Origin of the sequence: Azospirillum palustre, assembly GCF_002573965.1 — a bacterium.
GTDB lineage: Bacteria > Pseudomonadota > Alphaproteobacteria > Azospirillales > Azospirillaceae > Azospirillum > Azospirillum palustre.
On the sequence record NZ_PDKW01000043.1, the window covers coordinates 1,281,262 to 1,338,212 of the forward strand.

At 67.7% G+C, this 56,951-nt stretch carries 47 protein-coding genes and 1 tRNA gene (2 of these 48 only partly in view); 24 read left to right on the plus strand and 24 right to left on the minus strand.

Annotation, left to right across the window (positions count from 1 at the left end):
• Positions 1 to 1,050 carry the end of a serine/threonine-protein kinase gene (locus CRT60_RS28375; protein WP_098739812.1) on the plus strand. Its footprint begins 1,635 nt before the window's first position, so only the last 1,050 of its 2,685 coding nucleotides appear in the window; its start codon lies off the left edge, out of view; its stop codon occupies positions 1,048 to 1,050.
• An 87-nt stretch (positions 1,051 to 1,137) separates the two neighbouring features.
• On the opposite strand, the gene CRT60_RS28380 is transcribed toward CRT60_RS28375, so the two are convergent.
• Positions 1,138 to 1,707, minus strand: coding sequence for a peptidylprolyl isomerase (locus tag CRT60_RS28380; protein ID WP_098739813.1), 570 nt, complete (start codon positions 1,705 to 1,707; stop codon positions 1,138 to 1,140).
• 196 nt (positions 1,708 to 1,903) lie between these two features.
• On the opposite strand from CRT60_RS28380, the gene CRT60_RS28385 reads away from it, so the two are divergent.
• Genes CRT60_RS28385 through CRT60_RS37610 form a run of 4 tightly spaced genes read left to right on the plus strand, consistent with a single transcriptional unit; the run spans position 1,904 to position 6,286 of the window.
• Positions 1,904 to 3,613: an intermembrane phospholipid transport YdbH family protein gene (locus CRT60_RS28385; protein WP_244592817.1), complete on the plus strand. Its 1,710-nt coding sequence runs from the start codon at positions 1,904 to 1,906 to the stop codon at positions 3,611 to 3,613.
• Between the two features lie 8 nt (positions 3,614 to 3,621).
• Positions 3,622 to 3,870, plus strand: coding sequence for a YnbE family lipoprotein (locus tag CRT60_RS28390; protein WP_098739815.1), 249 nt, complete (start codon positions 3,622 to 3,624; stop codon positions 3,868 to 3,870).
• Positions 3,870 to 4,238, plus strand: a complete 369-nt coding sequence (locus CRT60_RS28395) for a YdbL family probable chaperone protein (RefSeq protein ID WP_098739816.1) — start codon at positions 3,870 to 3,872, stop codon at positions 4,236 to 4,238. Before CRT60_RS28390 ends, CRT60_RS28395 begins: the two co-directional genes overlap by 1 nt.
• 11 nt (positions 4,239 to 4,249) lie before the next feature.
• A complete protein-coding gene (locus tag CRT60_RS37610; RefSeq protein ID WP_098741073.1) occupies positions 4,250 to 6,286 on the plus strand; it encodes an O-linked N-acetylglucosamine transferase, SPINDLY family protein in 2,037 nt (678 codons plus the stop codon).
• Here CRT60_RS37610 and CRT60_RS28405 read toward each other — a convergent pair.
• The 6 genes from CRT60_RS28405 to CRT60_RS28430 form a co-directional block, all read right to left on the minus strand.
• The gene (locus CRT60_RS28405; RefSeq protein WP_098739817.1) at positions 6,277 to 7,002 is read right to left on the minus strand and encodes a hypothetical protein; all 726 of its coding nucleotides are present in this window, start codon (positions 7,000 to 7,002) and stop codon (positions 6,277 to 6,279) included. The two genes, CRT60_RS37610 and CRT60_RS28405, sit on opposite strands and share 10 nt — an antisense overlap.
• Before the next feature lie 111 nt (positions 7,003 to 7,113).
• Positions 7,114 to 9,513 carry an LPS-assembly protein LptD gene (locus tag CRT60_RS28410; RefSeq protein ID WP_098739818.1) on the minus strand — a complete coding sequence of 800 codons (2,400 nt, stop codon included), beginning with the start codon at positions 9,511 to 9,513 and terminating at the stop codon, positions 7,114 to 7,116.
• Between the two features lie 155 nt (positions 9,514 to 9,668).
• Entirely contained in the window at positions 9,669 to 11,090 is a 1,422-nt protein-coding gene (locus CRT60_RS28415; protein ID WP_098739819.1) for a homospermidine synthase, read from the minus strand.
• A gap of 143 nt (positions 11,091 to 11,233) precedes the next feature.
• Positions 11,234 to 12,517, minus strand: a complete 1,284-nt coding sequence (locus CRT60_RS28420) for a type III PLP-dependent enzyme (protein WP_098739820.1) — start codon at positions 12,515 to 12,517, stop codon at positions 11,234 to 11,236.
• 436 nt (positions 12,518 to 12,953) lie between these two features.
• The gene (locus CRT60_RS28425) at positions 12,954 to 13,517 is read right to left on the minus strand and encodes a 1,2-dihydroxy-3-keto-5-methylthiopentene dioxygenase (RefSeq protein ID WP_098739821.1); all 564 of its coding nucleotides are present in this window, start codon (positions 13,515 to 13,517) and stop codon (positions 12,954 to 12,956) included.
• 121 nt (positions 13,518 to 13,638) lie between these two features.
• Positions 13,639 to 14,847 (minus strand): MFS transporter, encoded by a 1,209-nt coding sequence (locus CRT60_RS28430; protein ID WP_098739822.1) that lies wholly within the window; start codon positions 14,845 to 14,847, stop codon positions 13,639 to 13,641.
• A gap of 254 nt (positions 14,848 to 15,101) precedes the next feature.
• Here CRT60_RS28430 and serS point away from each other — a divergent pair, with 254 nt between their 5' ends.
• Genes serS through CRT60_RS28450 form a run of 4 tightly spaced genes read left to right on the plus strand, consistent with a single transcriptional unit; the run spans position 15,102 to position 19,076 of the window.
• A complete protein-coding gene (serS, locus tag CRT60_RS28435; RefSeq protein WP_098739823.1) occupies positions 15,102 to 16,373 on the plus strand; it encodes a serine--tRNA ligase in 1,272 nt (423 codons plus the stop codon).
• Positions 16,373 to 17,155, plus strand: a complete 783-nt coding sequence (surE, locus tag CRT60_RS28440) for a 5'/3'-nucleotidase SurE (RefSeq protein WP_098739824.1) — start codon at positions 16,373 to 16,375, stop codon at positions 17,153 to 17,155. Before serS ends, surE begins: the two co-directional genes overlap by 1 nt.
• Positions 17,152 to 17,805, plus strand: coding sequence for a protein-L-isoaspartate(D-aspartate) O-methyltransferase (locus CRT60_RS28445; RefSeq protein ID WP_098739825.1), 654 nt, complete (start codon positions 17,152 to 17,154; stop codon positions 17,803 to 17,805). Before surE ends, CRT60_RS28445 begins: the two co-directional genes overlap by 4 nt.
• Positions 17,802 to 19,076, plus strand: coding sequence for a LysM peptidoglycan-binding domain-containing M23 family metallopeptidase (locus CRT60_RS28450; protein WP_098739826.1), 1,275 nt, complete (start codon positions 17,802 to 17,804; stop codon positions 19,074 to 19,076). The genes CRT60_RS28445 and CRT60_RS28450 overlap by 4 nt, the downstream gene beginning before the upstream one ends.
• On the opposite strand, the gene CRT60_RS28455 is transcribed toward CRT60_RS28450, so the two are convergent.
• Complete coding sequence (locus tag CRT60_RS28455) at positions 19,033 to 19,914, minus strand: ATP-binding protein (RefSeq protein WP_098739827.1); 882 nt, start codon at positions 19,912 to 19,914, stop codon at positions 19,033 to 19,035. The two genes, CRT60_RS28450 and CRT60_RS28455, sit on opposite strands and share 44 nt — an antisense overlap.
• Positions 19,915 to 20,139: 225 nt before the next feature.
• Between CRT60_RS28455 and yajC the strand changes: the two genes are divergently transcribed.
• The 4 genes from yajC (at position 20,140) to CRT60_RS28475 (ending at position 23,665) form a co-directional block, all read left to right on the plus strand.
• Positions 20,140 to 20,565: a preprotein translocase subunit YajC gene (gene yajC / locus CRT60_RS28460; RefSeq protein WP_098739828.1), complete on the plus strand. Its 426-nt coding sequence runs from the start codon at positions 20,140 to 20,142 to the stop codon at positions 20,563 to 20,565.
• Positions 20,566 to 20,690: 125 nt separating this feature from the next.
• On the plus strand, positions 20,691 to 22,289 hold the full coding sequence (secD, locus tag CRT60_RS28465) for a protein translocase subunit SecD (RefSeq protein ID WP_098739829.1): 1,599 nt from the start codon (positions 20,691 to 20,693) through the stop codon (positions 22,287 to 22,289).
• Between the two features lie 11 nt (positions 22,290 to 22,300).
• Complete coding sequence (gene secF, locus CRT60_RS28470; RefSeq protein WP_098739830.1) at positions 22,301 to 23,257, plus strand: protein translocase subunit SecF; 957 nt, start codon at positions 22,301 to 22,303, stop codon at positions 23,255 to 23,257.
• A 30-nt stretch (positions 23,258 to 23,287) separates the two neighbouring features.
• Positions 23,288 to 23,665 carry an Mth938-like domain-containing protein gene (locus tag CRT60_RS28475; protein WP_098739831.1) on the plus strand — a complete coding sequence of 126 codons (378 nt, stop codon included), beginning with the start codon at positions 23,288 to 23,290 and terminating at the stop codon, positions 23,663 to 23,665.
• Between the two features lie 76 nt (positions 23,666 to 23,741).
• On the opposite strand, the gene CRT60_RS28480 is transcribed toward CRT60_RS28475, so the two are convergent.
• The 4 genes from CRT60_RS28480 to CRT60_RS28495 all read right to left on the minus strand — a co-directional run bounded on the left by CRT60_RS28480 (position 23,742) and on the right by CRT60_RS28495 (position 27,610).
• Positions 23,742 to 24,335 carry a superoxide dismutase gene (locus tag CRT60_RS28480; protein ID WP_098739832.1) on the minus strand — a complete coding sequence of 198 codons (594 nt, stop codon included), beginning with the start codon at positions 24,333 to 24,335 and terminating at the stop codon, positions 23,742 to 23,744.
• A gap of 5 nt (positions 24,336 to 24,340) precedes the next feature.
• The gene (gene hpnE / locus CRT60_RS28485) at positions 24,341 to 25,729 is read right to left on the minus strand and encodes a hydroxysqualene dehydroxylase HpnE (protein WP_098739833.1); all 1,389 of its coding nucleotides are present in this window, start codon (positions 25,727 to 25,729) and stop codon (positions 24,341 to 24,343) included.
• Positions 25,729 to 26,667, minus strand: a complete 939-nt coding sequence (hpnD, locus tag CRT60_RS28490; protein ID WP_098739834.1) for a presqualene diphosphate synthase HpnD — start codon at positions 26,665 to 26,667, stop codon at positions 25,729 to 25,731. The genes hpnE and hpnD overlap by 1 nt, the downstream gene beginning before the upstream one ends.
• Before the next feature lie 70 nt (positions 26,668 to 26,737).
• Entirely contained in the window at positions 26,738 to 27,610 is an 873-nt protein-coding gene (locus CRT60_RS28495; RefSeq protein ID WP_098739835.1) for a squalene/phytoene synthase family protein, read from the minus strand.
• A gap of 123 nt (positions 27,611 to 27,733) precedes the next feature.
• On the opposite strand from CRT60_RS28495, the gene CRT60_RS28500 reads away from it, so the two are divergent.
• Complete coding sequence (locus CRT60_RS28500) at positions 27,734 to 28,588, plus strand: phytoene/squalene synthase family protein (protein ID WP_098739836.1); 855 nt, start codon at positions 27,734 to 27,736, stop codon at positions 28,586 to 28,588.
• A gap of 37 nt (positions 28,589 to 28,625) precedes the next feature.
• Here CRT60_RS28500 and trmFO read toward each other — a convergent pair whose 3' ends face one another.
• From trmFO to CRT60_RS28525, 5 genes are all read right to left on the minus strand, one after another.
• Positions 28,626 to 29,969 (minus strand): methylenetetrahydrofolate--tRNA-(uracil(54)-C(5))-methyltransferase (FADH(2)-oxidizing) TrmFO, encoded by a 1,344-nt coding sequence (trmFO, locus tag CRT60_RS28505; RefSeq protein WP_098739837.1) that lies wholly within the window; start codon positions 29,967 to 29,969, stop codon positions 28,626 to 28,628.
• Between the two features lie 205 nt (positions 29,970 to 30,174).
• Positions 30,175 to 30,372 carry a hypothetical protein gene (locus CRT60_RS28510; protein ID WP_098739838.1) on the minus strand — a complete coding sequence of 66 codons (198 nt, stop codon included), beginning with the start codon at positions 30,370 to 30,372 and terminating at the stop codon, positions 30,175 to 30,177.
• Positions 30,373 to 30,434: 62 nt separating this feature from the next.
• A complete protein-coding gene (uvrA, locus tag CRT60_RS28515) occupies positions 30,435 to 33,302 on the minus strand; it encodes an excinuclease ABC subunit UvrA (RefSeq protein WP_098739839.1) in 2,868 nt (955 codons plus the stop codon).
• Positions 33,303 to 33,474: 172 nt separating this feature from the next.
• On the minus strand, positions 33,475 to 35,091 hold the full coding sequence (locus tag CRT60_RS28520; protein ID WP_098739840.1) for a CYTH and CHAD domain-containing protein: 1,617 nt from the start codon (positions 35,089 to 35,091) through the stop codon (positions 33,475 to 33,477).
• A gap of 101 nt (positions 35,092 to 35,192) precedes the next feature.
• The gene (locus tag CRT60_RS28525) at positions 35,193 to 35,711 is read right to left on the minus strand and encodes a SixA phosphatase family protein (RefSeq protein ID WP_098739841.1); all 519 of its coding nucleotides are present in this window, start codon (positions 35,709 to 35,711) and stop codon (positions 35,193 to 35,195) included.
• Between the two features lie 202 nt (positions 35,712 to 35,913).
• On the opposite strand from CRT60_RS28525, the gene CRT60_RS28530 reads away from it, so the two are divergent.
• Positions 35,914 to 38,061, plus strand: coding sequence for an RNA degradosome polyphosphate kinase (locus CRT60_RS28530; protein WP_098739842.1), 2,148 nt, complete (start codon positions 35,914 to 35,916; stop codon positions 38,059 to 38,061).
• 23 nt (positions 38,062 to 38,084) lie between these two features.
• On the plus strand, positions 38,085 to 39,653 hold the full coding sequence (locus CRT60_RS28535) for a Ppx/GppA family phosphatase (protein ID WP_098739843.1): 1,569 nt from the start codon (positions 38,085 to 38,087) through the stop codon (positions 39,651 to 39,653).
• A 70-nt stretch (positions 39,654 to 39,723) separates the two neighbouring features.
• Here the strand turns inward: CRT60_RS28535 and CRT60_RS28540 are convergent, their stop codons facing one another.
• Positions 39,724 to 40,488: an SDR family oxidoreductase gene (locus tag CRT60_RS28540; protein WP_098739844.1), complete on the minus strand. Its 765-nt coding sequence runs from the start codon at positions 40,486 to 40,488 to the stop codon at positions 39,724 to 39,726.
• Positions 40,489 to 40,869: 381 nt separating this feature from the next.
• Between CRT60_RS28540 and CRT60_RS28545 the strand changes: the two genes are divergently transcribed.
• A complete protein-coding gene (locus CRT60_RS28545) occupies positions 40,870 to 41,313 on the plus strand; it encodes a response regulator (RefSeq protein ID WP_098739845.1) in 444 nt (147 codons plus the stop codon).
• A gap of 148 nt (positions 41,314 to 41,461) precedes the next feature.
• Positions 41,462 to 42,673 carry a DUF2252 family protein gene (locus tag CRT60_RS28550; protein WP_098741074.1) on the plus strand — a complete coding sequence of 404 codons (1,212 nt, stop codon included), beginning with the start codon at positions 41,462 to 41,464 and terminating at the stop codon, positions 42,671 to 42,673.
• Here CRT60_RS28550 and CRT60_RS28555 read toward each other — a convergent pair.
• From CRT60_RS28555 to CRT60_RS28565, 3 genes are all read right to left on the minus strand, one after another.
• Positions 42,649 to 43,908 carry a CCA tRNA nucleotidyltransferase gene (locus tag CRT60_RS28555; RefSeq protein WP_098739846.1) on the minus strand — a complete coding sequence of 420 codons (1,260 nt, stop codon included), beginning with the start codon at positions 43,906 to 43,908 and terminating at the stop codon, positions 42,649 to 42,651. The two genes, CRT60_RS28550 and CRT60_RS28555, sit on opposite strands and share 25 nt — an antisense overlap.
• A 73-nt stretch (positions 43,909 to 43,981) precedes the next feature.
• Positions 43,982 to 44,620 carry a CoA pyrophosphatase gene (locus CRT60_RS28560; protein ID WP_098739847.1) on the minus strand — a complete coding sequence of 213 codons (639 nt, stop codon included), beginning with the start codon at positions 44,618 to 44,620 and terminating at the stop codon, positions 43,982 to 43,984.
• A 32-nt stretch (positions 44,621 to 44,652) separates the two neighbouring features.
• Complete coding sequence (locus CRT60_RS28565; RefSeq protein WP_244592819.1) at positions 44,653 to 45,261, minus strand: DUF1285 domain-containing protein; 609 nt, start codon at positions 45,259 to 45,261, stop codon at positions 44,653 to 44,655.
• A gap of 295 nt (positions 45,262 to 45,556) precedes the next feature.
• On the opposite strand from CRT60_RS28565, the gene CRT60_RS28570 reads away from it, so the two are divergent.
• From CRT60_RS28570 to CRT60_RS28590, 5 genes are all read left to right on the plus strand, one after another.
• Entirely contained in the window at positions 45,557 to 46,522 is a 966-nt protein-coding gene (locus CRT60_RS28570; protein ID WP_098739848.1) for an AAA family ATPase, read from the plus strand.
• A gap of 20 nt (positions 46,523 to 46,542) precedes the next feature.
• Entirely contained in the window at positions 46,543 to 47,472 is a 930-nt protein-coding gene (locus tag CRT60_RS28575; protein ID WP_098739849.1) for a DUF58 domain-containing protein, read from the plus strand.
• A gap of 48 nt (positions 47,473 to 47,520) precedes the next feature.
• Positions 47,521 to 50,244 (plus strand): DUF4159 domain-containing protein, encoded by a 2,724-nt coding sequence (locus CRT60_RS28580; protein WP_098739850.1) that lies wholly within the window; start codon positions 47,521 to 47,523, stop codon positions 50,242 to 50,244.
• Entirely contained in the window at positions 50,244 to 52,349 is a 2,106-nt protein-coding gene (locus CRT60_RS28585) for a hypothetical protein (protein ID WP_098739851.1), read from the plus strand. Before CRT60_RS28580 ends, CRT60_RS28585 begins: the two co-directional genes overlap by 1 nt.
• A 119-nt stretch (positions 52,350 to 52,468) precedes the next feature.
• Positions 52,469 to 52,543, plus strand: a tRNA-Gln gene (locus tag CRT60_RS28590).
• A 175-nt stretch (positions 52,544 to 52,718) separates the two neighbouring features.
• On the opposite strand, the gene CRT60_RS28595 is transcribed toward CRT60_RS28590, so the two are convergent.
• Both CRT60_RS28595 and CRT60_RS28600 read right to left on the minus strand, forming a co-directional pair.
• Complete coding sequence (locus CRT60_RS28595; RefSeq protein ID WP_143273407.1) at positions 52,719 to 53,900, minus strand: hypothetical protein; 1,182 nt, start codon at positions 53,898 to 53,900, stop codon at positions 52,719 to 52,721.
• A gap of 235 nt (positions 53,901 to 54,135) precedes the next feature.
• Positions 54,136 to 54,987: a helix-turn-helix transcriptional regulator gene (locus CRT60_RS28600; protein ID WP_098739853.1), complete on the minus strand. Its 852-nt coding sequence runs from the start codon at positions 54,985 to 54,987 to the stop codon at positions 54,136 to 54,138.
• Positions 54,988 to 55,086: 99 nt separating this feature from the next.
• Here CRT60_RS28600 and CRT60_RS28605 point away from each other — a divergent pair, with 99 nt between their 5' ends.
• Positions 55,087 to 55,851, plus strand: a complete 765-nt coding sequence (locus tag CRT60_RS28605) for a class I SAM-dependent methyltransferase (protein WP_098739854.1) — start codon at positions 55,087 to 55,089, stop codon at positions 55,849 to 55,851.
• Between the two features lie 9 nt (positions 55,852 to 55,860).
• On the opposite strand, the gene CRT60_RS28610 is transcribed toward CRT60_RS28605, so the two are convergent.
• On the minus strand, positions 55,861 to 56,951 hold the 3' portion of the coding sequence (locus CRT60_RS28610) for an MFS transporter (RefSeq protein WP_098739855.1). It continues 103 nt past the right edge of the window; only the last 1,091 of its 1,194 coding nucleotides appear in the window; its start codon lies beyond the right edge, outside the window — the gene reads right to left on this strand; its stop codon occupies positions 55,861 to 55,863.

Consider the following 56,951-nt stretch of genomic DNA (forward strand, 5'->3'; position numbering starts at 1 on the left):
CATCCGGTCAGCCGCCAGCCGGCAGGAGCGCCATCGTCGAAGCCGGCTTCCGGGGTGAAACCCGGCCTGTGTCCAAGCTGCTACACCACCCAAGGGACCGCTCAAAGAGGCGCCCAGGGGAGCGCCGGCACCTGTGCCGCCTGTGGTTTCCCTGAAAAGTCCGACAACCGGCCGGGCGTGCATCTTGTGCCCGGCATGTTGCTGCATGGCCGCTACCGGGCCGGGAGGGTGCTGGGGCAGGGCGGATTCGGCGCCACCTATCTGGGCTGGGACGACCGGTTGCAGGTGAAGGTGGCGATCAAGGAATATTACCCGGCCAACCTGATCGCCCGGATTCCCAACTCTGCCGCCGTTTCCCCCTTCTCCGACGAACATGCGGAGACCTTCGCCGCCGGCCTGGAGAAGTTTCTGGAAGAGGCGCGGACGCTCGCCCGGCTGCGCGACGTGCGCGAGATCGTCGGCGTCCAGGATTTCTTCGAGGAGAACGGCACCGCCTATCTGGTCATGGAGCTGCTGGAGGGCCGCACCATGAAGAAGTATCTGGTCGACAGCGGCGGACGCATCGACGTGAAGCGGACCCTGGCCGTGGTGATGCCGATTGCCAAGGCCTTGCAGGCCATCCACGACCAGGGGCTGATCCATCGCGACATCAGCCCTGACAACATCTTCCTGACCAATGGCGGCGACCGCAAGCTGCTGGACTTCGGTGCCGCGCGGCAGACCGCCCGTCCGGGGGCCGGCATGACCGTGATCCTCAAGCCGGGCTATGCCCCGCCGGAGCAATATTCCAACGAGGGGCGGCAAGGCCCCTGGTCCGATGTCTATGCGCTTTGCGCCACCATCTATCTGGCGCTGACCGGCCGTACGCCGCCCGACGCCACCGCCCGTTTCATGAACGACAAGGTGCCGAAGCCGTCGGAACTGGGGGTGGCGCTGGCGCCCGGATTCGAGAAGGTGCTTTTGTCGGGGCTGTCCATGCGCTGGCAGGACCGGCCGCAATCGATGAAGGACCTGCTGCGGGCCATGACCAACGCGCTGTCCGGCGGCTGAAGCCGGAATCTGAGTTCGGAATCAGCGTGCAAGAAAAAAGGGACCGGCGAACCGGTCCCTTTTTTTCGGTCGGCTGATGCGGCGACGTTACTTCGCGTCGGCAGCGACCTGCATCTTGATGATCTTGTCCGGGTTCGAGACCTGACCGTTGCGGGCCTGATCGCCCTTCTTGATCATGTCGACGAACTCCATGCCCTCGACCACGCGGCCCCAGACGGTGTACTGGCGGTCCAGGAACTGGGACGGGGCGAAGCAGATGAAGAACTGGCTGTCGGCGCTGTTCGGATCCTGCGCGCGGGCCATCGACAGGGTGCCGCGGATGTGCGGGGTGCTGGAGAACTCGGCCTTCAGCTTCTGGCCGGAGCCGCCCATGCCGGTGCCGGTCGGGTCGCCGGTCTGGGCCATGAAGCCGTCGATGACGCGGTGGAAGACGACGCCGTCGTAGAAGCCCTGGCGGGTCAGTTCCTTGATGCGGGCGACGTGGTTCGGCGCCAGGTCGGGCCGCAGTTCGATCACCACGCGACCGTCCTTGAGGTCGAGGTAAATGGTGTTTTCCGGATCCAAGGCCTTCGCCTCCCCTTGAGAAACTGTAAAGAACGAGACAGTGAAGATTGTGGCGAACAGTGCCGCCAGCAATGCGCGGGTCCACCGCTTCATGCGAAACACTCCGATGAGCCGAAATCCGCGCCCCGGACCATAGGGGAAAAGCGGCGGAATGCAAAGCCGCGCTGGCGGGGAGTTCGACCGGTCGGCCAATCGGCCCGCCCGCCGGTCGGCCTGCCACCCGAAAGATCCGCCAAAGGTCACGGATGACGGCCGCTCGTCCGGGTGTTCATCCGGGCGTGGACGTGGCATGCCGGTCCTGACGATCCGACGGGAAGGGGCAGGAGCAGTGAGGCTGGGGCGGGCGATAGCGGGGACGGCGGCGGTGGCGGTGACGCTTGGGGTCGTCGGGCTGGGCGGGGTGATCCTGGCCGGACCGGCGCTGATCGGCGCCACCGCGACCGAAATGCTGCGCGGGACCGGCTTCACCGGTGCCGCGGTGACCGTCACCGGACTGCGCATCGCCGACGGGTGGCAGGGGCTGCGGCTGGAAATCACCGGCGACAGCGGCCAGCTCGAAGCAGCGGCCAAGGCGCTGGATTTGCCGATGTCGGGACGGCTGATCCTGTCCGGTGCGCTGGTGGTCGGGACGGATGGCGGCGCCGTGACCGTCACCCCCGACGGGTGCCTGCAGGCCAAGGCGGAAGGTCTGACGGTTTCCGGCCAGCGTTTCGACCTGCTGCAGGGAGCGACACTGTGCGCCATACAGAAGGGTGAGCTTCTGCGCTGGGCGCCCGACGCCATGACCGTCGCGGCAGAATTGCAGGCGTCGCGGCTCGACATGCCGACGAGCGGTCTGCGGGCCGAACAGGTCGTGCTGCGGCTGGGGCAGGACGGCACCGGACGGCGGGCGGATGCCACCGTCGCGCGGTTGACCAACACAGCCAAGCCGGCGCCCGTCGTGCCGCTGGCCGTCACCATGCAGGCAGTTCAGGCGGGGGAAGGTCCATGGGCCATCGACGGCACCGCCAAGGGCGCAAACGGTCTTCTCGCGGTCAGTCTGAACGGCACCTATGACCAGACCGCCGGCACCGGACGGCTGGAGGCGGTGGCGAAGCCGATCCATTTGGCCGAGAAAGGGCCCGGTCTCGCCGCCGTCTCGCCGTTGGGTGCGACCTTCCTGGAGAAGGCGTCCGGCACGCTGTCGGGCAAGGCGACGCTTTCCCTGACCCCCAAGGGCCTGTCCACCGCCGGTCAGGCGGTGGTCAAGGGCTTGGCCGGCGGCGCCGGTCCGGTGACGATTGCCGGTGTCAGCGGCACGGTCGCCTTGTCCAGCCTGTCGCCGCCGGTGATCCCTGACGGACAGAGGCTGTCCATCGGCCTGCTGGATGTCGGCATTCCGCTGACCGACGGGACGCTGCTGTTCGGCTATGGCCGCGACGGGCGTCTCGATGTCGACCGGGCGGAGTGGCGCTGGGCCGGCGGCACGCTCCATGCCGAGCCGTTCGAATTGTCACCCGACAAGCCGAAGGGAACGGTCACCCTGCATGCCGACGGCATCGATGCCGCAAAGCTGCTGGAGTTGATTGCCGTGGATGGGCTGGAGGCGAGCGGCAAGTTGGCCGGTACCCTCCCTGTGGTCCTTGCCGGCGATACGGTCACGTTGAACGGCGGTGTCCTTGAATCGGCGGGGCCCGGAACGCTGCGTTACGACCCCGCCCAGCCGCCATCCGGCCTGAAGGGGGAGGAGGGCAGCCCGACCGCCATGCTGATGGGCGCCCTGACCGACTTCCATTACGAAAGCCTGCGGATCACCATCGACGGGCAGGCCGGCGGGGAACTCAACGCCGGCTTCTCCCTGCGCGGGGCCAACCCGTCATTCTACGATGGCTATCCGGTTGCGCTTAACCTTAAGCTGTCCGGCGCGCTCGACCGGATTCTGCGCCAGAACCTCGACGTCTACCGGATTCCCGACACAGTGCGGGAGCGGATGACCGGCTCCGACCAGAAGGACCACTGATCGCCACCATGGTTACCAAACTTTCCCATACAGGCCTGACGGCTGCCCTGCTGATCTCCGTCGCCGTTGCTGCCTGCGCCCCGACGGTGAAGATCGAGGCGCCCGACAAGCCCATCGAGATCAACCTGAACGTCCGGATCGAGCAGGAGGTGCGGGTCAAGCTGGAGCGCGACGTCGACGACGCGATCCGCAACGACCCCGCCCTGTTCGGTCTTCCCACCGACACCGCGCCTTCTTCGACGAAGGGGAAGAAGTGATGACGAGAAGCCCCATCGGTCGCCGGCATTTCAACCGGCTCGCCCTCTCCACCCTGGCTGCCGGACTGCTGGCGGTCGCGATGCCGCAGCTGGCGCTGGCCCAGGATGCGCTGGCCGCCGCCAAGGCCGCCGGTCAGCTGGGCGAGCGCCCGGACGGGATGGTCGGCGTGGTTCCCGGCGCGCCCGCCTCCGCCCAGGCGCTGGCGCAGCAGGTGAATGCCCAGCGCCTGGCCCGCTATCAGGAGATCGCCAAGGGCAACGGCACGGCGCTGGACAAGGTTCAGGCGGTTGCCGGCCAGCAGTTGATCGAGCGTACCCCGGCCGGACAGTTCGTGATGACCGCCGCGGGCGAGTGGCAGCGCAAGTGACCTCGCCGGCCATGGTCGGAAAGGGGAGCGGCAAGGGCGCCATCGCCGACCTGCGCCGCCGCCTTGCCGGCAAGGCGGGCGACGCGGCGTTGCTGTCGGCCCTGTTCGCCGCACTCGACACGCTGGGGCAGGCCGGCACGCCGGAGGAGGCGGTCGCCCGCTCCAACCTCGGCGAGGCGTTGCGGCGTCAGGGCCGCCTTGCCGAGGCGGAGGCGCATCACCGCAAGGCGCTGGATTGGCTGCCCGATTTCGGCGGCAATCATTACAATTGGGGCGTCACCCTGCAGGCGCTCGGCCGTCCGGCGGAGGCCGCCGCGGCCTATGGCGAAGCCGCCCGGTTGATGCCCGGTTTCGCGCCGGCGCCGTGCAACCAGGGTGTCCTCCTGCGCGAGCTTGGCCGTCTGGACGAGGCGGAAGCAGCGCTGCGCCGGGCATTGGAGCTTGACCACGCGCTGGTGCCGGCCCGGCTGGCCCTGGCCGCTCTGCACCGCGACCGCGGCGACCTGGACCGGGCTGCCGCCGGCTTCCGTTCGTGTCTGTGCCTGCGGCCCGATCTGGCGGAGGGACAGGCCAACCTTGCCCTTGCGTTGAAGGAGCGCGGGCAGCGCGGCGGCCCGGCGGAGCATGCGGCGGCAAGCATCGTCGGTTTCGAGCGTGCGCTGCGCATCGGCTTGCCCGATGCCGGCGGCGTGCTGGCGCAGCTGGTACAGCAGCGCCGCCATCTCTGCCGCTGGGCTGGGCTGGGGGCATTGTCCGCCCGGCTGGTCGATCTGGTGCGGGAAGGGCGGACGCAGCAGGCTCATCCTTGGATCTTCCTGGGGGAAGGGGCGGGGCCGGCGCTGGAGCGTGCCTGTGCCGAGCGCTATTCCGGCTGGAAGACACGAGCCATCCGGCCCGGCTTCCCGAGACGCACCGACCGCGGCGCCAAGCTGCGGATCGGTTATCTCTCAGCCGATTTCCACGAGCATGCCACCGCGGTGCTGATCGCCGAGCTGATCGAACGGCACGACCGCGACCGCTTCGAAATCATCGGCTGCTCCTACGGCCCCGACGACGGCGGGCCACTGCGCAAGCGGCTGGTTGCCGGCTTCGACCGTTTACTCGATCTGTCGTCCCTGACCGACGAGGCCGCAGCCCGGCTGATCCATGAGGCGGGCATCGACATCCTGGTCGATCTGAAAGGCCACACCCAAAACGCCCGCCCGGGCATCGCCGCATATCGGCCGGCGCCGGTGCAGGCGCAGTGGCTCGGCTATCCGGGCACGCTGGGCAGCAGCGCCATCGACTACGTCATTGCCGACCCGGTGGTGGCGCCGGCCGATCACCAGCGCTTCTACAGCGAGCGCATCGTCCATCTGCCCGACAGCTACCAGCCGAACGACCGGCACCGCGCCATCGGGCCGATGCCAAGCCGCGCCGACTGCGGGCTGCCGGCCGAGGGATTCGTCCTCTGCGCCTTCAACGCGTCCTACAAGATCGGGCCGGACCTGTTCAGTCGCTGGTGCCGGATTCTGCATCGCGTGCCGGGGGCGGTCCTGTGGCTGCTGGACGGGCCGACGGAGGTCGCCGCCAACCTGCGGGGTGCGGCTGCGGAGCGCGGTGTCGTGCCGGAACGCCTGATCTTCGCCCCGCGCCTTCCGGGACCGGCACATCTGGCGCGTCACCGTCTGGCCGACCTTTTTCTCGATTCAGCCCCGGTCGGCGCCCACACCACGGCGAGCGATGCGCTGTGGGCCGGGCTGCCGGTGCTGACCGTCCCCGGGCGGTCCTTCGCCGGGCGGGTTGCCGCCAGCCTGCTGCAGGCGGCCGGTCTGCCCGAATTGGCGGTGGCGGACTGGGAGGCCTACGAGGCGACGGCGCAGCGGCTGGCGGGGGAGCCTGCCGAGCTGGCCGCTCTGAAATTGCGGCTGGAGCAGGCCTGCGCCGCCGCTGCCCTGTTCGACACCGACCGGTTCGCCCGCTCCATCGAATCGGCTTTCACGACCATGTGGGACATCCACGCGGCGGGGGAGCCGCCGCGCGGATTCGCCGTTCCGCCTCAGGGGTAGGCACAGCGGTCGGCGGTCACCTCGACGAAGGAGCGCTGGGCCGCAGCGATGGTGAAGCGGTATTCGCTGTTGTCGACCACCAGCGACTGGTGCAGGGGCAGAACGCCGCTGACCGTGGTGCCCTTGCCGCCCATGCCGGCGATGCGGATCGTCACCGGCTGGCCCGGATCGAACCAGCTTTCGGCGTTGCCTTGCGGGTTGTGTGCCGATTGCCCCTCGCCGGTGACCGTGACGGTTCCGTTGCCGAAGGTGACGCCACGCGCCCCGCCCTTCAGCAGCGGGGTGCTCAGCGTGAAGCGCTTGGTGTCGGTCGGCTGACAGTTGCGGGGCACCTGGGCCTGCGAGATCACGAAGGCGAGGCGGTTGGCGTCCAACCCGCTTTTCAGCCGCTCCCCCACCAGTTGGCTCAGCTTGGCGAGATCGCCGGTCGGCACCTCGCGCTGAAGGCGGCCTTCCAGTTCAGCCGCGCGCGCCTCGGCGGTGCGGGCGGCATGCTGCATCTGGCTGGCAAGCAGTTCCAGCTCCGCCTTCTGGCGCGACAGCGTGGCGATCTCCTCGCGCAGGGTCACGTCGCGGCCTTTCAGCTGCTCGATTCCCATCTGGTAGGAGAAAAGCCCGACCCCCAGCACGAGTGCCGCCAGCAGCATGAACTTGATCGCGCCGGCCCGCATGCGTTTGCGGTAGCGTCTTTCGTAGTCGTAACGTCCCAGGGTCATGATTTCGGTCGTGGCGGGCTGTCTCGTCGGACCTTTATGGCTAATGGCAACGGCCAGGGGATGCAACCCCCTGGCCGTTGGTTTGCGCCGTCTTTTCCGGAGGAAACGCGATTACTGGTTGGCCGACCCGCCGCCCAGGAAGCCGGCATTGATGCCCGGGCTCTTGAACTCGCCGACATTCTTAAAGACCAGACGGAAGAAGATGGTGTTGCCATCCTTCTCGCCGGTGGTGCTGATCGTGTAGTCGCGCCGGGCAATGGTCTGGAACAGCAGGCATTCGTCGCCATAGGTCAGCACGGCAAGGCTGGAGCGCGGACCAGGCTGCGGCTCCATCGCCTGGGTGTGGGCGATGCCGATGTTCCAGCGATCGGTGAACTGCGAGGAAACGCCGAAGTTCGCCTGCTCCACGCGGTTGCGGGTGACCGCGGTGCGGGAGGTCGTCTGGTCGACATAGGTGTAGGAGGTCGACAGCCGCAGCAGCGGCACGCCGGCCGAGGCATTCAGCGAATGGCGGCGCGGACGGAGGGTCTCGTGATCGACGCGGAAGCCGTAATTGACATCCAGCCAGTCGGCGGGCTGCAGGTCCAGGCGGCCGACATAATCGGAAACCCGTTCCTCCAGCCCCGAATCGCCGGAGAAACCGGCGCTGCTGTCGCTCAGGCGAATGCTCTGGCCCAGGAACAGGCTGGCCGATCCCTGGGTGTAGCCGTAGATCGCCCCGCGCAAACCGTAGGTGAAGCGCATGCCGTCGTCCAGCCGGTCGATGCCGGTGAAGCGGTTGGGCTGCAGCAGGTTCACATCGTCGAACTCGACGTCCAGGCTGTCTTCGTTCGGGAAGAGGCGGCCATTCGGCAGCTTCGGCGCGACGGTCAACTGGCCGATGGGCTCCACCAGCTGGGACGAGCTTTCGCCGTAGCGGACGAACGGATAGCGGACGGTGGCCTGCCCCTGCGGGAAGAAGCGGAAGCGGCTGATGGTGTCGTCGCCGCGGACCGTCGGGTCGTTGTAGTTGAACTGTTGTGCCTTGTAGCCGGCAACCAGCACGCTGCCCGACAGGGTGGTCACGAAACCGGCGTTGGAGACGATGTTGCGCTCCCACCCCGGCTGTACCATGACGCGCTGCGTGTCGGGGCCGGCATTCCTGAAGCGCGACACCGCCAGCAGGCTCGTATCGAACGACCAGCGGCCACCCAGCAGGCTGCCCGGCTCGCCCAGCGCGTTGTACTGCGCATAGGGCAGGGTGACGGGCTCCGGAATAGGGTTTCCGTACCGCATGTCCTGGAAGCTGTAGCCGGTGATCGCCGCATAGTTCCTGCCGTGGAAGCCTTCGACGAAGGCCTTGCTGGTCAGGTAATCCTCGCGGAAATCGTAATAGCGCCGCAGGAAGGTCGGGTCGCTGGCCCGCTTGATGTCGAAGCCGGCGCGCCACGTCTCGTCGATGTCGAACAGGCCGCGCGCCGCGACGTAGCCACGGGTGCGCGTTTCCTTCGGCACGATGGTGGTGTTGGCCACGTCGCCGCGGGTGATGGCGCCTTCCAGCTCCAGCCGGCCGCTCTCGAACCGCTTGCGGTACTGGCCGCCCAGCAGCGGCCCCTGCTGCGAGTAGTAGTGCAGGTCGAAGGTGGCGTCCTGGTCCGGCGCGATGTCCCAGTAATAGTGGGTCTTGAGGATCGCGCCGAGATTGGAGTTGTTGCCGAAGGACGGCGTCAGGAACCCGCTCTTGCGGTCGACCGACGGATCGGGGTGCGACAGATAGGGCGTGTAGGCGACCGGGATGCCGAAGATCTCCATCGTCGCGTCACGATAGCGGACTTCATGCTCCTCGTTGTCGTGCACGATGCGCACGGCGCGGATCTGCCACAGCGGCGGACGGGTCGGGTCCTCCTTGCACAGGTCGCAAGGGCTGTAGACGCCGCGGCTGACGCGCGTCAGGCGGCCCTCGCGCCGCTCACCCTCGTTGCCGGCCATGCGGCCGTTGTCGGTCATCAGGACGCGGATGTTCTCGATGAACACGTCCTTCAGATCGTCGGTCAGCTCGGCGTAATCGGCGAAGACGATGTCGCCCGACGGCTCCACCAGCCGGATCTTGCCGGTGGCGGTGACGACCTTGGTCTTCTGGTTGTAGGTGATCTTGTCGGCGTGGACGCTGCGCTTGCCCTGGGCCAGCTCGACATTGCCGCTGGCGGTGACGACGCTGTTCACCTCGTCGAAGGTGACCTGATCGGCCGTCAGCAGGACGGGATCCTGCTTCGATTCGGTGCCGGTCGCGCCGGCCTGGGCGGCCGGAGCGGCGGGCTTGCTGCCCGGAAGCGGTCCGTCGGCCGGCTTGGGAGTCGGCTTCGGAGTCAGCGCCTGCTTGGCCGGCGTCTGGGCATTGGCCGAGTCCGGAAGGGCCAGATCCACGGCGGCGACCCCACACGCCACCATCAGCCCGACAATGCCGGAGCGCAGGATGGGGTTGACGACGGTCGGAGCTTTGGCGCGGGCGCGCCGGGAGACGTGCTTGGGCATGTCGGAACGATTGGGGGAAGCGAAAGCCCAAGTCAACGGTTTCAAGACCCTTCTGCGGGCAATGTCACCGTGTCGCCGTCCCCCCTGTGGCAGCGCTGCCGCAGCCGCCGCGCCGGAACCGGCTTCGGGGGCTGCGGTGCTTCATCCAGCGTCTCTCAATTCACCCGGAAGTTCTTGAACTGCCAGGGATCGTCCTCATCGATGTCTTCCGGGAACAGGACATTGCGGTCCTGCAGCGGAGTCCAGTCGCCATAGGCGCCGACAACCTCGCCGAGATAGGGGGTGGCGATGTCCAGCACCCGGCGGAAGTCGACCTCGTCCGGTTCCACCAGCCCCCGATTCGGGTTCTCCAGCGTCCAGACGATGCCGCCGAGAACGGTGGAGGTCACCTGCATCGAGGTGGCGTTGTTGTAGGGCGCCAGCGAGCGCGCCGTGTCGATGTCCAGCCGCGAGCCGAACCAGTAGGCGCCCTTGGGATGCCCCATCAGCAGGACGCCCAACTCGTCCATGCCGCCGGTGATCTCATGCATCATCAGCCGCTGCTCGGCCTGCATGTTGTAGTTCTTGCCGGCCAGTTCGTGCAGCGACATCACCCCGTCGTCGCAGGGGTGATAGGCATAGTGGCAGGTCGGCCGGTAGACGACGCGGTCGCCGTCTCGCACCGTGAAATAGTCGGAGATCGATATCGCCTCGCTGTGGGTGATGAGGAAGCCGTGGAACGGCCCCTCCAGCGGGGTCCAGGTGCGCACGCGGGTCGCAGCACCGGGGCGCATCAGGTAGATGGCGGCGTCGCAGCCGAATTCGTGCCGGCGCCCGTCGGGCGGCAAGTCCTTCTCGTGCGTGCCCCATCCCAGCTCGGCCGGCTGGCAGCCTTCGCTGACGAAGCCGTCGATCGACCAGGTGTTGACGAACTCGCCGATCCGCTTGGGCTGGTTCGACACCTGGGTGTCGCGCTCGGCCACATGGATGGTCTTGATGCCAAGCCTCTGCGCCAGCCGTCCCCAGCCGTCGCGGTCGGTCGGGACATCGGTTTCCACGCCGGTGTCGGCGGCGATGTTCAGCAGCGCCTGCTTGACGAAATGCGACACCAGACCCGGATTCGCCCCATGGGTGATCAACGCGGTCGGGCCGCCCTCGTAACGGCCGCGCAGCGCCAGCGCCGATTCGCGCAGCGCATAGTTGGAGCGCAGCGACGGCGACAGGCTGGAATCGGTGTAACCGCCCGCCCACGGTTCGGTGCAGGTGTCGGTGTAGAAGGCGCCGACCCGCTGGCAGAACTCGATCAACGCAAGCGACGAGACGTCGACCGACAGGTTGACCAGGAAATCGCCCTTGTCGATCAGCGGCTTCAGAACCTGGAAGAAATTGTCGTTGTCGAGCGGGTTGTTGTGGAAGGCGACGCCGTAAAGCTCCGCTTCCTCGCGCCCGCGCTCCTCGGCGGTGACGATGGTGATTCGGTCGGCCGTAAGTCCGTCGATGTGACGGAGAAGCAGCGGCAAGACACCCTGGCCAATCGAACCGAATCCAACGATGACCATGCGGCCTGTGAACGTGCAGAGCTTCGTGTCCAGGGCCATGATTTTTTGTCTCCCCGAGGTAGTTTAGGCCGACGACATAAGCCGGCGCTCCCGCCCACTTCGGAGAAGCGGAAACGGGACGCGCCGGGCGACTGAATGTTACGGATGTCTTTACGCTTTATCCACAGAAACCGGCTTCGCCTTCAGGCAGCGCAGGAGCGAAGCTCGTAACCGGGAGTGGCGAGCAGCGGGGCGTCCGACACCTCGACGACGCGCGCCTGGTCGAAACCGTTGAAGGCCGTGCGCAGGCAGGAGCCATAGGCGCCGAGCTGGCCCAGCTCGATCCAGTCCCCGGCCTTCACGTCGGCCGGCAGGTGGAACGGGCCGGCCATCTTGTCGGCGCTGTCGCAGGTCGGGCCGTAGAAGCTGAAAGCCTCATCCCCGGCATCGGTCATTGCCTCGAACGGGCGGATCAGCCGCGCCGGGAAGCGGAAGCCGGGCACGCCGGCATCCGACAGCGCGCCATAGACGCCGTCGTTGATGAACAGCTCGCTGCCGCGCCGCTTCACCACCTGAACGACCAGCGAGACGCCGGGGGCGACCAGCGCGCGGCCGGGCTCGCACCACAGGCGGCACTGCGGCGGCAGGTCGATGGCGGCAATGCCGCGGGCGATGGCGGCCATGAAGTCGCCGAGCGGCGGCGGGGTGACGCCCGGATAGGACACCGGGAAGCCGCCGCCGACGTCCAGAACATCGAGGTCGACGCCGCTCTCGGCGATGACATAGCCGGCCAGCGCGATGGCACGCTCATAGGCCGACGGGTCGAGCATTTGCGAGCCGACATGGAACGACAGCCCGACCTTCGCCGCCGCCGCGCGGGCGGCGCGCAGCAGCTCAACCGCATCGGTGATGGCGGCGCCGAACTTGCCGGACAGGTCGTAGACGGCGTTGCCCTTCGGCAGCGACAGCCGCACGACGAGGCCGAGGTCGGCGGCGCCGTCCGTCTCCTCCAGGATCTTGTCCAGCTCTTCCCGGCTGTCGAGAACGAAGTCGCGGACGCCATACTGGTGGTAGGCGTTGCGGATCGCCTGACGGCCCTTGACCGGGTGCATGTAATGCAGGACGGCGTCCGGGAACATCTGGCGGATCAGGCGGATCTCACCAGGGGAGGCGACGTCGAAATGGCGCACGCCGCCGGCCCACAGGGCGCGCAGCACCGCAGGCTCGGGATTGCACTTCACGGCATAGAGCACGTCGCCGCCACGGGCGACCACATCGGTCGCGCCGGCGAATGCCTTCAGGAAGCTGTCGGCGGTGTCGGCCAGCACGCCGGGACGGATGCAGTGCATCGGCTCTTCCGGGCGGTGCAGGGCGACGGCCTGCGCCACGGTCGAGCGGCGGCCGGTGGACAGGGAAACGGCGCTGCTGTCGTTCAGGCCGACGCGGCGCAGCGGGGTGACGGCGGAACGGGAACGCAGGAAACCCATGGCGCACTCCTATCCCCGGACGGCGGCGCGCAGGCCGGTCCGGTGAGCAGACGGCGATCCCCGGCCGCGTCACGAACCGGCCAGCACAAGACTGGGCGCGGGTGGCGCAGCGGAATCGGCGATTGATCGGATTTGGGAAGGGGGAAGACGGAAAAAGCCGGTGCGAGCAGCGGCCCCGGGCTGTGAAGCTCCAGGCAACAGCGCGTCGTTTACCGGCTAAAGGGCTACCGTCTCACAGCCCCACCGTGGGCAGCGTACATACTGACCTCCCTCTCGGGACCGACCCACTGGAATGGTCGGTTCTGCCAAAAAGGACGCGGTACGTCGTAGCATAACCACAGAGGGCCATAGGCACGTGCGGGTGCGTCGTGCCGATTGATTTACGCTTTTCCGCCCGTGATTCAAGTGAATTTTTTGAGGCGGGAATAGGGCGGATTCAGGCCGCCCGCACAGCTTCCGGCTCGAAGGGCGGGAAGCGCGCGGCGATGGCGTCGCCGGTCAGGGTGGCCACCCAACCGTCGGCGCGGCCGAAGAAACGGATGGTGGTGAAGCACGGCTTCGGCCCCATGTCGAACCAGTGCGGCGTGCCGGCGGGAATGCTCAGCAGGTCGCCGGCCTCGCACACCACGCGAAAGACACGGGCCTTCAGGTGGATGTAGAAGGCGCCGGCACCCTCGACGAAGAATCGGGCCTCGTCCTCGTCATGGGTGTGTTCGTCCAGGAACTTGGCACGCAGCGCGGCGATGCCGTCCGTCTGCGGAGTGACGCGGACGACATCCGCTGTGAGGAACCGGCGCGCCTGCTTCAGCCGCTCGATGGGGACAGCATAGGCGTGCAGCACGGCATCCGCATCGCTATCGGCGGGGAGGGGCCTATCGGCGTTCCAGCGCTCGTAGAGAATACCGACATGGGCGAGATGAGCCGCGATGAGGGCCGCATCGGAGGTGCGGAGTTCCGGCCGGCGGGCATCGCTTTCCAGATATACGGTCAGATCGCTCACCGCGCGCACTCCCGCCGAATGGACACGCACACCGTGAAGCGCCGTCCGGCGCAGCGCAATAAGCCGAATCGCAGCCGCGACCGTTCGCCGCGCTTCGGCGGCTGTACCCGCAGCTCGGCTGTCAGCGGCTGCGTTGCAGGCCGACTGTCACTCCCACCGCGACTGTGAGCAGAAGACCGACGAAGGCGGCCACCCCGGTCCAGCCATAGCCGTGCCAGAACAGCCCACCGAGCGTCCCGGCGAGCGTCGAGCCCAGATAATAACAGAACAGATAGATGGAGGAGGCTTGGCCGCGCGCCACCGCCGCCCGCCGGCCGATCCAGGCCGAAACGATGGAATGGGCGCCGAAGAAGGCGAAGGTGAACAGGGCGATGCCGAGGGCGATGACGAACAGGCCGTCGATCTCCATCAGCGCCAGCCCGGCCACCATCAGGGATACCGCCGCCGCCAGCGTGCGGTTCGACCCGAATCGGCCCGACCAGCCGCCGAACAGTGGGGAACTGACGACGCCGAAGCTGTAGACCAGGAACACCGCGCCGACGACGGCAGGGCGCAGTTCGAACGGCGGTTCGCTCAGCCGGAAGCCGATATAGTTGAAGACGGTGACGAAGCCGCCCATCAGCAGGAAGCCGAGCGAGAAGAGCCCGAGCAGAGCCGGATCGGTCAGAAGTCCGCGCCACGCCCGCACCAGGGCCGGCAGCCCCGCGGCGCGGCGGACGAAATGCCGCGACGGTGGCAGGGCGAACCAGACGGTGACGGCGGCGGCAACCGCCAGCGCACCGACCACCCCGACCGCCAGCCGCCAGCTGCCGAGATCGGTGAGAACGGCGGTCAGCACCCGGCCCGACATGCCGCCGATGGCGGTCCCGCCGATATAGAGCCCCATGGCGACGCCGGCTGATTTCGGATCGACCTCTTCGGAGACGTAGGCCATCGCCACCGCCGGCAGGCCGCTCAGCGCCAGCCCCTCCAACGCCCGCACCGCCAGGAAGCCGTGCCAGCCCGGCATCAGCGCGCCGACGATCCCGAGAATGCCGGCGCCGAGCAGTGCCGCGACCATCACCGGCTTGCGGCCGATGCCGTCGGAAATGGCGCCGGCCACCAGCAGCGCCACAGCCAGGATGCCGGTGGTCAGGGAGAGCGACAGGCTCGATTCCGCCGGCGTCACCCCGAACTCCCGCACGAAGTCGGGCAGCAGCGGCTGAACGCAATAGAGCGTGGCGAAGGTGGAGAAGCCGGCGACGAACAGGATGCGGCTGGCACGGCGATAGGCGGGCGTTCCGGCCTGCAGATAGGGGGCCTCGCCACCGGTCTCGATCTCGTCGCGCACGCGCCAGACTCCTGCTTCAATCCTTGGCGCCGCTGGTTGCGGCGCAACATCGACATTGCCCTGCCGTGCCTGCCCATTCCAACCATTGCCGGGGCGCAGCCGCCATGCCGTCCGCGCAAGTCCCGTGGAGTCCCCTGGGCAAGTCCGCTCTTCATATCCTTATCAGGAGAGGTGCGGAGATGGCCTTGCACTGGACCTTGGCGGGGTCGCGCCGTATAACCAGTGCCCCACACAATTCGTTGATTGTTCGAGCCATGCACGACCTTCGCGCCATCCGTGAGAATCCCGAAGCCTTCGACCGCGGCCTTGGCCGCCGGGGACTGGCGCCGATGTCGTCCTCCATGCTCGACCTCGACAGCCGCCGCCGCGCCGCGCAGACCCAGATGCAGGAGATGCAGGCCCGCCGGAACGAGGCGGCGAAGGAAGTCGGCCTTGCCAAGCGCGAAGGCCGCGATGCCCAGCCGATCCTGGACGAGATGGCGACCCTGAAGGACCGCCTGCCCCAGGTGGAGGAGGAGGAACGCGCGCTCGGCGCCGAACTCGACGCCATCCTGGCGGGCATCCCCAACATCCCGGCCGACGACGTGCCGGACGGGCCCGACGAGACCGCCAACGTCGAGGTCCGCCGCTGGGGCACGCCGGCCGACATCGCCAATCCCAAGCAGCATTACGAGCTGGGCGAGGCGCTGGGCCTGATGGATTTCGAGGCGGCGGCCCGCATGTCCGGCGCCCGCTTCACCGTGCTGAAGGGCGGGCTGGCCCGTCTTGAGCGCGCGCTCGCCGACTTCATGCTGGACATCCACACGTCGGAGCACGGCTTCACCGAGATCGCTCCGCCGCTGATGGTGCGCGACAATGCCCTGTTCGGCACCGGGCAGCTGCCGAAGTTCGAGGAGGATCTGTTCAAGACCACCTCGTCCGACCATTACCTGATCCCGACCAGCGAGGTGCCGCTTACCAATCTGGTCAACGACCAGATCGTGGGGTCGGAGGAATTGCCGCTGCGCTACACCGCGCTGACCCCCTGCTTCCGGGCGGAAGCCGGATCGGCCGGGCGCGACACGCGCGGCATGATCCGCCAGCACCAGTTCTGGAAGGTGGAGATGGTCGCCATCACCGCGCCGGAACAGTCGGAGGACGAGCACCAGCGCATGACCCGCTGCGCCGAGACGATTCTGGAGCGGCTGGGCCTGCCTTACCGCACCATCGTGCTGTGCACCGGCGACATGGGCTTCTCCTCGCGCAAGACCTACGACGTCGAGGTGTGGCTGCCGGGCCAGAACGCCTACCGCGAGATCTCCAGCATTTCCAATTGCGGCGATTTCCAGGCCCGGCGGATGAAAGCCCGTTGCCGGGCCAAGGGCGAGAAGCAAACTCAATTCGTGCACACCCTCAATGGATCGGGTGTGGCGGTCGGGCGCTGCCTGATCGCGGTTCTGGAGAATTACCAGCAGCCCGACGGTTCGATCCTGGTTCCTGAAGCGCTCCGTCCCTACATGCGCGGAGTGGAGAGGATTTCCATCTGATGTTCGACCTGCCGCTCGACCTGTCCCGGACCCGGATCCTCGTCACCAACGACGACGGCATCCATGCCCAGGGGTTGAAGGTCCTGGAAGCCATCGCGCACGAGCTGTCCGACGACGTCTGGGTCGTGGCGCCGGAGATGGAGCAGTCGGCGGCCAGCCATTCGCTGACCATCAACCGGCCGCTGCGCCTGCGCAAGCTGGACGAACGCCGCTTCACCGTCGACGGCACGCCGACCGACTGCGTGCTGCTGGCGGTCAACCATGTGATGAAGGACGCCCGTCCGACGCTGGTGCTGTCCGGCGTCAACCAGGGCTCCAACATCGGCGAGGACGTGACCTATTCCGGCACCATCGCCGCGGCGATGGAGGCGACCCTGCTGAACGTGCCGGCCATCGCCATGAGCCAGCATTACGAGCCGGGCCAGCCGATCGACTGGTCCGCCGCCGCCGCCCATGGCGCCGACGTTGTGCGCAAGGCGGTGACGGTGGCCTGGCCGAAGAACGTGCTGCTGAACGTCAACTTCCCGGCCCGCCCGGCCGCGGAGGTGACGGGCATCCAGGTGGTGCGCCACGGCAAGCGCAAGATCGGCGACGAGCTGTTCGAGCGTGTCGACCCGCGCGGCAAGCCCTACATCTGGATCGGCACGCTGCGCGGCGAAGCCGACGTGGCGGACGACACCGACATCCATGTGGTCTTCAACGGCGGCATCTCGGTGACGCCCGTCTACCTCGACCTCACCCATACGCCGACGTTGCAGACGTTGAGGCAGGCCTTCGTGTGACATACAACCCGCGCAAGATCCGCTTGCTGATGGCCCTTCGCGGGGCCGGCGTCACCGACACGCACGTGTTGGCGGCCATCGAGCGGATCCCGCGCGAGCTGTTCGTCCCGGAGGCCTTCCAGGACCGGGCGTGGGAGGACACGGCGCTGCCGATCGATCAGGGCCAGACCATCAGCCAACCGCTGGTGGTCGGCCTGATGACCCAGGCGCTGGAGCTGCTCCCGCGACATCTTGTCCTGGAGGTCGGCACCGGTTCCGGCTATCAGGCGGCGGTGCTGTCGCGGCTCTGCCGCCGGGTCTTCACCATCGAGCGGCTGAAGCCGCTTCTGCGTGAAGCGGAGGAGCGGTTTAGGGCGCTCGACATCGGCACCATCACCACGCGGCTCGGCGACGGGACGCGGGGCTGGCCCGAGCAGGCGCCCTTCGCCCGTATACTGGTCACAGCCGCCGGTGGGCCGGAGCCGCCAAAAGACTTGACGGATCAACTCGCCATTGGTGGTGTCTTGGTCATTCCGTTGGGGACCGATCACCGCGACCAGAAGGTCGTGCGTTTCCGGCGCTCCGAAGCTGGCCTTATCCGGGAGGACCTGTGGCCCGTCCGTTTCGTTCCGCTGCTGTCCGACCCGCCGCAATCGGTCCGTTCCGCATGAAACCCGCATTTTCCAAGCGCGTCCTGCCCGCCCTGGTCCTGTCCACCGCCGTCCTGGCGCTCGGCGCCTGCGAACGGGTGGGCGGGCTTGCCCCCTTCACCACGGTTTCCGAGGTGCCGGATTCGGCCGGCGGCGCCATCAGCGTGCAGAAGGGCGACAGCGCCTACAGCCTGTCGCGCCGCTACAATGTGCCGCTGCGCGACCTGATCGAGGCGAACAAGCTGGCTCCGCCCTACCGGCTGGAGGTCGGTCAGCGTCTGGTCCTGCCGACCTCGCGCCAATACATCGTGCAGAAGGGCGACAGCCTCTACAGCATCTCCCGGATGCACAATGTCGACGTCAGCGAACTCAGCCGGTTGAACAACCTGACCCCGCCCTATGCGGTGCAGGTCGGCCAGCCCCTGCGCCTGCCGGGCAGCAATGACAGCGGCGGGACCATGGTCGCTTCCGGGATCGCCTCCGGCGGTGCCGTGCCGCTGACGCCGCAGGGTTCCCCCGCCGGCCGCGGGTCGGTGCAGGCAGCCGAGCTTCCGCCGCCCGGCGCATCCTCCTCCGGCTCCATGTCCTCCGGCAGCATCGCCGCCACGCCGCTGCCGCCGCCGTCCAAGCCCGGGGCCGCGCCGGAACCGGCCGCGGCACCCCCTGCGGCAACCGGCGATACCGCCTATCAGCCGGGCCAGGCGCCGACCATGCTGCGTCCGCCCGGCAGCAAGCCGGCGGCGACGCCGATTCCGGCACCTGCCGCACCAGCCGCTCCGCCTGCCGCCGCTCCGCAGCAGGAGGTTGCCGCCGCTGCACCGCCGAAGCCGGAACCGAAGGCCGAGGTCGGCGCCCCGCCGCCGCGCGGCGGCGCCCGTTTCCTGTGGCCGGTGAAGGGCAAGCTGATTTCCGGCTACGGGCCGAAGCCGGACGGCCTGCACAATGACGGGCTGAACATTGCGGCCGCGAAGGGGACCGCCGTGGTCGCCGCCGACAATGGCGTGGTCGCCTATGCCGGCAACGAGCTGCGCGGCTTCGGCAACCTGCTGCTGCTGAAGCATTCCGACGGCTGGATCACCGCCTACGCCCACCTCGACAAGATCGAGGTGGAGCGCGGTGCGTCGGTGAAGCGGGGGCAGGTGATCGCCCGGGTCGGCCAGACCGGCGGCGTGTCCTCGCCCCAGTTGCATTTCGAGCTGCGCAAGGGCAGCCAGGCCGTCGACCCGAGCGACCAGATGGACCGCAAGGTCAGCGAAGGGGCTTCCCGAGGCGGCCAGCCAAGTCCTGGATGAACTGCCAGGCCACCCGGCCCGACCGGCTTCCGCGCGTGACCGACCATTCCACGGCCTCGGCGCGCAGCCGGTCCTCCGGGATCTCCAGGCCGAAATGGCGGACATAGCCCTCGATCATCGCGAAATAGGTGTCCTGGTCGCAGTTGTGGAAGCCGAGCCACAGACCGAAGCGGTCGGACAGCGACACCTTCTCCTCCACCGCTTCCGCCGGGTTGATGGCGGTCGACCGCTCGTTCTCGATCATGTCGCGCGGCATCAGGTGGCGGCGGTTGGAGGTGGCGTAGAACACCACATTGTCCGGCCGTCCCTCGATGCCGCCGTCCAGCACCGCCTTCAGCGACTTGTAATGGGCATCGTCATGGTCGAAGGACAGGTCGTCGCAGAACAGGATGAAGCGGCGAGCCTCGCCCTTCAGCCGGGTCAGCAGGCGGGGCAGGGTGGGGATGTCCTCGCGGTGGATTTCCACCAGCGCCAGTTCACCCGGCCGCTCCGTGCAGATGGCGGCATGGGCCGCCTTGACCAGCGAGCTTTTGCCGGTGCCGCGGGCACCCCACAGCAGGGCGTTGTTGGCCGGCAGGCCGGCGGCGAAGCGGCGGGTGTTGTCCAGCAGGATTTCGCGCTGCCGCTCGATGCCCTGAAGAAGCATGATGTCGACGCGGTTGACCACGGGAACCCCTTCCAGACGGTCGGGATCGGGGTGCCAGACGAAGGCGTCCGCCGCACCGAAGTCCAGCGGCCGGTCCGGCGGCGGAGCGAGACGTTCCAGCGCCTCGGCGATGCGGGTCAGCAAGGGGAAAAGCACCTGATCGGCACCGGACTTTTCGATGGATTGCGACATGATTTTCCGGGAATTTTTTCTGGATGTTCCATGGAAAGTGGGTGCCCGCGCAGCCATCTTTCCGACGCCTTCGCACCGTAACACAGCAAGGCAAGCACACAAGCCGTGGTGCGCCCGCGGATTGTGGCGCATCACCATTGCATCCCGGTCATGGGCGGCTATAGTCGCGGCGTCCCGGCGGAACGCCGATCCGGTGCCGAGACCAAACCTGTAAGGAGCTTCCAGATGTTCGTTTCGACGGCTTATGCACAGACGGCGGCCCCGGCTGGCGGCGGCGGTGACATGCTCGTCCAGTTCGCGCCGCTGATCCTGATCTTCGTCGTCTTCTACTTCCTGCTGATCCGTCCGCAGCAGAAGAAGATGAAGGAGCATAAGGCGATGCTGTCGGCCATCCGCCGCGGCGACCGCGTCGTGACCGGCGGCGGCATCATCGGCATCGTCACCAAGGTCGGCACCGACGACGAGATCACCGTCGAGATCGCGGAGAATGTGCGCGTGCGCTGCCTGCGCTCGACCGTCAATCTGGTGCTCGCCAAGACCGAGCCGGCTGGCAAGTCCGGCGGCGACGCCGCGCCGACCGTCGATGGCGAGGCCAAGCCGGCCGACACCACCGCCGCCGGCGGGATCGGCAAGCTGTTCGGCCGCAAGTAAGCCGCAGCCGGGCCCCTCTTCCACGGGTCGGCCCGAAGGCGCTTCCCGTCCGGCCCGGCCGCTCGCCCCGTCGACGGGGCGCTGCGGTCGCCCGGACCGGGTGTCTGATCGGATTCGAGTGACGCATGCTCTATTTTTCGCGCTGGAAGATTTACCTGATCCTTGCGACCTGCATCGCCGGGTTCATCCTGATGCTGCCCAACTTCATGGGCCGCGACACGCTGGCGGCGCTGCCGTCCTGGTACGCCAACAGCCGGGTGTCGCTGGGTCTCGACCTGCGCGGCGGATCGCATCTGTTGCTTGAAGTCGACATGGCCACCGTCATCCGCGACCGCGTGGAAGGTCTGGTGGACGGCGCGCGGCAGCAACTGCGCACCGCCAATGTCGGCTACACCGCGCTGAACGCCGGCGAGCGCGCCGTGACCGTCCAGCTGCGCGACCCGGCCCAGGCCGAGGAGGCCGTGAAGGCCCTGCGCCAGCTCTCCAGCCCGGTGGGCCGCACGGCTCTGGGCGGTGGGCAGCCGGACCTCGACGTGACCGTCAACGGCGGCACGGTGACCGTGGCGCTGAGCGAGGTCGCGCTCCGCGACCGCGCCACCCAGGCAATCGAACAGTCGATCGAGATCGTCCGCCGCCGCATCGACGAGACCGGCGTGAACGAGCCGACCATCGCCCGCCAGGGCAACGACCGCATCCTGGTCCAGTTGCCCGGCGTCGAGGATCCCGACCGCATCAAGCGGCTGCTCGGCACCACCGCCAAGATGACCTTCCGTCTGGTCGACGTGAACGCCGATCCCAGCACCGGCCGCGCCCCTCCGGGATCGGAGATCCTGCCGTCGACCGAGGGCGACCGCTACCAGTCCAAATACGTCATCCGCAAGAAGGTCGAGGTCGACGGCGCCACGCTGCAGAACGCGTCGGCCGGTACCAACCCGCAGACCGGCGAATGGGTGGTGAACTTCGAGTTCAACACCGCCGGCGCCAACCGGTTCGCCGAGGTGACCAAGCAGAATGTCGGCCGGCCCTTCGCCATCGTGCTCGACAACAAGGTCATCAGCGCACCCGTGATCCGCGAGCCGATCACCGGCGGCCGCGGCCAGATCAGCGGCAACTTCACCGCCGCCAACGCCAACGACCTCTCCGTCCTGCTGCGCGCCGGCGCGCTGCCGGCCCCGCTGAAGGTGATCGAGGAGCGGACCGTCGGTCCCGACCTGGGCGCCGATTCCATCCGCGCCGGCCTGACCGCCGTCGTCGTCGGCTTCGTGATGGTCTGCATCTATATGATCGCCTGCTACGGGCTGTTCGGCGCCTTCGCCTGCTCGGCGCTGTTCATCAACCTCGTGCTGACGCTCGCGGCGCTGTCGTTGCTGCAAGCCACCCTGACGCTGCCCGGCATCGCCGGCGTGCTGCTGTCGCTGGGGCTGGCGGTCGACGCCAACATCCTGATCAACGAGCGTATCCGCGAGGAGACGAAGAAAGGCCGTGGGGTCTTCGCCTCGATGGAAGCCGGCTTCAGCCGCGCCTACAGCACCATCGTCGACAGCAACCTGACGACGGCCATCAAGATGGCGCTGCTGTTCGTCTTCGGCACCGGCACCATCAAGGGCTTCGCCGTCACCATCACCTTCGGCATCCTCATCTCCATGTTCACCGCCACGGTGCTTGTGCGCCTGATGATGGTGACGTGGCTGCGCCGGACGCGTCCGGCCGTGTTGCCGGTCTGAGAGGTCTTCCGATGTTCCATCTCCGCCTCGTCCCCGACAACACCAAGATCCCCTTCATGAATGGCCGCATCGCCGGCCTCGTCGTGTCGGCGATCCTGTCCATCGCGTCCGTCATCCTGTTCTTCCACCCCGGCCTGAATTACGGCATCGACTTCCGTGGCGGCATCGTCATCGAAGCCCGCACGCCGCAGGCCGCCGACTTCGCCTCGCTGCGCCACACGCTGTCCGGCCTCGGAATGGGGCAGGTGGCGTTGCAGGAGTTCGGGTCGCCGCAGGACGTGCTGATCCGTCTCGAACGGCAGCCCGGCGACGACGCCGCCCAGCAGGTCGCTGCCGACAAGGTGCGCAACACGCTGGCGCAGTCGATCCCCGGCACCCAGGTCCGCCGCGTCGAAGCCGTCGGCGCGTCAGTCAGCGGCGAGCTGTTCGCCAACGGCATGCTGGCGCTGGGCCTCGCCATGCTGGCGATGCTGGTCTACATCTGGTTCCGCTTCGAATGGCAGTTCGGCTTCGGCGCGGTGGTGACGCTGATCCTCGACATCACCAAGATCGTCGGCTTCTATGCCATCACCGACATCCAGTTCAACCTGACGGCGGTGGCGGCGATCCTGACCGTCATGGGCTATTCGGTGAACGACAAGGTCGTGGTCTATGACCGCATGCGCGAGAATCTGCGCATCTACAAGAAGATGCCGCTGCGCGACCTGATCGACATGTCGATCAACGAGACGCTGAACCGCACCGTCGGCACCTCGGTCTGTACGCTGCTGTCGATCATTCCGCTGGCGCTGTTCGGCGGCGAGGCGCTGCAGGATTTCGGCATCGTGCTGATCTTCGGCGTTATCCTTGCGACCAGCTCGTCGGTGTTCATTGCCGCCCCCATCTTGCTGTTCCTCGGCGAGAACCGCCTGCGGCGCGGTTCTGCCGATGCTGCTTCGGCGGGCAACACCCCGGCGACCACGCCGTAACGCCGGACGTTTGGGGAAGGAGAGGGCAGCATGGCCGACATCATGCCGATGATCCCGTCGGACCGTCAGGTCATCGACGGCTACGGTCCGGGACAGTTCTGCATTTCCGGCCAGTGGCGCGTCGGCGCGGTGATCGTCCTGCCCGACCGCACCCTGGCGTGGGAGGCGACCGATGTCGCCTCCCTGTCGGTGGAAGATTTCGGGCCGGTGCTGGCGGCGGAGCCGAAGGTGGAGATCCTGCTGCTCGGCACCGGTGGCACCATGCGCATGATCCCGAAAGCGCTGCGCTTGGCCCTGCGCGAGCAGGGCATCGTGGTGGAGCTGATGGACAGCCGCGCGGTGTGCCGGACCTACAATGTCCTGTTGGCCGAAGGCCGGCGGGTGGCTGCCGCGATGCTGCCGGTATAAATCCGAACACCCTCACCGGAAACGACAAAGGCGCCCGAAAGGGCGCCTTTGCTTTTTCATCCCTCGACAGGAAACCTTACGCAGCCAGCTGCTCGGCGGCGAAGTCCCAGTTGGCGAGGTTGTCGATGACCGCCTTCACGAAATCGGCGCGGCGGTTCTGGAAATCGACGTAATAGGCATGCTCCCACACGTCGATGGTGAACAGCGGCTTCTGGCCGTGGGCCAGCGGGGTGTCGGCGTTGCCGGTCTTGCCGACCTTCAGCTTGCCGCCGTCCAGGTACAGCCAAGCCCAGCCCGAGCCGAACTGGGTCAGGGCGGCCTGGGTCAGCTCTTCCTTGAACTTCTCGACGCTGCCGAAGTCGGCGACGATGCGCTGCTCCAGGGCGGCCGGCATCTTGCCGCCGTCCTTCTTCAGGCACTGCCAGAAGAAGGTGTGGTTCCACACCTGGGCGGCGTTGTTGAAGATGCCGACCTTGGACGCGTCGCCGGCGGCGGCCTTGATGACCTCCTCCAGGCTGGCGTCGGCCAGCGGGGTGTCCTTGGTCAGGTTGTTCAGGTTGGTGACATAGGTCTGGTGGTGCTTGTCATGGTGCAGGTGCAGGGTCTCCGGCGAGATATACGGAGCCAGAGCGTCGTACGCATACGGAAGCGGCGGAAGTTCGAACGCCATTTGATTTACCCTCTCTTCTTTGATTGTCCTTCCGGGCCGGGCCTTGCGGGCACGGCACCTCCGTCCGACCAAATAGGCCGATGACGGAAGCTTGTGAAGGCCGGAAACACTCTCGAACGTCGTATAGGGTTATTTCCGTTCGACAAAGTGGCCTCCGCCGCCCGGTTTCCCGAGCGCACGGCGGCCTCCAAGGTGGCAGGAAGTCCCGTTTCCGTCCAATCGCCGGCCAGTGTCAGGTTGCTCCAGCGCGTCCGCGTTCCCGGTCGGCGCGCCACCGATTCGGGAGACTGGTCGGGGGTCGCCCTCCGCTCCTTCACCACGCGGACGGGCGGAATCGGGCACCCGAGTCGCGGTGCCGGGCGCAGGTGGGGGGCGATCTCCGCCCACAGCCGGCCGGCGATCTCATCGGCCGGCAGGTCGGCCAGCGCATCCGCGTCGCTGACGGTGACCGACAGCAGGTCGTCACGGGCGAACAGCCATTCCGCGGTTCCCCCGACCAGCCCGGCGAAGGGCAGGCCGCCCGGCAGCTGCGCCGGCCCGTCGAGTTGGAAATGCAGATTGACGATGGCCGGCCCCGGCGGCGGCACGGTCAGCCCCGGCAGCAGCCGTTCCGCCACCCAGGCCGGCGCAGCGACGATCATGCTGTCGAGCGGCCCGAGCGTCACGGCGCTGCCGGCGGCGACAAATCCGCTCACGCGGTCCTGATCAAAGGTCACCCCATCGACACGGGCGCCGAGATGCAACGCCGCACCGGCCGCCCGCAGCCGTGCCAGGGCCGGCTCGACGAAGGCGGCGGAGAGGCCGCGCGGCGCCAGCACCGGCCGGCAGGCTGCCTCGCCGCGCAGAAGCGTCTCGCGCAGCACCGCGCCGAAGAGGCGGGCCGAGATGCGCTCCATCGGCCCGTTCAGCGCCGACACCGCCAGAGGGCGCCACAGCGGCTCGAACAGCGCTCCACCGGGGGGGAGGCGGTCGGCAACGGACTGCGCCCGCCCGGCCGTCAGGCAGCGCAGGGCGGCAAGATAGTCGAGCGGCCGGCTGCCCGGCACCCGGCGGGCCGGGTCGAACAGCCATAGCCCACCGGGACGGAGGGTCCAGGCAGTCCCGCTGCGCAGATCGAGGAAGGGAAACGCCGCCGGCCGCAGCTCCTCCAGCGCATGGGATCCGCCGGTCCGCCGGGCATAGTCGAGCAAAGCCCGGTTGCCGCTGAGCACCATATGGTTGCCGTTGTCGATCAGCCGGCCGAGCGTCGGGTCATGGAAGCTTCGGCAGCGTCCGCCGGCTTGCGGCGCCTGATCGTAGAGAGCGACGCGCCGTCCCGCCTCCACCAGCCGGACGGCGGCAGCCAGCCCTGCAAGCCCGGCGCCGACGACATGGACGGTTCCGGTGCCGTTCATCAGCCGGCCGGAGGGATGCCGAGCATGCAGCGCACCGCCACCCAGGCGCTTTCCCGCCGACCGACGCGGACACGGGCCTTCAGGTCGCGCCAGCCGGCGGCGCGGAGGCGCTTCAGCAGGCGGTGGTACAGCACCATCATCGCGGTCGCCGCCCACAGCGATCCGCGCGCCTGCCCGGCGATGGCGGCCCGCGCCTCGGCGAAGCGGGCTTCCGCAAGATCGGCCAGCGCCTCACAGGCTTTGGGCAAAGCGGGGTGGGCCAGAACCTCGTCCGGGTCGTCGCTTTGGATGCCGGCGGCCCGCAGCAGTTCGCATGGCAGATACAGCCGGCGCAGTTCCGCATCCTCGGCCAGATCGCGCAGGATGTTGGTGAGTTGCAGGGCCTCGCCCAGCGCCAGGGCGAAGCGCTCCGTGGCCGGGTCGGCGCGGTCGAAAACACGGATCGCCAGCATGCCGACGGCACCGGCGACGCGCCGGCAATAGAGCCGCAGGGTGGCGAGGTCGGGCGCCTGCATGCCGCCGGCTTCCTCGCCGGCGACATCCATCGCCATGCCGTCGATCAGCGCCTCAAGCTCGGACCGCGGCAGTCCGTAGCGCTCGATGGCGCCTTTCAGCGCAGCGGTCAGCGGACCGCCGGGAGCACCGCCGACATAGAGGTCGCGGATGTCGCGCCGCCAGATGTCGAGGGCGGCCCGCTTGTCGGCAGGCTCGCCCGGCTCGTCGGCAATGTCGTCGATCCGGCGGCAGAAGGCATAGATGGCGAACATCGCCGCACGCTTGGAGGCGGGCAGCAGGCGCATCGGCCAATAGAAGGTGCTGCCCGACTTGGCAGTGACGGAGGTCGCCGTATCGGGCGCCTTCCTGCCCGGCGCATTTTTGTCCGGCGACGTCGTGGATACCGGTTCCAGCGGGGCCGTCTCCAGCGGCGGAGGGGTCATCTGTAACATCCTGGGCATTGCACGTCGTGACGTGCCTGACGGTGCACGTCGCGACGTGTGGCCCCGGAGTTTATGCGGCGGAGAAGCTCCGCGCCAGCCCCCGCGCCACGGCGGCCAGCTTGTGGTGCGCACCCAGCGTCACCCGCGTCTTCATCGGGTCGCGGGACTTCAGGCGTCGCGACAGCGATTCGGCGAGGCTGAGGATCACCGCCGCCTCCATCCGCAGGCCGCGATGCTGGATCAGGCCGGGCAGGGCGGCGGCGCGTTCCAGCAGGCGGTCGGTATGCTCCAGCGCCTGATCGAAGATGGCGCGCATGCGGGCGTCGCTCTCACCCTCCACAAGGCGCTCGACGCTGATACCGGCCTCGTCGAACCAGGCCAGCGGGATGTAGCAGCGTCCGAGCTGCGTCCAGTCCTCCCGCGCGTCCTGGAGATGGTTCAACACCTGCAGGGCGGAGCAGAGCGCGTCGGACGCCGGCCCGGCGGCCACCCCCTCGCCATGCAGTTCCAGCAAATAGCGGCCGACCGGATTGGCCGAGAAGCGGCAGTAGAGGAGCAGGTCGCTCCAGCTGTGGCAGCGGGCGCCGACCGAATCGCGGCGGAAGGCGCGCAGGATCTGGCGGGCATGGCGGTCGCTGACGCCGGTCTTCTGCAGGCTTTCCCGCAGATCGGTGGCCGGCTTCAGATAGGCATGCTTGGCCTGGCCCGATGTCAGTGCCCGTTCCAGCGCCTCCAGGTAAGCCAGCTTGGTCTCCGGTTCGAGATCGGCATCGTCGGCGATGTCGTCGGCCAAACGCACGAAGCGGTAGAAGGCGATCACATGCGGACGCAGATGCTTCGGTATCAGGCGGGACGCGACGGGAAAATTCTCTCCCGATTCGTCCTTGCGTGCGACCGGACCGGTCTTGCGGGGTTTCGTCGGGGCGATGTTGAAATCCGTCATGGGATCCCTGCCTGCTGCGCGTCGGGGCTGGCGGTGCGACCGTGTGTGCTTCATATAGGCGTAGCAACAGGCTTTGGCCCGTCCTTCCATCGCTCCTCCCCTCTTTTTCCAATCGGGCATCCCATGGTGAAGGCTGCAACCGACCTGTCCTATTGCGGACGGGAGGTTCGGAAATATGACAACGACCACTTTCTGGCAGGTCTGTTCACCCCCGCCGACAGGCGTGAGGCAACATTCGCGCTCTACGCTTTCAACCTCGAGATCGCGAAAACGCGCGAGGTGGTCAGTGAACCAATCCTTGGCCAGATGAGACTTCAATTCTGGCGCGACGGCATCGAAGCCGTCTATGAGGATGGACCCGTACCCCGGCATGAGGTGATGGAGCCTCTGGCACAGGCGGCGCGCGGGCTGCCATTGAGCCGGTCGCTGTTCGACCGGCTGATCGACGCCCGGGAAGCCGATCTGGACGACACGCCGCCGGCCGACTTGGCCTGTCTCGTTAACTATGCCGAGGTGACCGGGGCGCCGCTGGTCCAGCTGGCGCTGGAGATTCTGGGGGTGCGGGATGCGGCGGCGATGGCGGCCGGGCGCCATGTCGGCATCGCCTATGCCCTGTCCGGCATCCTGCGTGCGGTGCCGTTCCTGGCACGTCAGCACCGTCTGCGCCTGCCGGACGATCTGATGCAGCGCCATGGCGCCAAAAGCGAAGACTTGTTTGCCGGACGCTCGACGCCGGAACTGCGGCCGGTGGTTGGCGAGATCGCCGATGTGGCGCGCAAGCATCTGGCCGAGGCCCGCGCCCTGCGCCGCGAATTGCCGAAGGCGGCGATCCCGGCGCTGCTGCCGGCGACGCTGGCCGACCTGCATCTGGGCGTGATCGCGCGCGAGGGCAACGACGTGTTCGCTCCGCGCGTCCTGTTGGCCAATCCGTTCCGTCAGCTTCGGCTGGGCTGGGCGGCGATGCGCGGGCGCTACTGACGCCCGCGCTGCACGGAGACCCGCAGAGACCCGCCGGTCAGCCCTTCAGCCAGCCGTCAAGGTCGGCCATCGCCCGGCGGGTGTAGGCCAGCTTGCGGTCGCGGCCGCGGATCTTGTCGTCCACCGGCGGGAACAGGCCGAAATTGACGTTCATCGGCTGGTAGGTTTCCGCCTCCGCCCCGCCGGTGATGTGGCCGAGGATGGCGCCGAGCGCCGTGGTCACCGGGGGCGCGCTGATCTCGTGGCCCAGACGCTCCGCGGCGGCGAAACGGCCGGCGAGCAGGCCGACAGCCGCGCTCTCCACATAGCCTTCGCAGCCCGTGACCTGACCGGCGAAGCGCATGCGGGGCAGCGACTTCAGCCGCAGGGCGCCGTCCAGGATGCGCGGACTGTTCAGGAAGGTGTTGCGGTGCATGCCGCCCAGCCGGGCGAACTCGGCATTCTCCAGGCCGGGGATCATGCGGAAGATGCGGGCCTGTTCGGCGTGGCGCAGCTTGGTCTGGAAGCCGACGAGGTTGTACAGCGTGCCAAGCGCATTGTCCTGGCGCAGCTGGACCACCGCATAGGGGCGGCGTTCCGGCCTGTGCGGGTTCGTCAGGCCGACCGGCTTCATCGGGCCGTAGCGCAGGGTGTCGACGCCGCGTTCCGCCATCACCTCGATCGGCAGGCAGCCTTCGAAGTAAGGGGTGTTCTTCTCCCACTCCTTGAAGTCGAGCTTCTCGCCCTCGATCAGCGCGGCGATGAAGGCGCGGTACTCGTCCTTCTCGAAGGCACAGTTGATATAGTCCTTGCCGGTGCCGCCGGGGCCGGGCTTGTCGTAGCGCGACTGGAACCATGCCTTCGACAGGTCGACGCTCTCCAGATAGACGATGGGCGCGATGGCGTCGAAGAAGGCCAGCGACTCCTCGCCGGTCTGGGCGCGGACCGCCTCGGCCAGGGCGGGGGAGGTGAGGGGGCCGGTGGCGACGATGACGCTGTCCCACTCCTCCGGCGGCAGGCCGGCGACCTCCTCGCGCTGGATGGTGATCAGCGGATGGGTGGAGATGGCTTCCGTCACCGCGTCGGCGAAACCATCGCGGTCCATGGCGAGCGCGCCACCGGCCGGCACCTTGTGCGCGTCGGCGCAGCGCAGGATCAGCGAGCCGCAGCGCCGCATTTCCTCATGCAGCAGCCCGACCGCATTGTACTCGGCATCGTCCGACCGGAAGGAGTTGGAGCAGACCAGTTCCGCCAGCTTGTCGGTATCATGGGCCTCGGTCTTGCGGACCGGCCGCATCTCGTGCAGCACGACGGGCACACCGCGGGAGGCGAGCTGCCACGCGGCTTCCGAGCCGGCGAGACCGCCGCCGATGACATGGACGGGGCGAAGAGAGTCGGTCATAGAAGCGATTTTCCAAACAGAAGACTGCGGATGATTGACGCGCAATCTAAGCTGTCCGCTTCCAAAACGACAGTCCTCAAACGGCGGCCGTCAGACACAGATCAGCCGGCCTCCACGGGGAAGGCCGGCTGCAAGTCGATCAGGAGTCAGTCAGAACATCGATCCAGGCAGAACAATGAGCCTCAGGCGTCAACCAAGCAGTGGCTCACTCGCTCTTCGTCGTCGTGCTGCGTTCGACGGTGGTGGAACCGGTCGGGGCCGGCGTCACGGTGGTCGAGCCGTAGCTGGGGGTGGTGGTCGTCGTGGTCGTCGTGCTGGTGGTGGATTTGTCGGACCCGCAGGCCGCCAGCAGTAGGGCCGCACCAAGGGCGGCCCCCATACCGGTCAGAAGCGTCTTGCTCATGCCTCTCGTCTCCCATGCAGTGCGAATTCTGCCTGGAAGAACAAGGCTCAGCTTGCGTTTGTTCACGCCCTCTTTCGGGTTGCCGATTTCCGCACCGCCGGCTTCGCCTTTAGGTAGGGGGCGAGATAGCGGCCGGTGTAGCTGCGCTCCACCTTCGCGACATCCTCCGGCGTGCCTTCGGCGACGATCTCGCCGCCGCCGGTGCCGCCCTCCGGCCCCAGGTCGATGATCCAGTCGGCGGTCTTGATGACCTCCAGATTGTGTTCGATCACCAGCACCGTGTTGCCCTGGTCGACCAGCGCATGCAGCACCTCCATCAGCTTTTCGACATCGGCGAAATGCAGGCCGGTGGTCGGTTCGTCGAGGATGTACAGCGTGCGGCCGGTGGCGCGGCGGCTCAGTTCCTTGGACAGCTTGACGCGCTGCGCCTCGCCGCCCGACAGGGTGGTCGCCGCCTGCCCGATGTGGATGTAGCCGAGGCCGACGCGTTCCAGCGTGTCCAGCTTGTCACGGATGCCGGGAACCGCCTTGAAGAACTCCTTGCCCTCCTCGACCGTCATGTCCAGCACATCGGCGATGGTCTTGTCGCGGTAGGTGACTTCCAGCGTCTCGCGGTTGTAGCGCTTGCCGTGGCAGACGTCGCAGGTGACATAGACGTCGGGCAGGAAGTGCATCTCGATCTTGATGACGCCGTCGCCCTGGCACGCCTCGCAGCGCCCGCCCTTGACGTTGAACGAGAAGCGGCCGGGACCATAGCCGCGCGCCTTCGCCTCCGGCAGGCCGGCGAACCAGTCGCGCATCGGCGTGAAGGCGCCGGTGTAGGTCGCCGGGTTGGAGCGCGGGGTGCGGCCGATCGGCGACTGGTCGATGTCGATGACCTTGTCCAGATGCTCCAGGCCCAGCACCGCGTCATGTTCGGCCGGATGCTCGCGGGCGCCCACCAGCTTGCGCGCGACCGCCTTGTACAGCGTCTCGATGATCAGCGTGGACTTGCCGCCGCCGGACACGCCGGTCACGCAGGTGAAGGTGCCCAGCGGGATCCTGGTCGAGACGTTCTGCAGGTTGTTGGCGCGCGCACCCTGCACCTCCAGGAACTGGCCGGGGTGGCCGGGCCGGCGGGTGTCGGGCACCGGGACGAAGCGGGTGCCGTTCAGATACTGGGCAGTGATGCTGTTGGGGTTCTTCTGAACCTCCTCCGGCGTTCCCTGCGCAATGACGGAGCCGCCATGCTGGCCGGCACCGGGACCCATGTCGACCAGATAGTCGGCGCTGCGGATCGCATCTTCGTCATGCTCGACGACGACGACGGTGTTGCCGATGTCACGCAGGCGCTTGAGGGTTTCCAGCAGCCGGTCGTTGTCGCGCTGGTGCAGGCCGATGGACGGTTCGTCCAGCACATACAGCACGCCGGTCAGGCCGGAACCGATCTGCGAGGCGAGCCTGATCCGCTGGCTTTCGCCGCCCGAGAGCGTGCCGGATCCGCGGCTGAGCGTCAGGTACTCAAGCCCCACGGCATTGAGGAATCCGAGGCGCTCGTTGATCTCCTTGAGGATGCGGTAGGCGATCTCGCGGTCTTTCGGGCGCAGATGCTCGTTCAGCTCGCTGAACCAGGCACCGGCGCCGGCGATGGACAGCTCCGCCGCCTCGGAGATGTTGCGCCCGCGGATCTTGACCGCAAGCGCCTCCGGCTTCAGGCGGGCGCCCTTGCAGACCTCGCAGGGCTGGGAGGACTGGTACTTCGACAGCTCGTCACGCGTCCAGGCGCTGTCGGTTTCGCGGAAACGCCGCTCCAGATTGTTGACGATGCCCTCGAACGCCTTGTTGGTCTGGTAGCGCCGCAGGCCGTCGTCATAGGTCATGGTGATGGCCGACCCGTCCGAGCCGAACAGGATGGTCTTGCGCACCTTCTCCGGCAGATCCTGCCAGGGCGTCGTCATCGATGCATCGAAATGCTCGCAGATGCTCTCCAGCGTCTGGTCGTAATATTTGGAGGTCGAACCGGCCCATGGCGCGATGGCGCCCTTGGCGAGGGTCAGCCGCTCGTCCGGAACCACCAGCATTGGGTCGAAATAGATCTTGCTGCCCAGCCCGTCGCAGGCCGGGCAGGCACCGAACGGGTTGTTGAAGGAGAACAGCCGGGGCTCGATCTCCGGAATGGTGAAGCCGCTGACCGGACAGGCGAATTTCTGCGAGAAGACGGTCTGCTCGTTGGTCTCGGCATTCTCGACCCAGACGATGCCGTCGGCCAGCCCCAGCGCGGTCTCCAGCGAATCGGCCAGACGGTTGCCCAGCCCTTCGCGGACAACGATGCGGTCGACCACCACCTCGATGTCGTGCTTGAGCTTCTTGTTGAGCGCCGGTACCTCGTCGATCTCGTACATGGTGCCGTCGACCCGCACGCGCTGGAAGCCGCGCTTGCGCAGGTCCTGGATTTCCTTCTTGTACTCGCCCTTGCGGCCGCGGACGAAGGGCGCCAGCAGCAGCAGCCGCGTGCCTTCGGGCATCGCCATGATGCGGTCGACCATCTGGCTGACCGTCTGGCTTTCGATGGGCAGGCCGGTGGCCGGCGAATAGGGGATGCCGACGCGCGCCCAGAGCAGGCGCATGTAGTCGTAGATCTCCGTCACCGTGCCGACGGTCGAGCGCGGATTCTTGGAGGTCGTCTTCTGTTCGATGGAGATGGCCGGCGACAGGCCCTCGATGGAATCGACGTCCGGCTTCTGCATCAGCTCAAGGAACTGGCGCGCGTAGGCCGACAGGCTCTCCACATAGCGCCGCTGCCCCTCGGCATAGATCGTGTCGAAGGCAAGCGACGACTTGCCCGATCCGGACAGGCCGGTGATGACGATCAGCTCGTCGCGCGGCAGATCCACATCGACGTTCTTCAGGTTATGTTCCCGCGCGCCGCGGACGCTGATGTATTTGTTCATGGAGTGTTCTTTTACCCGAAGCTTTTCCGGATGGAAAGCGGCAAGGCGCCGCGACGCATGACGAAAATCGGCCGGCAGAGGAAATGGCCCAGTGGAAATGGCCCCCGCCGCCGGTCGGCTGACGATATATGCGCCAGGCGCGGTATTGCCACCGGCGCCCCGCGCGGGTCGGTCATGACCAGAAGGGCGGAACGGCGCGGAACCGCTTCCACAGCTCGGGCAGCGCCTTGCGCCGCTTTTCGGATTGGCGCTCGATCCAGGCGGCGACCACGCCGACCGTCTTCGGGTCGGCGCCGGTCAGCGATGCGAGCATGCGGGCGCTGGTGACGGCGTCCTGATCGGCATCCAGCGCCGCCTGCAACTGTTCCAGCGCCGCGAAGAAGGGCAGGGTGGCCGCCTCAGGATAAAGTCCCCGGAAGAAATCGGCGGTATAGCGCAGCGTGCGCAGCCGCCGGCGCAGCTTGTCGCGCCCCTTGGCATCCTCCGGCGGCTTCGCCGGCTTGCCGAGCTTCGCCATGCGCGCGGACAGCCAGCCGCCGGCAAGCGTGGTGACCGGCGCCGACAGCATGGCCCGCCGGTCGCCGTCCGCCTCCGACATCCAGCGGCCATGCTCCAGCCACGCGGCGAGGCCGAGAACGGTGGTGGTGCAGCCGGGCGCCAGAATCGCCGCCATCGCTTCGCGCGCCGGACCGGCCCCGGCGGAGCGGGCCAGCGACTCCAGCCGCTCCAATGCCGTCCGGTCGATGCCCTGGGCCGCCTTCGGATCGGCAAGGAGAGGAGCGAGGACGCCGGACATCAGCACGTCCCAGCCGCGCGCCGGTCCCAGCCGCTTGGCGAGCCCCCGGCTTTCCTCGACCAGCCGGTCGGCTTCCGGCGCGGCGATCAGCGGAGCGAAGAGGCGGTGGGCGGTGCGCAGCCGGCGCAGCGCCACGCGCATGCGGTGCAACCCCTCCACGTCGCCGCCGGCCAGCGCACAGGATTCATTGGCCAGGAACTGGCGCAGCGCCTGACGCAGGATGTGGCGATAAGCCTCCGCGACCGTGGTCAACGGCGACAGGCCGAGCGGTTCGGCTTCCACCGGTCCCGGCGCCCTGCCAGTGACCATCCGCAGGCCGGTCTCCGCCTTGCTTTCGGTGCCGATGCGCATGGGAATGGCGGATTGCAGCATCAGCGCCAAATCGAACAGGCTGGCGACCTTGCCGGCCTTCAGCTCCAGTTCCACTTCGCTGATCGGCAGGGAGTTGCCGCCGGCATAGACGCCGCCGTCATCGACGGCCAGTTCGACCGCGGTCAGCGGATCGGGGCGCAGCAGCAGGGTGGTGCGCCGGAAGTCGGTGATGAACAGGCAGTCCAGCGCATCGAGCGCCGCCGACGGCACCAGCCCGACAACGCTGGGATCCGTCAGCACGCCAACATCGACCGCCTCTCCGGCGACGACCCACTCCCATTCCCGCCGCACGGCAACGGCGGCCGAATCGCCGGGGCTGGCGCTGTTGACGGTTTTCAGGGTCTGGACGAAGCGGTCGCCCTCCTGCCGCACCCGCAACGCGACCCCGTTGGCGGCGAGCTTGAAGTCGGGCGTGTCGAAATAGGCGGTTCGCAGCCTTTGGCTCACCGCCGGGCCGTCGGCAATCGCCAGCAGCCCCGGCAGCGCCGCCACCCGCGCCAGATCCGCCGTCGCCGCATGCAGCTTCAACTCCACCTCGCGGAACGTCGAGGCGGCCGGCTGCGCGTCGGGGCCGGGCTGGGGGTTGCTGGGTGGTGCCGTGGGTGGGCTGACGGGGGTCAAGGGTCGGCTTCCTCCCGAATCCGGCCGGGGCGCGGCCTTGCGGCCGAACTGGCCTGGAGCGTATCAGGTGGATCCGTGGATACTCCAACCGCCGCCGCAGGTTAAGAGAGTTTACGCGGCTGCACAAAATCCGCCAGCCGGCCGGCGCCCATCTCCAGGTCGACCCAATGCAGTGTCTCGAAGACCAGAACGGCGCAGGCGCCGGTCGGGAATTTGTCGGCCAGGTCGTGGCGGAGGCCATGGTCGCCGCTGCCGGTCAGGGCGTTCGCCAGTTCGTGCAGGTCGGGATTGTGCGCCACCAGCATCAGGCCGGTCGCGGAATCGGGGGCGTCGCGCAGCCGTTCCAGCAGCGTGTGTGCGCCGCACAGATACAGGCCGCGTTCATGCTCCACCGGCGGATAGGGCGTACCCATCGCCGTCATCACCCGCTTGCGCGTTTCCACGGCCCGCACGGCGGTCGAACAGAGCACGAGGTCGATGTGCGCGTGATGCTTGGCCAGATAGGCGCCGACCAGGGTGGCCGCCTTCTCTCCACGGGCGTTCAACGGGCGCTCGTGGTCGCCCAGCGACGGATCGTCCCAGGAGGATTTGGCATGGCGCAGCAGGAACAGCGTCTTCATGGCGGAAATCTGCCGGCAGGGGAGGGGCAAGGGGGCTGGTGGCGGGATCGGCGAGGCGGGAAGAGGTCGCAGTGTTTAACCAAATGGGAGTCCTGAAACCGTAACGCATATGGGATACTCTGTCTGCCCACCATATAACCGTCGTCGGCATGGTTCAAAGCCAAGCGCCGGCGTTCGGGATTTCACGATTTCAGAGGTCGACGTGACGCATCTCCAGGAACTCGATTCGGTCGGTATCGAGCCAAACGCCCCGGAACGCTTCATCAATCGGGAGCTTTCGTGGCTGGCCTTCAACCAGCGCGTCCTGGACGAGGCGGCCAACGCGAATCACCCGCTTCTGGAGCGGCTGCGCTTCCTGTCGATCTCCGCCAGCAACCTCGATGAATTCTACATGGTCCGCGTCGCCGGCCTGAAAGGGCAGGTGGCCGCCGGCGTCAAGACGCCCAGCCCTGAGAATCTGACGCCGGCCCAGCAGCTGGCTGCCGTGAAGCAGCGCATCGCCGCCCTGATGGAGAGCCAGCAGGCCACATGGCGTTCGCTGAAAGGCGAACTGCGTGGCGCCGGCATCTCGGTCGTCGATCCGGCCGACCTCAGCGAAGGGGAACTGGACTGGCTGGAAGCCAAGTTCCTGGACGATATCTTCCCGATCCTGACGCCCATCGCCGTCGATCCGGCCCACCCTTTCCCGTTCCTGCCGAACCTCGGCTTCTCACTGGCGCTCCAGCTGCACGACCCGGTCAAGGGCCGGCACATCGACGCGCTGGTGCCGCTGCCGACGCAGCTTGAGCGGTTCCTGCGCCTGCCGGGTTCGGACATCCGCTTCATCCAGCTGGAAAAGGTGGTGATGCAGTTCATCGACCGCCTGTTCCCTCCGTTCCAGGTCAAGGCGCACGGCGTCTTCCGCGTGCTGCGCGACAGCGAGATCGAAATCGAGGAAGAGGCGGAAGATCTGGTCCGCACCTTCGAAAGCGCGCTGAAGCGCCGCCGCCGCGGCAGCGTCATCCGGCTCGCCACCGACAGCGGCATGGCCGCCGACCTGCGCGAGTTCCTGCGGCATGAGCTGAACGTCGCGTCGGACGACGTCTTCATCCTGGATGGGCTGATCGGCCTGACCGACACCAAGCTGCTGATCGTCGACGAGCGGCCCGATCTGGTCTTCCGCCCCTTCAACGCCCGTTTCCCGGAACGGATCCGCGATTTCGGCGGCGACTGCTTCGCGGCGATCCGCCACAAGGACATCGTCGTCCACCACCCCTATGAGTCGTTCGACGTGGTGGTGCAGTTCATCCGGCAGGCGGCCCGCGACCCGCAGGTGGTCGCCATCAAGCAGACGCTCTACCGCACCAGCAAGGACAGCCCCATCGTCGCCGCGCTGATCGAGGCGGCGGAGGCCGGCAAGTCGGTCACGGCTCTGGTCGAGCTGAAGGCCCGCTTCGACGAGGAGGCGAACATCCGCTGGGCGCGCGATCTGGAGCGCGCCGGCGCCCAGGTGGTCTACGGCTTCGTCGATCTGAAGACCCACGCCAAGGTGTCGCTGGTGGTGCGGCGCGAGAAGAAGGCGCTGCGCAGCTACGTCCATTTCGGCACCGGCAACTACCACCCGATCACGGCGAAGGTCTACACCGACCTGTCCTTCTTCACCTGCGACCCGGCGCTGTGCCACGACGCCGCCGTCATGTTCAACTTCATGACCGGCTATGCCACGCCCAAGGTGCTGGAGAAGATCGCCATCGCCCCGATCACGTTGCGCCAGCGGCTGTCGGACCTGATCGAGGCGGAGATCGCCCATGCCGCCGCCGGACGGCCGGCGTCGATCTGGGTGAAGCTGAACTCCCTGGTCGATCCGGTCATCATCGACAAGCTGTACAAGGCCTCGCAGGCCGGCGTGCAGATCGACATGATCATCCGTGGCATCTGCTGCCTGCGGCCGGGGGTGAAGGGGCTGTCGGAGAACATCCGGGTGCGCAGCATCGTCGGCCGCTTCCTGGAGCATGGCCGCGTCATCTGCTTCGGCAACGGCCATCCCATGCCCAGCAACCAGGCCAAGATCTTCATCTCCTCCGCCGACTGGATGACCCGCAATCTGGACCGCCGCATCGAGACGCTGGTGCCCATCGAGAATCCGACGGTGCACGAGCAGGTGCTCGACCAGATCATGGTCGCCAACATGAAGGACGACGCAAGCACCTGGAAGCTGGGCCCCGATGGCGTGTACCATCGCATCAAGGCTGGCCCCGATGCGTTCAGTGCCCATAATTACTTCATGACCAACCCCAGCCTGTCCGGCCGGGGCAGCGCGCTCAGCAACAAGCGCACGCCGCCGCGGCTGATGCTGCACACGGTGTCCTGAGGGCGGGTGACGGGAGCGAGAGTATGAACATTGAGAAACGCGCCGCCGCCAATTTCGGCGAGCTGGGGCAGGCGGTCGGCGGCGCTTCAGGCGTTGCGACCGCCGGGGAGCGCGTTGGAGACCGGGTGGGCGTGATCGACATCGGGTCGAACTCCATCCGTCTCGTCGTTTATGACGGGCTGACCCGCTCGCCGCTTGCCCTGTTCAACGAGAAGGTGCTGTGCGGTCTCGGGCGCGGCGTGGAGAAGGCCGGCGTGCTGAACCCCGACGGCGTCGCCCAGGGGCTGGCGGCGCTGGAGCGCTTCGCAACCCTGGCCCAGGGCATGCGCGTCGGCCGGCTCGACGTGATCGCCACCGCCGCCGTGCGCGATGCCCGCGACGGTGCCGCCTTCGTCGATGCCATCCGACGCCGGGCAGGCCTGACCGTCCGCGTCATCAGCGGCGAGGAGGAGGCGCGGCTGTCGGCCATGGGCGTGCTGTCGGGCACCCCCGGCGCGGACGGTCTCGTCGGCGATCTCGGCGGCGGCAGCCTGGAGCTGGTGACGCTCGACCGCGGCGTGATCGGCAAGCAGGTGACGCTGCCGCTCGGCCCGCTGCGGCTGATGGAGGTCGGTTCGACCAAGGGCGGCCCAGCCAAGCTGATCGACCAGCATCTGGAATCGCTGCCCTGGCTGCCGGCGATGAAGGGGCGGCCCTTCTACCCGGTCGGCGGCAGCTGGCGCGCCATCGCCAAGCTGCATATGGAACAGTCCGGCCATCCGCTGCACATCATCCACCACTACACCATCCCGTCGGCGGACGCGCGGGAGTTCACCGGCCTGATCGGCCGGCAGAGCCGCTCGTCGCTGGAGAAGATGGCGGGATCGCGCCGCCGGCTCGACACGCTGCCTCTCGCCGGGCTGGTGCTGGAACGGCTGCTCCGCATCGCCCAGCCGTCGAAGCTGGTCTTCTCCGCCTACGGCCTGCGCGAAGGGCATCTCTATTCGCTGCTCTCGCCGGAGGGGCAGCGCGAGGATCCGCTGATGGCGTCGGCCACCGATTGGGCGCGGCGCTTCGTGCGGATGGGCGATCCGGCCCTGCTGATGTCCTGGACCGCCGGGCTTTTCGCCGGCGAGGACGACAACGCCATCCGTCTGCGCCATGCCGCCTGCCTGCTGAGCGACGTCGGCTGGGCCGACCATCCCGACTACCGGGCGGAGCATGCCTTCCTGCGCGTGCTGCGTTATCCGTTCCCGGCGCTGGATCATGACGAGCGCGCTTTCCTCGCGCTTGCCGCCCATGCCCGCTATGCCGGCGCCATCGACGTGCCGCTGACCGCGCCGGTGCGGACGCTGGTGAGCGAGGGGCAGGGCATGAAGGCGCTGGTGCTGGGTCTGGCCCTGCGCCTTGCCCACACGCTGTCGGGCGGCGCCACGGCTTTGCTGGAGCGCACGAGCCTGAAGGTCGGCGATGGCCGCATCGTGCTGACCCTGCCCGACGACGGCAGCGTCCCGTCCGGCGAAGCGGTCCAGCGCCGCATCGACGCACTGGCCAAGGCGATGAATCTCAAGAGCGACGTGGTCCAGCCGCTGCGGCCTCAGGCGGCCGAGTAGGGCCGGAGGAATAGGGCAGGGCCGAACGCCGGTGAATGGCGTGCGGCCCTGCCCGATCATGTCCGGTTGATCACGTCCGGGTGATCGACACGCCGCCATCCACCAGCAGTGCGGTTCCGGTGGTGAAGCTGGACGCGTCCGACGCCAGATAGAGCGCCGACTGCGCGATCTCCCGTGGCGTCGCAAGGCGTTTCAGGGCGTGAAGCCCCTGGACGAAGGCCAGCGCCTCCGGCGTGTTCGACACGGCCCGTCCCATCGGCGTATCGGTGCCGCCCGGCAGCAAGGCGTTTGCGCGGATGCCCTGCGGCCCGTATTCCGCCGCAATCACCCGCATCAGGCCGATCAATCCGGCCTTGCTGGCGGCATAGGCAGCCATTCCGGGAAAGCCGACGGTATGACCGACGAAGGTCGAGGTGAAGATCAGCGATCCGCCGCCGCGGGACAGCATCGCCGGAATCTGGTGCCTGGCGGCATGGAAGGCACTGGTCAGGTTGGTATCGATCACCTCGTGCCATATCTCCGCCGTCATATCGGGAAGCGGAACCTGGGCGCCGACGGTGCCCGCATTGTTGAAGGCCACGTCCAGTCCGCCGAACCGGCGGATGGCGGTTTCGACCGCGGCGCGTGCGACCTCGGCATCCGCGACGGTGCCGGCCACGGCGATGGCATCGCCGCCTTTGCTCCGAATCTCGTCCGCCAGCCGTTCCAGTTCGTCACGCCGCCGGGCCACCAGAACGAGCTGCGCGCCGTGCTCCGCGAACAGCAGCGCCGCCTCGCGCCCGATCCCGGAACTGGCACCCGTGACGATTGCAGTCTTTCCGTCCAGCTGTTTCATTGCCATTCTTCCATGCGGTGAATGGCGCGAAAGTCGCGAAAACGGTCAGGTTCAGGCTATCCGATTCTTGCTTTCGAATTCGCAAGGCCGAGGCGGACGGCGGCGGCATTATTTTCCATAACCTAACTTATGTGCTTTTTGCCTGTAAGCGGGGTGGGTTCTATCCTGAAGCGCAACCCGCCAGACGTCTCCCTGCAAAGTTCCTGTGTTTGGCTGCGGATTCTGTGAATAGCCTATAAACCGAACCTGAAAAATATTTGAAACTTACCGATGGAAATACTCATGGTATATAAGAGTATTTCCTAATTGTCCGTGAGTGTCTGAACTTCATATCCAACGACCTGCTCTCTCGGTATTCTCCAATCCCCCACACAGGTCAAAATGGAAGAGCTGTCCAAGCTGATCGATCACAAACTGCTTTCCGTTTTGGTTGTGGACGACAACAAATTCACTGCGGATCTGGTAAGAAAAATCCTGAATGCCCATGGGATATCAGAGGTTTATCAGGAATACAGTGGGGAAACTGCATTGGCGTGCCTGTTCTCAAACCATATCAACGTGGTTATCTGTGACGTGGTGATGAAGGGAATGAGCGGGCTCCAATTTACGAAAGCTGTAAGGGATGGATATGTGCCTTTGCCTGGTAAAAAGGAAACCCCGATTGTAATGCTCACTGCCCATTCCGAGCAGAACATTGTCATGGCATCGTTGAAGATCGGTGCCAATGGCTACTTGGTTAAGCCGATAGTTCCGAAAAAACTGATGCAACTCATCTCGAAGTCGTGCCGAAGCACACTCCCCATTCTCACAATCCGAGGAAGTTGAGAGAAAATCAGCTTGATCGCCGGCGGTTCCCAGGAACATGCCCCGTAAGCATGCATGGCTGGGTCGTTGTGGGTTGGCCGGTTGCGGCATGGCGGATGATCGATGCGTTGCCCATTTCCGGCCTCGCAACTTCGGATCCGGATGGATGATGTCGTCGAATAACCAGCCCACCCCGCCCGATCAACGCCAAGCGGTCCTGTCCCAGCGCCGAAATCTCAAGATGGCCGAATCCGCTCACGCCTATGTGCGCGGCAGCACCGTGAAATTCTACGAATGGCTGGAGCAGTCCAGCGGCCGGATCCCCGACGGTCCGCCGGTCTGGATCTGCGGCGACTGCCATGTCGGCAACCTCGGACCGGTTGCCAATGCCAAGGGCCGGATCGGCATTCAGATTCGCGATGTCGACCAGACGGTTGTCGGCAACCCCGCCCATGACCTGATCCGGCTCGGCCTGTCGCTCGCCACCGCGGCGCGCGGTTCCGACCTGCCCGGCGTCACCACGGCGCTGATGCTGGAGCGGATGATCGAGGGCTACATGATGACCCTCGACGGCGAGCTGGGCGGGGATGCGGTGCGGAAAAGGCCGTCGGTCGTCCGCCTCGGCATGCGTCAGGCCATCGGACGCACCTGGAAGCATCTGGCCAAGGACCGCATCAAGGACATCCGGCCGACCATCCCCCTCGGCAAGCGGTTTTGGCCGCTGACCGACGAGGAGCGCGCCGCCGTCGAGGATCTGTTTGCCAAGGATCAGGTCCGCCGCCTGGTGACCGCTCTGCACTCCCGCGACGACAACGACCGGATCGAGCTGCTGGACGCCGCCTATTGGGTAAAGGGATGCAGTTCGCTCGGCCGGTTGCGGATCGCGGTGCTTCTCGGCGTCGGCGAGGGTCATTACGACGAGGGCGGCCTCAGCCTGATCGACATCAAGGAGGCGGTCCAGGCCGCAGCACCGCGTGCCGCCAGGAACGGCATGCCGCGCGACAATGCGGAACGCGTGGTGACCGGTGCGCAGAATCTCTCGCCCTATCTCGGCGACCGCATGCGCCCTGCCCGCCTGCTCGACCGCGCCGTCTTCCTGCGCGAGCTGCTGCCGCAGGACATCAAGCTCGACTTCGATCATCTGACGCGCGAGGAAGCGACCCGCGTCGCCTTCTATCTGGCCGCCGTGGTCGGCAAGGCGCATGCCCGCCAGATGGACGAGGCGACGCGCAAGTCATGGCGCGGCGAACTGGCGCGCAACCGGACCAAGAGCCTGGATGCTCCGTCCTGGCTGTGGTCCAGCATCGTCGACCTGATCGTCGGTCACGAAGCGGCCTATCTGGAGCATTGCCGCCGCTACGCCGAACGGCCGGACGCCTGATCGAGAAAACTACGGGCCATCTCCAGGCAGGCGTCGCGGTCCGGCTGGAAATCCTCGGCGATCCACCAGGCCTCGACGCGCTTCAGCGTGCCGCCGACCAGCGGGCCGCGCGGAACGCCAAGCTCCAGCAGGTCGCGACCGGCGATCGGCAGCTTCAGGCCCGGCAGATCGTCGGCCACCGACAGGGCCTTGCGCAACGCACCCAAATCCAGCGGCCCGTCATGGATGGCGGCGGCGATCAGCAGCAGGTCGCCGAACAGCTCCGCATCGCCGACGCGGTACAGCGCCTGACGCAGGGCCTTGCGGTTGTCCGCCGGCGCCACCGCGACCGGCGGCTCGACCAGGGCCAGCAGGCGGTCGCGCTCGTGGTTGGACAGGCGCAGAGCGTCGGCAACCCTGAGCGCGCCCGGCCGGTCGCTGTCCAGCACGGCGGCCAGCCGGCGGGTGGGGTCGGGCGTCAGGCCGAGATCGCGTTCCACGGCGATCAACCGCTCCAGCCGGTCGGTGTCCATCGCCTCCGGCAGCAGATGGACCATGATCCCCTGCCCCATCATCAACCGCCAGACCGAAGCGGCGCAGGGGGCGGTCAGCAGGCGGAACAGCTCCCCCCGCACCCGCTCACCCGACAGCGTCGGCAGGCGCGGCGCCAGATCGCGACAGGCGGCGAGCGCCTCGGCATCCGGTTCGCCGCGGCCGTAATGGGCATGGAAGCGGAAGAAGCGCAGCAGGCGCAGCACATCCTCCTCGATCCGCCGGCGGGCTTCGCCGACGAAGCGCACATGTCCGGCGGTGAGATCGGCCAGACCGCCGAACGGGTCGAACATCGCGCCGTCCGGCGTGCAGCTCAGCGCGTTCATGGTCAGGTCGCGGCGGGCGGCGTCCTCGATCCAGTCGTCGGTGAATTCGACGCGGGCGTGGCGGCCGAAAGTCTCCACGTCGCGCCGCAGCGTGGTGATCTCATAGGGCTTGCCGCCGCACAGCGCGGTGACGGTGCCATGGGCGAGGCCGGTCGGGATGACGCGGATCCCCGCCGCCTCCAACAGCTCCATGACCCGCTCGGGCGGCGCATGGGTGGCGATGTCGATGTCCTTCACCGGCCGGCCGAGCCACGCATCGCGCACGCAGCCGCCGACGAATCGCGCGTCGGCGCCGCCCGATGCCAGGGCAGCGAACAGCGCGAGGCTTTCGGGGGCGGTCATCCAGGGCTGGGGCGACAGGTGTGCGGCAACGGTCATGGCGCGCGACGCTATCCGATTCCCGGTCCCCATTCCACCGCCGTCGGGTTTGGGGCCATCGGTTTCGAAGACCTCAGTCCGCCCCCTCCCCCGTTTCGCGGGCGGCGGCACCCAGCACGTCGCGCAGGTTCACCAGCATGCCGGCGGTCGCCCCCCAGATGTAACGCTGCGGATAGGGGAAGGCGTAGAACCAGCGCGGCTTGCCCAGGAACTCGCGGCTGTGGCGCTGCGGGTTCGACGGGTCGAGGATGAAGGACAGCGGCACCTCGAACACCTCCGCCACCTCGGTCGGGTCGGGCGTCAGGATGAAGGGCGGCGTCACCACCCCCACCACCGGCGTCACCCGGAATCCGGTGCGCGTGACATAGGTGTCCAGCCGGCCGACGATCTCGATCCGGCCGCGCTCCAGCCCGATCTCCTCCGCCGTTTCGCGCAAGGCGGTTTCCTCCGGAGTGCCGTCCTCCGGCTCCATCCGGCCGCCGGGGAAGCTGATCTGGCCGGCATGGGCGCTCAGCGTCGCGGTGCGCTGGGTGAAGATGACGGTCAGCTCCTCCGGCCGGTCGACCAGCGGAACCAGCACCGCCGCCTCGCGCAGGGTGGAGGGCGGCCCCATTTCCGGATTGAGGTCGTGGTCGCCCCGGATCTTGGCGGCATGCTTCGGCGCCGTCCGGTTCGACCGGACAGCATTCTCCACCGCCGCATCGGTGCTCATCGCCGGCAAGCGCCGGCGGACTTCCTCCAGGCTCAGTCGCCAGGCAGCCTGCCCAGCGTGAAGAAGACCTTGTTGCTCCATAGACCCACCTCGGACTCGCCGGTTTCGGTTTGGCGCGTCTCGCTGCGCTCGACCATGTCGTAGAACACGGGCCGCAGGATCAGCGCCTCAAGCCGGCTTCTGATTTCGATGTAGGGTGCCGGCTCCCCGGTTTCAGGGTTAACGGCGACGCGGATCGGATGTTCGGGGCCGGCCTCCACCCAGTGATCGAGGTTGGTACGGAAGGACAGGACCTGATCGGCCCCGCTTCCCGCCACGGTCATCTCCACCGCAACGAACGGGGCGTCGTCCACGACGATCCGGCCGCGCTCGACAGGCGTGATCAGCCAGTAATCGCCGTCGTCGTCGCGCTTCAGGACGGTGGAGAACAGCTTCGCCAGTTCGATCCGGCGGATGGGATCGCCATTGTGGAACCAGGTGCCGTCGCGCGCAATGCGGATGTCGTACTGCTCCAGCGTCGGTGTCCGTCCCAGCGCCACCGGCAAGTCGGGCGGCAGGTTGGCCGGCAGATCCGGCGGCGTCTCCGGAACGGTTTGTCCATCTGAGCGCTTGTCATTCGCCATCGCGTTACCGACCTTCATGGAATTGGGAACCGTTTTGTCCCCGGACTTGCGCATTTTCGCCACACTCGGCCGCTAGGTCCACTCCAATGGTCCTGGCGCCACCACCCGTCCGGCGGCACATCCGGCGGCGGGATTCGGAAAATGGGTGTCGACAAGGTGCCGGAACAGGGCCAACCATGCGGATCCCGTGTTTCGCGTCGCGGACTCCTGCGACCGTGACACCGATAGGCCCACCATCGGGGAGCAGCAGACCTTGAGCGCACAGGACATCCTGAGGGGGCAGCCTCCCGTGCCGGAGGACCCGCAACGGCTGATGGAAGAGATCGAGGCGCTGGGCGACCGCCTTGCCTCCGTCCGCGACCGCATCGGCCGCGTGATCTTCGGCCAGCAGGAGGTGATCGACCGCACGTTGGTCACGCTGCTGGCCGGCGGCCATGTCCTGCTGATCGGCGTTCCCGGCCTTGCCAAGACGCGGCTGGTGGAAACGCTGGGCACCGTGCTGGGCCTCGCCGAAAAGCGAATCCAGTGCACGCCCGATTTGATGCCCGCCGACATCCTGGGCTCCGAAGTGCTGGAGGAGGGCGAGAACGGCCGCCGGTCCTTCCGCTTCTTGCCCGGTCCGGTGTTCAGCCAGCTGCTGATGGCCGACGAGATCAACCGCGCCAGCCCGCGCACCCAGTCGGCCCTGCTCCAGGCGATGCAGGAGCACCGGGTGTCGGTCGCCGGCCAGTACCATCCCCTGCCCCAGCCCTTCCATGTGCTGGCCACCCAGAATCCGCTGGAGCAGGAAGGCACCTATCCGCTGCCGGAAGCCCAGCTCGACCGCTTCCTGATGCAGATCGACGTCGATTATCCCGACCGCGAGGCGGAACGTCGGATGATGATCGCCACCACCGGGGCCACCGACGAGCGCGCGGTGACGGTGCTGTCCGCCGCCGATCTGCAGGCGGCACAACGCCTCGTCCGCCGCGTGCCGGTCGGCGAAGGGGTGGTGGACGGGATCCTCGACCTCGTCCGCCGCGGCCGTCCGGAAACGTCGGAGCTGATGGAGGTGCGCCAGCATGTCGCCTGGGGCCCCGGCCCGCGCGCCAGCCAGTCGCTGATGCTCGCCGCCCGCGCCCGTGCGGTGCTGGATGGCCGCCTGTCGCCGTCGCTGGACGATGTCGTTGCGCTGGCCAAGCCCATCCTGAAGCACCGCATGGCGCTGAACTTCGCCGCGCGGGCCGACGGGGTGACGCTGGACGACGTCATCGACCGCCTCTGCGCGCCCCTGGCCTGACCCCTCGAAGCGGAGCCGCAATGCCGCGCAGCCCAAACTCCCCGCAAAAAAGCCAGCCGCCGGGTCAGCTGTCGAATACCCTGCTGGCGCGGCATCGCGCGGAGGAGCTGGCATCCGCCCTGCCCCCGCTTCTGGTCGCGGCGGAGCGGGTGGCGGCGACGGTCGCCCAGGGGGTGCATGGGCGCCGCCGCGTCGGGCTGGGCGAGACCTTCTGGCAGTTCCGCCGCTACCAGCCGGGCGACGCCCCGTCGATGATCGACTGGCGCCAGTCGGCCAAGACCCAGCCGGTCTATGTCCGCGAGAATGAATGGGAGGCGGCGCAAAGCGTCTGGCTGTGGCGCGACCGCTCCGCCTCCATGGATTTCCGTTCCGTCGCCGGGCTGCCGACCAAGCGGGAGCGGGCGGATCTGCTGACGCTCGCCACCGCCGTGCTGCTGGCCCGCGGCGGCGAGCGGGTCGCCCTGCTGAACAGCGGCGTGCGTCCCGACCACGGCAAGACCGCCATCGACCGCATCGCCCGGCTGATGACCGACCCGCGTGCCGCTGCCGCGCCCGACCCGCTGCCGCGGGTGGAACCCCTGCCCCGCCATGCGCAGACGGTTCTGTTCGGCGACCTGCTGTCCCCCCTGCCGGAAATCCACGCCATCGTTGCCGGCCTCACCGGGCGAGGCCTGCGCGGCCATCTGGTCCAGATCCTCGATCCGGCCGAAGAAACGCTGCCCTATGACGGCCGTGTCGATTTCCACGGCCTGGAGGGCGAACAGAATCTGCTGGTCCCCCGAGTCGAGGCCGTCCGCGACGCCTACCGCGAGCGCCTGAAGGCGCAGCAGGACGGGTTGGCGGCGCTTGCCCGCACCGCCGGCTGGAGTTTCGCCGTTCATCGTACCGACCGTTCGCCGCAATCCGCGCTGCTCACCCTCTGGGGTGCGATGGCGATGGAGGCGGTGTGACGCGCCGCTCTACCTTTTCTCGCCCCTCCCCCTCGTGAAGACGCGCCAATGCTGGGTCTCGGACCGATCGCCTTCGCCGCCCCCTGGGTCTTGACCGCACTGGCAGCCCTGCCGGTTCTCTGGTGGCTGCTGCGCGTCACGCCGCCGGCCCCGCGTGCGATCCAGTTTCCCGCCATCCGCCTGCTGCGCGACCTGATCGCGCGGGAGGAGACGCCGGCCCGGACGCCGTGGTGGCTGCTGCTCCTGCGGCTGATCGTGGCGGCGCTGATCATCCTGGCGCTGGCCGGTCCATTGCTGAACCCGCGGGCGGCACTGCCCGGCGGCGGGCCGTTGCTGCTGGTGGTCGACAATGGCTGGGCGGCCGGGCGTGACTGGCCGACCCGCAAGCGCACGATGGACGAGCTGATCGCCCAGGCCGACCGCCAGCAGCGGCCGGTGATCCTGCTGCCCACCGCCCCGGCCGCCGACGGGCAACCGATCCATGCAAGCGCCGTCCTGCCGGCACCCGAGGCCCGCCGTCTGGCCCAGGCGATGGTTCCCCTGCCCTGGCCGACCGACCGTGCCGCGGCGCTGGAGGCCCTGAAGGCGGTGGCCACGCAGGCCGACGGGCGCGGCTCCATCCATGCGGTGTGGCTCAGCGACGGCGTTGGCGACAAACAGGCCGCCGCCCTCGCCGCCGGATTGCAGCGGCTGGGCTCCGCCGATGTCCTCGACGACTCCGCCGAGCATCCCCCTCATTTGCTGCTGCCGCCCTCCAGCGAGGGTACGGCGCTGACCGCCCGCGTCGTCCGCGCCGATCCGTCGAAGCCGGAGCCGGTGACCGTCCGCCTCGCCGCCGCCGACGGCCGGCTGCTGACCCGCCAGACCGTCACCTTCGAGCCGGGCCAGAAGGTTCGGGAGGTGCGGCTGGACGTGCCGACCGAGCTGCGCAACGACGCCGCCAGCCTGCGGGTCGAAGGCGACACCACCGCCGGCGCCACGGTCCTGTTGGACGAGCGCTGGCGCCGCCGGCCCGTCGGCCTCGCGTCCGGCCGGGCGGAAGGGGAAAGCCAGCCGCTGCTGTCCGATCTCTATTATCTCGAACGCGCGCTGTCGCCTTACAACGAGGTGCGGCGCGGCGAGACGCTGGATCTGCTGAAGCGCGATCTGGCCGTGCTGATCCTGTCCGACATCGGCGCCCTGACCGGGACCGAGGTTCAGGACATCGAGGATTGGGTGAAGAAGGGCGGCGTGCTGGTCCGCTTCGCCGGTCCGCGTCTGGCCCAGCATGCCGACACGCTGGTGCCGGAGCGGCTGCGCATCGGCGACCGCGCGCTTGGCGGTGCCCTGTCCTGGTCGGAGCCGGCAAAGCTCCAGCCCTTCCCGCCGAAATCGCCCTTCGAGGGGCTGACCATCCCGCCCGATGTCCAGGTGAACCGGCAGGTGCTCGCCGAGCCGGCGCTGGATCTGGCGGACCGCACCTGGGCGAGGCTGGCCGACGGCACGCCGCTGGTCACCTCGCAGAAGCGCGGTGACGGCTGGATCGTGCTGGTCCACACCACCGCCAGCCCGGACTGGTCGAACCTGCCGCTGTCGGGCCTGTTCGTCGACATGCTGCGCCGGCTGGTCGCGCTCAGCGGCGGCGTGACGGGAACGGCGGCCACCGCTTCACTCGATCCGGTCGAGGTGCTGGACGGCACCGGCCGGCTGGTTCCGCCGCCGCCGACCGCCTTCCCCATCCCCGGCAATGCCGCCGCCGATGTCATCGGACCGCGCCATCCTCCGGGGTTCTACGGCACCGACGATGCCCGGCGCGCGCTGAACCTGTCCGCCGCCGTCACCGCCATCGACCCGCTGCCGCCGATGCCGGCCGGCGTGGGCCGCGACGGCTATGGCGGCCGCGGCGAGGTTCCGCTGAAGCCGTCGCTGCTGGCGGCAGCCCTCGCCCTGCTGTCCATCGACCTGCTGATCGCACTGGCCCTGCGCGGCCTGCTGCGCCCGACCAGCCTCCGGCGTAGGGCCGGCGGGGCGGCGGCCGGCCTGCTGCTGGCGCTCGCCCTGTCTTCAGCGCCGCAGCCCGCCCGCGCGCTCGATCAGGACAAGGCAGTCAAGGTGACGGCGGAGACCTACCTCGCCTATGTCCAGACCGGTGACAGCAGCATCGACGACACCGCCCGCGCCGGGCTTGAGGGGCTGGTCGGCGTGCTCGGCCTGCGCACCGCCGTCGAAGCGGCCGGAGCGGTCGGCGTCGACCCCGAACAGGACGAGCTGGCCTTCTATCCCCTGCTCTACTGGCCGGTGTCGGATCGGCAGAAAGCGCTGTCCGATCAGGCGCGTCAGCGGGTGAACGAGTATATGCGCAGCGGCGGCACCATCCTGTTCGACACCCGCGACCAGGCGCCGGGAGGCGGTCCGGCCGTTCTGCAACGGCTGGTGCAGGGCCTGGACATCCCGCCGCTCGCCCCGGTTCCGCAGGACCATGTGCTGCGCAAGTCCTTCTACCTGCTGACCGACTTTCCCGGACGCTATGCCGGAGGGCAGCTGTGGATCGAAGCGCGGGAGGGGCCGGCGAATGACGGCGTGTCCTCCGTCGTGATCGGCGGCAACGACTGGGCATCGGCCTGGGCGGTTGGCCGCAACGGCCAGCCGATGTTCGCGGTCATCCCCGGCGGCGAACGTCAGCGCGAGATCGCCTATCGCTTTGGCGTCAACCTCGTGATGTACGCGCTGACCGGCAACTACAAAGCCGATCAGGTTCATGTGCCCGCCATCCTGGAAAGGCTCGGCCAGTGATGCCCGTCGATCTGCTCTCCGGCGTTTCCGTGGCGCTGGCGCCCCTGCTGCCCTGGCCGGTGCTGGGCGCACTCTTCGGCTTTGCCCTGCTGATGGTGCTGATCGCGGCGGCGCGCCGGGCACGCGGCACATGGCTGCGCCTGCTGGCGGTGGCGGTGCTGGCCCTGGCGCTGATCAACCCCTCGCTGGTCCAGGAGAAGCGCGACCCGATCAAGGACGTCGCCATCGTGGTGATCGACGATTCGCCGAGCCAAGCGATCGGCTACCGCCGCGCCCGCACCGAGCGTGCGGCGGAACAGCTGACCGAGCGGCTGAAGCGCTTCAACGATCTGGAGGTGCGCGTCGTCCGCAGCGCCGAGGGCGGCGAAACCGGCGGCACCATCAACGAGACCCATCTGTTCGATGCGCTGAACCGCGCCATGGCCGATGTGCCGCGCCGCCGCATGGCCGGCGCCGTCTTCATCACCGACGGTCAGGTGCATGACGTTCCGCAGGTGCCGGGCAAGCTGGCCGACATCGGCCCGATCCACACGCTGCTGACCGGCGACCGCGACGAGGGCGACCGCCGCATCGCCATTGTGCAGGCGCCGAACTACGGCCTTGTCGGCAAGCCGGTCGAATTGACCATCCGTGTCGACGACATGCCCGGCCGCCAGTCCGCCGACGCCGCGGTGACCCTGCGCCAGGACGGCGGCGCCCCCAGCACCATCCGCGTGCCGGTCGGCCGCGACGTTCGCGTCGACCTGCCGATCACCCATGGCGGCCAGAATGTGCTGGAACTGGAGGTCGAGCCGGCGAAGCAGGAGCTGACCCTCGCCAACAACCGCGCTGCCGTGGTGGTGAACGGCGTGCGCGACCGGCTGCGCGTGCTGCTGGTGTCCGGCGAACCCCATGCCGGCGAGCGCACGTGGCGCAACCTGCTGAAGGCCGATCCGGCGGTGGATCTGGTCCATTTCACCATCCTGCGCCCGCCGGAGAAGCAGGACGGCACGCCGATCCGTGAGTTGTCGCTGATCGCCTTCCCGATCCGCGAGCTGTTCGAGGTGAAGCTGGACGAGTTCGACCTGATCATCTTCGACCGCTACCGCCGCCGTGGCGTGCTGCCGCAGATGTATCTGGAGAATATCGCCGATTATGTCCGCAAGGGCGGCGCCCTGCTGGAAACCTCCGGACAGGGCTATGCCGGGCCGCTGTCGCTGTACCGCACGCCGCTGGGGTCGATCCTGCCGGCGGCACCCAGCGGCCAGACGGTGGACAGCCCGTTCCTGCCGACCGTGACAGATGTCGGCCGCCGCCATCCGGTGACCGCCGGACTGCCCGGCGACCGCCTGGACGCGGCGCCGAGCTGGGGCCGCTGGTTCCATCAGGTGGATGTGACGCCCAACAGCGGCACCGTGGTGATGCAGGGGGCCGGCAACCGCCCGCTTCTGGTGCTGGACCGCGTCGGCAAGGGCCGGGTGGCGCAGCTCGCCTCCGACCAGATCTGGCTGTGGAGCCGCGGCTTCGAAGGCGGCGGCCCGCAGGCGGAGCTTCTGCGCCGTCTCGCCCACTGGCTGATGAAGGAGCCGGAGCTGGAGGAGAACGACCTGCGCGCCCATGTGGACGGCAACCGCATCACGGTCGAACGCCGGTCCCTGACGCCCGACCCGCGTTCCGTCACCATCACCGATCCGTCCGACCAGACCAGCACGCTCCAACTGACCGACGACCGCACCGGCCGGGCCATCGCCACCGTGACCGCCGCGGCCCCCGGCATCTACCGCATCTCCGATGGGGAGCGGACGACGCTGGCGGTGGTGGGGGCTGTGAACACGCCGGAATTGGCCGATGTGCGGTCCACCGGCGACCGCATGCAGCCGGTGGCGGAGGCGACGGGCGGCGGCATCCATTGGGTGACCGATACCGACAGCGGCCCCAATCCCGGCATCGATGTGCGCCGCACCCAGCCCGACCGCAGCCAGACCGGATCCGGCTGGATCGGCCTGCGCGCCAACGGCGACTATACTGTCACCGGCGTGACCGACGTGCCGCTGCTGCCGGTTGGTGCGGTGCTGGCCCTGGTGCTGGGCGGGTTGCTGATGGCATGGCGCCGGGAGGGCCGCTGAGCTGCCTCGCGGAGGGCCGATTGATCGCGATAATTTTCTGAAAACAGCCTGTTGCGTTCGGCCGGTCTTCCGATTATGGTGCCGCTCCTTCCGGCGATACGAGAGATCGCCGCGCCGGTTGGGGCGTCGCCAAGTGGTAAGGCAGCGGTTTTTGGTACCGCCATCCGCAGGTTCGAATCCTGCCGCCCCAGCCAATTTTCCAATTGCTGATACAGAAAACTTCCAACCCGCCCTTCGGCGGGTTTTCGCGTTTTTGGCAGCCGGGCCAGTACCGCCCACTTCCGAGATCGGCACTGTACCGGGGCGTCGAGACCGGAGGCGGATGACTCGGGAGCACTTGCCTTGCGGGTGTCCCGAGCCAGCCTTTCCTTAAAGAGCGGCGGCCAGTGAAGCCGAAGCCTGTTCGGATGCCAGGAACTGCGCGGAACGGCTGGCGGATGTCGTCAGCGGGGCGGCAGACCGTCCCTCGCGATACCCCGATGTGACATAATGCGTCGCAGCTCCCAGTTCGCTGGTGCCGTACATCCACCGGAGGTCCGGGTAGCGCGCAAGATAAGCGGCCGCATTGAAGGTCGTCGACCTGCCCTCAAGCCGTCCTGCGGTGGCATAGTGCAGTGCTGCAGCACTCTTATCCGCTCCGAACGCCTGGATAAGATCGGGATTGGCAGCGATGTAGCTCATTGCATTGAAGCTGGTGCTGCGTCCTTCCAGACGTCCGGCATTGATATAATGCTGGGTGGCGGCAACAGTGTTCGCACCGAACGCGGTGGCCAGATCGGGATTCGCCGCAAGATAGCTCGCAGCATCGAAGGTCGTCGACCGGTGTTCGCGGATGCCGGCGCTCAGATAATGGCTCAACACCGGCGCGGTGTTTCCGCCGAACGCGGCGGCCAGATCGGGATTCGCTGCCAGATAAGACAGCGGATCCAGTGCAGCAACGCTTGAGGTTGCAACCGTACGATCCTCGAAGCGGATGTATTCGACCCCGATCAGCTGGTCGTAACCGTTCGAGTCATAGACATAGACGGATCCGCCATAGCTGAAGACGGTATTCCAATACGTGCTCCTATCACGTTGGACGGTATCGACGCCGTCACCACCGTCGATAACGTTGTTCCCATAGCCGCCATCCAGAAGGTCCGATCCGCCGCCACCCAGAATCGTATCGTTTCCGTTATACCCCCGAATCGTATCGTTGAAATCCGACCCGAACATCGTATCCGAACCCGACAGGATCGAGGACCGTGCGCTGCTGCTTGCGCCACTGGACAGCCACGCGAGGAAGGTGGTTGCGGGAACCGACAGGCTTTCGACGGTGTAGGTCGGTCTGCCATTCGACAGCGAGCGTATGGCGGAAATCGTTCCGCCCACCACATTGGTACCCGTCGAATTGTATGCGAAATTTCCATAAAACTCGGTGACTGCACCGCCACCGTAGCTTGCCGAAATATAAGTGCTGTTTGCACCGGATATCTGCGCATACAGAAGATCGGCGATATAGATATTGTCGGTGTTAACCCCGGTTGAACCACCCGCAATAAAGCGCGCCATAGGCCTTCCCCTGATTTTTGTTGCGTTTGTTTTCAGCTCGACGCGTGTTATTTGGATGACGCTTTTAATATCGCTCAAGCTCAACGAAAACAGCCTCAGAGTAGCACAACCTCAGGGTACTAAAAGCACGCAATTGCATTTTTCCGCAACGGCTTGCGGCAGAAAATTGCGAACCGCGCTACCGGACTGCCAGTGATCAGGTGCCAAACGGCGAAGGGCAGCCGGATCGGCAGCCTTATTCCTGAATTTCTGCGAACTCGTTCGCAGAAGGCTCGACCAGCATGACCAGGGTGAAAGCGGACCGGTCACCCGGACGCAGGGTCACCTGCTCCAGCATCAGGGCGCCATCCAGCGGGTGATTGAATCGGCGCAGTCCGCCTTCCCGCTCCAGAACACTCTGGTCCTCCCACAGCCGGGCGAACGGCGGGCTGGCCTGCCGCAGTTCGTCGACCAATTGCCGAAGCGTCGGGTCGTCCGGGTGCCGGGCCGTTTCGGCACGAAACTCCGCCAGCAGCCGGCGGCCGCGATTCTCCCAATCCTGGATGAAATCGCGGGCCGACGGGTCGAGGAAGACATAGCGCAGCAGATTGGTTTCGGCGCCGGCCAACCAACCGGAAAAAAGCCGCTCCGCCCGGGGATTCCAGCCGACGGCGCTCCAGCAGCGGTCAAGGAGATAGGCTGGCGCGATCATCGCCGCCAGCGCCGCAAGCAGCGACGGCGGAGGGCTGTCCACCTGCCCCGCTGTCGGCATGTCCGGGTCGCGCTTGCGGGTCAGTTCGAACAGATAGGCCCGTTCAGCCGGGGTCAGGCGCAGCGCATTCGACAAACGCGCCAATGCGGCGGGAGAAACCGAAACGTCGCGGCCCTGTTCCAGCCATGTGTACCAGGTCGGACTGATGCCGCAGAGCTGGGCCAGTTCCTCCCGCCTCAGGCCGGGCGTTCTCCGGCGGGCGGAACCGGTTCGCACCCCCGCCTCTGCCGGAGCGATTCGTTCGCGGTGGCGCCGCAGAAAGGAGGCAAGCAGGCGGCGGCGGTCGGCCGTTGGATCGACGGGGGCCTGACCGGTGGAGGCGGGGGTGCGGATCATGGTGGCAGTGCTTATACCAGGATAACCACCTGTCTTGTACCCGGTTACGAATGGCGCGAGGCTCGCCGCATCAGCCAGCCAACTGCAAGGAAGCCCTCCATGACCCGGACTCACCATGGCGTCGTCGCCGAGAATTACGGCCCGCGCGCCGATGCCTACGTGTCCAGTGCCGTCCATGCCGGCGGCGCCGACCTGGACCAGATCGAGCTGGTCCTGCGTGGCCACTCGAACGCGCGGGTTCTGGATTTGGGCTGCGGCGGCGGCCATGTCAGCTACCGCGCCGCTCCCCATGTGGCGGAGGTCGTGGCCGTCGACCTGACGCCGGAGATGCTGGAGGTGGTCGCCCGCACCGCCGCGGAGCGCGGCCTGTCCAACATCGCCACCCGGCAGGCGCCCGCCGAACGGCTGCCCTTCGAGGATGGCCGGTTCGACGTCGTGCTCTGCCGCTTCACCGCCCATCATTGGCGTGATTTCGAGGCCGGACTGCGGGAGGCGCGGCGGGTGCTGGCACCGGGCGGGATTGCCGTCTTCATCGATTGCATCGCACCGGCCGCCGCCGTGCTGGACACCCACCTGCAGGTGGTCGAGGTGCTGCGCGACCCGTCGCATGTCCGCAACTATACGGCGGCTGAATGGATGGCGGCATCGGCACGGGCGGGCTTCGCTGTCCGGTCCCTGACGCCGCGGCGCCTGCGCATGGAGTTCCCGGTGTGGACCGCCCGCACCCGCACCCCGGACCTCCACGCCCAGGCCATCCGCTCGCTCCAGCGCAGTGCGGCGGCGGAGGTCCGCACCCATTTCGACATCACCGAAGACGGCAGCTTCCTGCTCGACACGCTGACGCTGGAGGCGGACCCGGTTTGACAGGCCGGTTCAGCAGGCCGCCGGAACAGTCGTCCGGCGGTCGGTCTCCCGCCTGTCGAGCGCACCGCTCGCCAGCGTCAGGACGAGACCGCCTAGAACGAACAGGCCACCGACCCACGGCGTGGCGCCGAGACCGAGCGGGGAGGAAACGACCTGCCCACCGAAGAAGGCACCCGCCGCGATGCCCAGGTTGAAGGCGGCGATGTTCAGCGCCGACGCCACATCGACCGCTTCCGGCGCGTGACGCTGCGCCAGCTGGACGACATAAAGCTGAAGGCCCGGGACATTGGCGAAGGCCAGCGCCCCCATGCCGGCCAGCGTGACCAGCGCCGGAACCTTGGCGTCCGCGGTGAAGGTGAAGACGATCAGAACCAGCGCCTGCAAGGCGAACAGCCAGGCCAGCGCCCGAACCGGCCGGCGGTTGGCAAGCCGGCCGCCGACGACATTGCCGACCGCGATGGCGGCACCGTACAGAACCAGGACGAGGCTGACGGTCGAGTTCGAGAAGCCGGTGATCGTCTCAAGGATCGGCGCCAGGAAGGTGAAGGCGACGAAGGTGCCGCCATAGCCGAGTGCGGTGATGGCGAAGGCCAGCAGAAGCCGCGGCTTCGCCAGGACGCCCAGCTGCGTGCCCAGACCGGCAGCCGGCGGTTGGCTGAGCCGTGCCGGCACCAGCGCCGCGACGCCCAGCCCGCCGACGACGCCAAGCACCGACACCGCCAGGAAGGTGGCACGCCAGCCGAAGGTCTGGCCGATCCAGGTGCCCAGCGGCACGCCGGTGACGATGGCGATGGTCAGGCCGGAGAACATCATGGCGATGGCCGAGGCGCGCCGGTCCTCCGGCACCAGATCGGCGGCGATGGTCGAACCGACCGAGAAGAAGACGCCATGGGCAAAGGCGCTCAGCACCCGCGCCACCAGCAGCGTCTCGTAATTGGGGCTGACGCCGGCCAGCAGGTTGCCGGCGACGAACACGCCCATCAGTCCGAGCAGCAACGGCTTGCGCGGCACCCGGCCGGTCAGCGCGGTCAGAATCGGCGCGCCGAACGTGACGCCCAGCGCATAGACGCTGACCACCATGCCGGCCAGCGGCAGGCTGA

Excerpts from the sequence above, each read along its gene's own strand:
- CRT60_RS28495 (WP_098739835.1), bottom strand. The coding sequence starts at position 27,610 with ATGACGGATTTCAACATCGCCCCGACGAAACCCCGCAAGACCGGTCCG.
- secF (WP_098739830.1), top strand. The coding sequence starts at position 22,301 with ATGTTCCATCTCCGCCTCGTCCCCGACAACACCAAGATCCCCTTCATG.
- CRT60_RS28510 (WP_098739838.1), bottom strand. The coding sequence starts at position 30,372 with ATGAGCAAGACGCTTCTGACCGGTATGGGGGCCGCCCTTGGTGCGGCC.
- CRT60_RS28570 (WP_098739848.1), top strand. The coding sequence starts at position 45,557 with ATGGAAGAGATCGAGGCGCTGGGCGACCGCCTTGCCTCCGTCCGCGAC.
- CRT60_RS28395 (WP_098739816.1), top strand. The coding sequence starts at position 3,870 with ATGACGAGAAGCCCCATCGGTCGCCGGCATTTCAACCGGCTCGCCCTC.
- CRT60_RS28380 (WP_098739813.1), bottom strand. The coding sequence starts at position 1,707 with ATGAAGCGGTGGACCCGCGCATTGCTGGCGGCACTGTTCGCCACAATC.
- CRT60_RS28390 (WP_098739815.1), top strand. The coding sequence starts at position 3,622 with ATGGTTACCAAACTTTCCCATACAGGCCTGACGGCTGCCCTGCTGATC.
- CRT60_RS28410 (WP_098739818.1), bottom strand. The coding sequence starts at position 9,513 with ATGCCCAAGCACGTCTCCCGGCGCGCCCGCGCCAAAGCTCCGACCGTC.
- CRT60_RS37610 (WP_098741073.1), top strand. The coding sequence starts at position 4,250 with ATGGTCGGAAAGGGGAGCGGCAAGGGCGCCATCGCCGACCTGCGCCGC.
- CRT60_RS28575 (WP_098739849.1), top strand. The coding sequence starts at position 46,543 with ATGCCGCGCAGCCCAAACTCCCCGCAAAAAAGCCAGCCGCCGGGTCAG.
- CRT60_RS28585 (WP_098739851.1), top strand. The coding sequence starts at position 50,244 with ATGCCCGTCGATCTGCTCTCCGGCGTTTCCGTGGCGCTGGCGCCCCTG.
- CRT60_RS28580 (WP_098739850.1), top strand. The coding sequence starts at position 47,521 with ATGCTGGGTCTCGGACCGATCGCCTTCGCCGCCCCCTGGGTCTTGACC.
- yajC (WP_098739828.1), top strand. The coding sequence starts at position 20,140 with ATGTTCGTTTCGACGGCTTATGCACAGACGGCGGCCCCGGCTGGCGGC.
- CRT60_RS28560 (WP_098739847.1), bottom strand. The coding sequence starts at position 44,620 with ATGAGCACCGATGCGGCGGTGGAGAATGCTGTCCGGTCGAACCGGACG.
- CRT60_RS28540 (WP_098739844.1), bottom strand. The coding sequence starts at position 40,488 with ATGAAACAGCTGGACGGAAAGACTGCAATCGTCACGGGTGCCAGTTCC.
- hpnE (WP_098739833.1), bottom strand. The coding sequence starts at position 25,729 with ATGAACGGCACCGGAACCGTCCATGTCGTCGGCGCCGGGCTTGCAGGG.
- CRT60_RS28525 (WP_098739841.1), bottom strand. The coding sequence starts at position 35,711 with ATGAAGACGCTGTTCCTGCTGCGCCATGCCAAATCCTCCTGGGACGAT.
- CRT60_RS28500 (WP_098739836.1), top strand. The coding sequence starts at position 27,734 with ATGGTGAAGGCTGCAACCGACCTGTCCTATTGCGGACGGGAGGTTCGG.
- CRT60_RS28455 (WP_098739827.1), bottom strand. The coding sequence starts at position 19,914 with ATGTCGCAATCCATCGAAAAGTCCGGTGCCGATCAGGTGCTTTTCCCC.
- CRT60_RS28600 (WP_098739853.1), bottom strand. The coding sequence starts at position 54,987 with ATGATCCGCACCCCCGCCTCCACCGGTCAGGCCCCCGTCGATCCAACG.
- surE (WP_098739824.1), top strand. The coding sequence starts at position 16,373 with ATGTTCGACCTGCCGCTCGACCTGTCCCGGACCCGGATCCTCGTCACC.
- CRT60_RS28385 (WP_244592817.1), top strand. The coding sequence starts at position 1,904 with ATGCCGGTCCTGACGATCCGACGGGAAGGGGCAGGAGCAGTGAGGCTG.
- trmFO (WP_098739837.1), bottom strand. The coding sequence starts at position 29,969 with ATGACCGACTCTCTTCGCCCCGTCCATGTCATCGGCGGCGGTCTCGCC.
- CRT60_RS28565 (WP_244592819.1), bottom strand. The coding sequence starts at position 45,261 with ATGAAGGTCGGTAACGCGATGGCGAATGACAAGCGCTCAGATGGACAA.
- CRT60_RS28405 (WP_098739817.1), bottom strand. The coding sequence starts at position 7,002 with ATGACCCTGGGACGTTACGACTACGAAAGACGCTACCGCAAACGCATG.
- CRT60_RS28420 (WP_098739820.1), bottom strand. The coding sequence starts at position 12,517 with ATGGGTTTCCTGCGTTCCCGTTCCGCCGTCACCCCGCTGCGCCGCGTC.
- CRT60_RS28535 (WP_098739843.1), top strand. The coding sequence starts at position 38,085 with ATGAACATTGAGAAACGCGCCGCCGCCAATTTCGGCGAGCTGGGGCAG.
- CRT60_RS28475 (WP_098739831.1), top strand. The coding sequence starts at position 23,288 with ATGGCCGACATCATGCCGATGATCCCGTCGGACCGTCAGGTCATCGAC.
- CRT60_RS28595 (WP_143273407.1), bottom strand. The coding sequence starts at position 53,900 with ATGGCGCGCTTTATTGCGGGTGGTTCAACCGGGGTTAACACCGACAAT.
- uvrA (WP_098739839.1), bottom strand. The coding sequence starts at position 33,302 with ATGAACAAATACATCAGCGTCCGCGGCGCGCGGGAACATAACCTGAAG.
- secD (WP_098739829.1), top strand. The coding sequence starts at position 20,691 with ATGCTCTATTTTTCGCGCTGGAAGATTTACCTGATCCTTGCGACCTGC.
- CRT60_RS28480 (WP_098739832.1), bottom strand. The coding sequence starts at position 24,335 with ATGGCGTTCGAACTTCCGCCGCTTCCGTATGCGTACGACGCTCTGGCT.
- CRT60_RS28415 (WP_098739819.1), bottom strand. The coding sequence starts at position 11,090 with ATGGCCCTGGACACGAAGCTCTGCACGTTCACAGGCCGCATGGTCATC.
- CRT60_RS28545 (WP_098739845.1), top strand. The coding sequence starts at position 40,870 with ATGGAAGAGCTGTCCAAGCTGATCGATCACAAACTGCTTTCCGTTTTG.
- hpnD (WP_098739834.1), bottom strand. The coding sequence starts at position 26,667 with ATGACCCCTCCGCCGCTGGAGACGGCCCCGCTGGAACCGGTATCCACG.
- serS (WP_098739823.1), top strand. The coding sequence starts at position 15,102 with ATGCACGACCTTCGCGCCATCCGTGAGAATCCCGAAGCCTTCGACCGC.
- CRT60_RS28550 (WP_098741074.1), top strand. The coding sequence starts at position 41,462 with ATGTCGTCGAATAACCAGCCCACCCCGCCCGATCAACGCCAAGCGGTC.
- CRT60_RS28555 (WP_098739846.1), bottom strand. The coding sequence starts at position 43,908 with ATGACCGTTGCCGCACACCTGTCGCCCCAGCCCTGGATGACCGCCCCC.
- CRT60_RS28450 (WP_098739826.1), top strand. The coding sequence starts at position 17,802 with ATGAAACCCGCATTTTCCAAGCGCGTCCTGCCCGCCCTGGTCCTGTCC.
- CRT60_RS28605 (WP_098739854.1), top strand. The coding sequence starts at position 55,087 with ATGACCCGGACTCACCATGGCGTCGTCGCCGAGAATTACGGCCCGCGC.